Origin of the sequence: Microbacterium sp. NPDC058345 (assembly GCF_042723855.1) — a bacterium.
Lineage (GTDB): Bacteria > Actinomycetota > Actinomycetes > Actinomycetales > Microbacteriaceae > Microbacterium.
In genome coordinates this window covers 515799-572316 of record NZ_JBHXIG010000003.1, presented here as the reverse complement: position 1 = coordinate 572316, position 56518 = coordinate 515799, and the positions used below count along the sequence as shown (strand labels likewise).

The 56518-nt window shown below is 70.7% G+C and carries 52 protein-coding genes (2 of these 52 only partly in view); 24 read left to right on the top strand and 28 right to left on the bottom strand.

The window, feature by feature from the left end:
- The 6 genes in view from ACFWH5_RS14340 to ACFWH5_RS14315 are tightly spaced (at most 32 nt apart) and all read left to right on the top strand, a layout consistent with a single transcriptional unit that may run on beyond the window.
- A protein-coding gene (locus tag ACFWH5_RS14340) for an alpha/beta fold hydrolase (RefSeq protein ID WP_378835733.1) crosses the window boundary here: on the top strand, positions 1-511 show its 3' portion. The gene continues 404 nt to the left of window position 1, outside the view; the window shows 511 of its 915 coding nt (coding positions 405-915); the start codon falls outside the window, past its left edge; it ends in the stop codon at positions 509-511.
- Positions 512-543: 32 nt separating this feature from the next.
- Positions 544-2079: an ABC transporter substrate-binding protein gene (locus ACFWH5_RS14335; protein WP_378835731.1), complete on the top strand. Its 1536-nt coding sequence runs from the start codon at positions 544-546 to the stop codon at positions 2077-2079.
- A gap of 2 nt (positions 2080-2081) precedes the next feature.
- Positions 2082-3032, top strand: a complete 951-nt coding sequence (locus ACFWH5_RS14330) for an ABC transporter permease (RefSeq protein WP_378835729.1) — start codon at positions 2082-2084, stop codon at positions 3030-3032.
- Positions 3029-3925: an ABC transporter permease gene (locus ACFWH5_RS14325; protein WP_378835727.1), complete on the top strand. Its 897-nt coding sequence runs from the start codon at positions 3029-3031 to the stop codon at positions 3923-3925. Before ACFWH5_RS14330 ends, ACFWH5_RS14325 begins: the two co-directional genes overlap by 4 nt.
- A complete protein-coding gene (locus ACFWH5_RS14320; RefSeq protein ID WP_378835725.1) occupies positions 3922-4725 on the top strand; it encodes an ATP-binding cassette domain-containing protein in 804 nt (267 codons plus the stop codon). The genes ACFWH5_RS14325 and ACFWH5_RS14320 overlap by 4 nt, the downstream gene beginning before the upstream one ends.
- Complete coding sequence (locus ACFWH5_RS14315) at positions 4722-5519, top strand: ABC transporter ATP-binding protein (RefSeq protein WP_378835723.1); 798 nt, start codon at positions 4722-4724, stop codon at positions 5517-5519. The genes ACFWH5_RS14320 and ACFWH5_RS14315 overlap by 4 nt, the downstream gene beginning before the upstream one ends.
- A gap of 2 nt (positions 5520-5521) precedes the next feature.
- Here the strand turns inward: ACFWH5_RS14315 and ACFWH5_RS14310 are convergent, their stop codons facing one another.
- The 3 genes from ACFWH5_RS14310 to ACFWH5_RS14300 are packed head-to-tail and all read right to left on the bottom strand — an operon-like array spanning position 5522 to position 7505.
- Positions 5522-6025: a GNAT family N-acetyltransferase gene (locus tag ACFWH5_RS14310; RefSeq protein WP_378835721.1), complete on the bottom strand. Its 504-nt coding sequence runs from the start codon at positions 6023-6025 to the stop codon at positions 5522-5524.
- Entirely contained in the window at positions 6022-6720 is a 699-nt protein-coding gene (locus ACFWH5_RS14305; RefSeq protein WP_378835718.1) for a uracil-DNA glycosylase, read from the bottom strand. Before ACFWH5_RS14305 ends, ACFWH5_RS14310 begins: the two co-directional genes overlap by 4 nt.
- Positions 6720-7505 (bottom strand): SDR family oxidoreductase, encoded by a 786-nt coding sequence (locus ACFWH5_RS14300; RefSeq protein WP_378835716.1) that lies wholly within the window; start codon positions 7503-7505, stop codon positions 6720-6722. Before ACFWH5_RS14300 ends, ACFWH5_RS14305 begins: the two co-directional genes overlap by 1 nt.
- A 151-nt stretch (positions 7506-7656) precedes the next feature.
- On the opposite strand from ACFWH5_RS14300, the gene ACFWH5_RS14295 reads away from it, so the two are divergent.
- A complete protein-coding gene (locus ACFWH5_RS14295; RefSeq protein WP_378835713.1) occupies positions 7657-8979 on the top strand; it encodes a bifunctional o-acetylhomoserine/o-acetylserine sulfhydrylase in 1323 nt (440 codons plus the stop codon).
- A 152-nt stretch (positions 8980-9131) separates the two neighbouring features.
- Positions 9132-10337 (top strand): homoserine O-acetyltransferase, encoded by a 1206-nt coding sequence (locus tag ACFWH5_RS14290; protein WP_378835710.1) that lies wholly within the window; start codon positions 9132-9134, stop codon positions 10335-10337.
- A gap of 36 nt (positions 10338-10373) precedes the next feature.
- Here ACFWH5_RS14290 and ACFWH5_RS14285 read toward each other — a convergent pair whose 3' ends face one another.
- The 5 genes from ACFWH5_RS14285 to ACFWH5_RS14265 are packed head-to-tail and all read right to left on the bottom strand — an operon-like array spanning position 10374 to position 14641.
- Positions 10374-11018, bottom strand: a complete 645-nt coding sequence (locus ACFWH5_RS14285; RefSeq protein ID WP_378835708.1) for an NUDIX domain-containing protein — start codon at positions 11016-11018, stop codon at positions 10374-10376.
- A 13-nt stretch (positions 11019-11031) separates the two neighbouring features.
- Positions 11032-12228 (bottom strand): MFS transporter, encoded by a 1197-nt coding sequence (locus ACFWH5_RS14280; RefSeq protein ID WP_378835819.1) that lies wholly within the window; start codon positions 12226-12228, stop codon positions 11032-11034.
- A gap of 42 nt (positions 12229-12270) precedes the next feature.
- Positions 12271-12588, bottom strand: a complete 318-nt coding sequence (locus ACFWH5_RS14275; RefSeq protein WP_378835706.1) for an MTH1187 family thiamine-binding protein — start codon at positions 12586-12588, stop codon at positions 12271-12273.
- A 17-nt stretch (positions 12589-12605) separates the two neighbouring features.
- Entirely contained in the window at positions 12606-13826 is a 1221-nt protein-coding gene (locus tag ACFWH5_RS14270) for a hypothetical protein (protein ID WP_378835703.1), read from the bottom strand.
- Positions 13823-14641, bottom strand: a complete 819-nt coding sequence (locus ACFWH5_RS14265; RefSeq protein ID WP_378835701.1) for an NAD(P)H-hydrate dehydratase — start codon at positions 14639-14641, stop codon at positions 13823-13825. Before ACFWH5_RS14265 ends, ACFWH5_RS14270 begins: the two co-directional genes overlap by 4 nt.
- Positions 14642-14703: 62 nt before the next feature.
- Here ACFWH5_RS14265 and ACFWH5_RS14260 point away from each other — a divergent pair, with 62 nt between their 5' ends.
- Positions 14704-15771 (top strand): NADH:flavin oxidoreductase/NADH oxidase, encoded by a 1068-nt coding sequence (locus ACFWH5_RS14260; RefSeq protein WP_378835699.1) that lies wholly within the window; start codon positions 14704-14706, stop codon positions 15769-15771.
- Between the two features lie 53 nt (positions 15772-15824).
- Here the strand turns inward: ACFWH5_RS14260 and ACFWH5_RS14255 are convergent, their stop codons facing one another.
- The 4 genes from ACFWH5_RS14255 to ACFWH5_RS14240 form a co-directional block, all read right to left on the bottom strand.
- On the bottom strand, positions 15825-16886 hold the full coding sequence (locus tag ACFWH5_RS14255) for a hemolysin family protein (RefSeq protein ID WP_378835696.1): 1062 nt from the start codon (positions 16884-16886) through the stop codon (positions 15825-15827).
- Positions 16883-18199 (bottom strand): hemolysin family protein, encoded by a 1317-nt coding sequence (locus ACFWH5_RS14250; RefSeq protein ID WP_378835694.1) that lies wholly within the window; start codon positions 18197-18199, stop codon positions 16883-16885. Before ACFWH5_RS14250 ends, ACFWH5_RS14255 begins: the two co-directional genes overlap by 4 nt.
- A 352-nt stretch (positions 18200-18551) precedes the next feature.
- Entirely contained in the window at positions 18552-19535 is a 984-nt protein-coding gene (locus ACFWH5_RS14245) for a hypothetical protein (RefSeq protein ID WP_378835692.1), read from the bottom strand.
- A gap of 287 nt (positions 19536-19822) precedes the next feature.
- Positions 19823-21283: a GuaB1 family IMP dehydrogenase-related protein gene (locus ACFWH5_RS14240; RefSeq protein ID WP_378835690.1), complete on the bottom strand. Its 1461-nt coding sequence runs from the start codon at positions 21281-21283 to the stop codon at positions 19823-19825.
- A 160-nt stretch (positions 21284-21443) separates the two neighbouring features.
- On the opposite strand from ACFWH5_RS14240, the gene ACFWH5_RS14235 reads away from it, so the two are divergent.
- Positions 21444-25100, top strand: coding sequence for a multifunctional oxoglutarate decarboxylase/oxoglutarate dehydrogenase thiamine pyrophosphate-binding subunit/dihydrolipoyllysine-residue succinyltransferase subunit (locus ACFWH5_RS14235; protein ID WP_378835688.1), 3657 nt, complete (start codon positions 21444-21446; stop codon positions 25098-25100).
- Between the two features lie 58 nt (positions 25101-25158).
- On the opposite strand, the gene ACFWH5_RS14230 is transcribed toward ACFWH5_RS14235, so the two are convergent.
- The 4 genes from ACFWH5_RS14230 to ACFWH5_RS14215 all read right to left on the bottom strand — a co-directional run bounded on the left by ACFWH5_RS14230 (position 25159) and on the right by ACFWH5_RS14215 (position 28765).
- Positions 25159-26445, bottom strand: a complete 1287-nt coding sequence (locus ACFWH5_RS14230) for an APC family permease (RefSeq protein WP_378835686.1) — start codon at positions 26443-26445, stop codon at positions 25159-25161.
- A 119-nt stretch (positions 26446-26564) separates the two neighbouring features.
- Positions 26565-27863, bottom strand: a complete 1299-nt coding sequence (locus tag ACFWH5_RS14225) for a GNAT family N-acetyltransferase (protein WP_378835684.1) — start codon at positions 27861-27863, stop codon at positions 26565-26567.
- Between the two features lie 63 nt (positions 27864-27926).
- Complete coding sequence (locus tag ACFWH5_RS14220; RefSeq protein WP_378835681.1) at positions 27927-28172, bottom strand: zf-HC2 domain-containing protein; 246 nt, start codon at positions 28170-28172, stop codon at positions 27927-27929.
- Positions 28169-28765, bottom strand: coding sequence for a sigma-70 family RNA polymerase sigma factor (locus ACFWH5_RS14215; RefSeq protein WP_378835679.1), 597 nt, complete (start codon positions 28763-28765; stop codon positions 28169-28171). The genes ACFWH5_RS14220 and ACFWH5_RS14215 overlap by 4 nt, the downstream gene beginning before the upstream one ends.
- A 126-nt stretch (positions 28766-28891) precedes the next feature.
- Between ACFWH5_RS14215 and aroA the strand changes: the two genes are divergently transcribed.
- From aroA to bcp, 3 genes are read left to right on the top strand one after another with little or no spacing between them, the layout of a single operon-like run.
- The gene (gene aroA, locus ACFWH5_RS14210) at positions 28892-30217 is read left to right on the top strand and encodes a 3-phosphoshikimate 1-carboxyvinyltransferase (RefSeq protein WP_378835677.1); all 1326 of its coding nucleotides are present in this window, start codon (positions 28892-28894) and stop codon (positions 30215-30217) included.
- Positions 30214-31263 (top strand): ribosome small subunit-dependent GTPase A, encoded by a 1050-nt coding sequence (gene rsgA / locus ACFWH5_RS14205; protein WP_378835674.1) that lies wholly within the window; start codon positions 30214-30216, stop codon positions 31261-31263. Before aroA ends, rsgA begins: the two co-directional genes overlap by 4 nt.
- Before the next feature lie 21 nt (positions 31264-31284).
- Positions 31285-31758, top strand: a complete 474-nt coding sequence (gene bcp / locus ACFWH5_RS14200) for a thioredoxin-dependent thiol peroxidase (RefSeq protein ID WP_378835672.1) — start codon at positions 31285-31287, stop codon at positions 31756-31758.
- Between the two features lie 81 nt (positions 31759-31839).
- Here the strand turns inward: bcp and ACFWH5_RS14195 are convergent, their stop codons facing one another.
- Positions 31840-32241, bottom strand: a complete 402-nt coding sequence (locus ACFWH5_RS14195) for a hypothetical protein (protein WP_378835670.1) — start codon at positions 32239-32241, stop codon at positions 31840-31842.
- A 206-nt stretch (positions 32242-32447) separates the two neighbouring features.
- On the opposite strand from ACFWH5_RS14195, the gene ACFWH5_RS14190 reads away from it, so the two are divergent.
- The gene (locus ACFWH5_RS14190; RefSeq protein WP_071641453.1) at positions 32448-32696 is read left to right on the top strand and encodes a WhiB family transcriptional regulator; all 249 of its coding nucleotides are present in this window, start codon (positions 32448-32450) and stop codon (positions 32694-32696) included.
- A 66-nt stretch (positions 32697-32762) separates the two neighbouring features.
- Here ACFWH5_RS14190 and ACFWH5_RS14185 read toward each other — a convergent pair whose 3' ends face one another.
- A complete protein-coding gene (locus ACFWH5_RS14185) occupies positions 32763-34238 on the bottom strand; it encodes a sensor histidine kinase (RefSeq protein ID WP_378835667.1) in 1476 nt (491 codons plus the stop codon).
- Between the two features lie 89 nt (positions 34239-34327).
- Complete coding sequence (locus ACFWH5_RS14180; RefSeq protein WP_378835816.1) at positions 34328-34711, bottom strand: Rv3235 family protein; 384 nt, start codon at positions 34709-34711, stop codon at positions 34328-34330.
- A 165-nt stretch (positions 34712-34876) separates the two neighbouring features.
- Between ACFWH5_RS14180 and ACFWH5_RS14175 the strand changes: the two genes are divergently transcribed.
- A complete protein-coding gene (locus ACFWH5_RS14175) occupies positions 34877-35476 on the top strand; it encodes a hypothetical protein (RefSeq protein ID WP_378835664.1) in 600 nt (199 codons plus the stop codon).
- Positions 35477-35501: 25 nt separating this feature from the next.
- On the opposite strand, the gene ACFWH5_RS14170 is transcribed toward ACFWH5_RS14175, so the two are convergent.
- A complete protein-coding gene (locus tag ACFWH5_RS14170) occupies positions 35502-35780 on the bottom strand; it encodes a helix-turn-helix domain-containing protein (RefSeq protein ID WP_378835662.1) in 279 nt (92 codons plus the stop codon).
- A 97-nt stretch (positions 35781-35877) separates the two neighbouring features.
- Between ACFWH5_RS14170 and ACFWH5_RS14165 the strand changes: the two genes are divergently transcribed.
- Positions 35878-36492 (top strand): SAF domain-containing protein, encoded by a 615-nt coding sequence (locus ACFWH5_RS14165; RefSeq protein ID WP_378835661.1) that lies wholly within the window; start codon positions 35878-35880, stop codon positions 36490-36492.
- Entirely contained in the window at positions 36489-37694 is a 1206-nt protein-coding gene (locus tag ACFWH5_RS14160; protein WP_378835659.1) for a CpaE family protein, read from the top strand. The genes ACFWH5_RS14165 and ACFWH5_RS14160 overlap by 4 nt, the downstream gene beginning before the upstream one ends.
- Here ACFWH5_RS14160 and ACFWH5_RS14155 read toward each other — a convergent pair.
- Both ACFWH5_RS14155 and secA read right to left on the bottom strand, forming a co-directional pair.
- Entirely contained in the window at positions 37642-38865 is a 1224-nt protein-coding gene (locus ACFWH5_RS14155; protein WP_378835657.1) for a pyridoxal phosphate-dependent aminotransferase, read from the bottom strand. The two genes, ACFWH5_RS14160 and ACFWH5_RS14155, sit on opposite strands and share 53 nt — an antisense overlap.
- Positions 38866-38948: 83 nt before the next feature.
- Positions 38949-41723: a preprotein translocase subunit SecA gene (secA, locus tag ACFWH5_RS14150; protein ID WP_378835654.1), complete on the bottom strand. Its 2775-nt coding sequence runs from the start codon at positions 41721-41723 to the stop codon at positions 38949-38951.
- Positions 41724-41996: 273 nt separating this feature from the next.
- Here secA and ACFWH5_RS14145 point away from each other — a divergent pair, with 273 nt between their 5' ends.
- Positions 41997-42608, top strand: a complete 612-nt coding sequence (locus ACFWH5_RS14145) for a PadR family transcriptional regulator (protein WP_378835651.1) — start codon at positions 41997-41999, stop codon at positions 42606-42608.
- A 107-nt stretch (positions 42609-42715) separates the two neighbouring features.
- Entirely contained in the window at positions 42716-44050 is a 1335-nt protein-coding gene (locus ACFWH5_RS14140; RefSeq protein WP_378835649.1) for a hypothetical protein, read from the top strand.
- A 117-nt stretch (positions 44051-44167) separates the two neighbouring features.
- Here ACFWH5_RS14140 and hpf read toward each other — a convergent pair whose 3' ends face one another.
- From hpf to mtrA, 5 genes are all read right to left on the bottom strand, one after another.
- Complete coding sequence (gene hpf, locus ACFWH5_RS14135) at positions 44168-44827, bottom strand: ribosome hibernation-promoting factor, HPF/YfiA family (RefSeq protein WP_378835646.1); 660 nt, start codon at positions 44825-44827, stop codon at positions 44168-44170.
- An 82-nt stretch (positions 44828-44909) separates the two neighbouring features.
- Positions 44910-45596 carry a ComF family protein gene (locus tag ACFWH5_RS14130; protein ID WP_378835643.1) on the bottom strand — a complete coding sequence of 229 codons (687 nt, stop codon included), beginning with the start codon at positions 45594-45596 and terminating at the stop codon, positions 44910-44912.
- A gap of 99 nt (positions 45597-45695) precedes the next feature.
- Positions 45696-47399 (bottom strand): LpqB family beta-propeller domain-containing protein, encoded by a 1704-nt coding sequence (locus ACFWH5_RS14125; protein WP_378835641.1) that lies wholly within the window; start codon positions 47397-47399, stop codon positions 45696-45698.
- The gene (gene mtrB / locus ACFWH5_RS14120; protein WP_378835638.1) at positions 47396-49063 is read right to left on the bottom strand and encodes an MtrAB system histidine kinase MtrB; all 1668 of its coding nucleotides are present in this window, start codon (positions 49061-49063) and stop codon (positions 47396-47398) included. The genes ACFWH5_RS14125 and mtrB overlap by 4 nt, the downstream gene beginning before the upstream one ends.
- Positions 49060-49746 (bottom strand): MtrAB system response regulator MtrA, encoded by a 687-nt coding sequence (gene mtrA / locus ACFWH5_RS14115; RefSeq protein ID WP_378835635.1) that lies wholly within the window; start codon positions 49744-49746, stop codon positions 49060-49062. The genes mtrB and mtrA overlap by 4 nt, the downstream gene beginning before the upstream one ends.
- Positions 49747-49910: 164 nt before the next feature.
- On the opposite strand from mtrA, the gene ACFWH5_RS14110 reads away from it, so the two are divergent.
- Genes ACFWH5_RS14110 through ACFWH5_RS14090 form a run of 5 tightly spaced genes read left to right on the top strand, consistent with a single transcriptional unit; the run spans position 49911 to position 55538 of the window.
- Positions 49911-51392, top strand: coding sequence for a hypothetical protein (locus ACFWH5_RS14110; protein ID WP_378835633.1), 1482 nt, complete (start codon positions 49911-49913; stop codon positions 51390-51392).
- 5 nt (positions 51393-51397) lie between these two features.
- Positions 51398-52042, top strand: a complete 645-nt coding sequence (locus tag ACFWH5_RS14105; RefSeq protein WP_378835631.1) for a DUF4129 domain-containing protein — start codon at positions 51398-51400, stop codon at positions 52040-52042.
- The gene (locus tag ACFWH5_RS14100) at positions 52039-53253 is read left to right on the top strand and encodes a DUF4350 domain-containing protein (protein WP_378835628.1); all 1215 of its coding nucleotides are present in this window, start codon (positions 52039-52041) and stop codon (positions 53251-53253) included. Before ACFWH5_RS14105 ends, ACFWH5_RS14100 begins: the two co-directional genes overlap by 4 nt.
- A 53-nt stretch (positions 53254-53306) precedes the next feature.
- The gene (locus tag ACFWH5_RS14095; RefSeq protein WP_378835813.1) at positions 53307-54230 is read left to right on the top strand and encodes an AAA family ATPase; all 924 of its coding nucleotides are present in this window, start codon (positions 53307-53309) and stop codon (positions 54228-54230) included.
- The gene (locus ACFWH5_RS14090) at positions 54231-55538 is read left to right on the top strand and encodes a DUF58 domain-containing protein (protein WP_378835625.1); all 1308 of its coding nucleotides are present in this window, start codon (positions 54231-54233) and stop codon (positions 55536-55538) included.
- 707 nt (positions 55539-56245) lie between these two features.
- Here the strand turns inward: ACFWH5_RS14090 and katG are convergent.
- Positions 56246-56518: the 3' portion of a catalase/peroxidase HPI gene (gene katG / locus ACFWH5_RS14085; RefSeq protein WP_378835622.1), read on the bottom strand. 2007 nt of this gene lie beyond the right edge of the window; the window shows 273 of its 2280 coding nt (coding positions 2008-2280); its start codon lies off the right edge, out of view; its stop codon occupies positions 56246-56248.

Below are 56518 nucleotides of genomic sequence, written 5' to 3'. Positions count from 1 at the left end.
CCCCGAGCGGGTGCGAGAGCTCGTGCTGGTCGACATCATCCCCGGACTCGACACGGATGCGGCGCCCGCCGTGCTGCGCGAGTTCTACGCCGGTGCCACCGACTTCGCCTCACGCGAGGACGCCGTGGATCGCGCTCAGGCCTTCGGATTCGGCGGCACGCGCGCTGACACGGAACGCGGGGTCTTCTTCAACACGCGCGTGCGCGCAGATGGGCGCGTCGAGTGGAAGCACCACTTCGCACACATCATCGGGCACGCCTTCGATGCGCTGCGCACCGCGAACACCGACACCGCTCGTGACCCGTGGCAGGACCTCACCGTCGTCGATGCGCCGATCACGCTGATCCGCGGCGCGAAGGGCTTCCTGCAGGACTCGGACGTCTCCGCCTTCGAGCAGCGGCTCCCCGCGGCCTCGGTCGTCACCGTGGCGGCCGGGCACAACGTGCAGGAGACCGCTCCGGAGTCCATCGCCTCCCTCATCACCGACGCTCTCGCGCGCTCCGCGCGCTGACCCCTCCCAGCCCTCAGAGAGGACGCCCCTCCATGCTCCGACACCCCATCCCTCGCCGCGGCGCACGATTCGCGCTGATCGGCGCGATCGCCGCCGGCGCTCTGGCGCTCAGCGCCTGCACCGGGTCCGCCACACCGGAGCCGACTGCCGCCACGGGCGCACCCGATCCCGACGCGAGCCTGGCGGTCGGGCTCGTGCTCGAGCCCACCAACCTCGACATCCGGCACACCAGCGGTGCCGCGCTCGAGCAGGTCCTCGTCGACAACATCTACGAGGGGCTGGTCACTCGCACGCAGGACAACGAGGTCGAGACGCGACTGGCGGATGCGTACGAGATCTCGCCCGACGGCCTCACCTACACCTTCACGCTGAACGAGGGCATCACCTTCCACGACGGGACCGCGCTGACCTCGGCCGACGTCGTGGCGTCGTACCAGACCGTGAAGGCGGATGCCGGGGTGCAGGGCAACGCCGAGTTCGCCGGCGTCGCCGAGATCACCGCCCCCGATGCGCGCACCGTGGTGATCACCCTCAGCGAGCCCGACCAGAACTTCCTGTTCACCCTCACCGGCCCGGCCGGCCTCGTGTTCAAGTCGGGCGACGAGACCGACCTGAAGGCCGCCGAGAACGGCACAGGCCCGTTCACGCTCGAGCGCTGGGCCAAGGGCAGCACGATCACCTTCTCCCGCTTCGACGAGTACTGGGGCGAGAAGGCCGGGGTCGCCGAGGTGGTCTTCCACTACATCCCCGACTTCACCGCCGGGGTGAACGCGGCCCTGGACGGCACCCTGGACGTGCTCACCGCCGTCGACCCGAACCTCGTCTCACAGCTCGAGGAGACCGGTGAGTTCTTGACCACGACCGGTCGTACGACCGACAAGGCCACCCTCGCCTTCAACAACAAGAAGGCGCCGCTCGACGATGTCCGTGTGCGCGAGGCCTTGCGCCTGGCCATCGACCACGAGGCGCTGGTCGAGGCGGTCGGAGCGGGAACGACGCTGTACGGACCGATCCCCGAGCTCGATCCCGGGTACGAGAACCTCTCCGATGTCGCCCCGTACGACCCGGCGAAGGCGGAGCAGCTGCTGAAGGAGGCGGGGCACGCGAAGCTCGACCTGACCTTGACGATCCCGTCGTTCTACGGCACGACGGTGGCCCAGGTGCTGATCTCCGACTTCGCGAAGGTCGGTGTGACCCTGGAGGTCAACCGCGTCGAGTTCGCCACCTGGCTGGAGGACGTCTACACCAACCATGACTACGACCTCAGCTTCGTCCTGCACGTCGAGCCCCGCGACTTCGTCAACTTCGCCAACCCCGACTACTACTTCGGCTACGACAACGCCGAGGTGCAGGATCTGTACGCCCAGGCACAGGCCGAACTCGATCCGGAGGCGTCGGCGGATCTGCTCGCCGAGGCCGCGCGAATCGTCTCCGAGGATCACGCCGCCGACTGGCTCTACAACGGCGAGACGATCACCGCGCTGATCCCGGGGGTGTCGGGATTCCCCGAGGACTCGATCAACTCCCGCATCGATCTCGTCGGTGTGACTGAGACCTCCGCCGGCTGACCGTGCTCCGGTACGCGCTCACCCGAGCAGCCCTGCTGATCGCAGGGCTGCTCGTGGCCAGCGCGCTCATCTTCCTGACGCTGAGGGTGCTGCCCGGCGACGTGGCGCAGCTGATCGCCGGCACGCAGGCCAGCCCGGCGCAGGTCGCAGCGGTCCGGGAGTCGCTCGGCCTGGACGCACCGCTGATCGGTCAGTACCTGGACTGGATCGGCGGCATCCTGCGCGGCGACCTCGGCACGTCGCAGCTCAGCGGCGCTTCCGTCGGGGCGGAGCTGGCCGAGAAGGCTCGGGTCACGGTTCCGCTCGGGCTGATGTCACTGACCATCGCGCTGCTGATCGCCGTGCCTTTCGGCATCCTCTCCGCCCTGCTGCGCGGGCGCGTGGGCGGCACCGCGCTGAGCTTCACGGCGCAGGCGGTCGCCGCCGTTCCGGTCATCTGGGCCGGGATGATGCTCGTCGTCGTCTTCGCGCACTGGCTGGGCTGGCTTCCCGCGCAGGGATTCCCGCGCAGCGGCTGGTCGACGCCCGCCCGCGCCTTCGAATCCCTGCTGCTGCCCGCGCTGACGATCGGCCTCGTGGAGGGCGCGATGCTGATGCGCTTCGTGCGCAGCGCGACGCTGCAGGCGGCGGGTCAGGACTTCGTGCGCACGGCGGCCGCCAAAGGGCTCACCCGCCGAAAGGCCCTGGTGCAGCACGGCATCCCTGCCGTGGGACTGTCGATCGTCACGGTGCTGGGCCTGCAGGTCGCAGGGATCATCGTCGGCTCGGTGGTCATCGAGCAGCTGTTCACCCTCCCCGGCATCGGGCGGATGCTCGTGGCCGACGTCGGCACCCGGGACCTCGTGAAGGTGCAGAGCGAACTGCTCGTGCTGACCGGCTTCGTGCTGGTCATCGGCTTCCTGGTCGACCTCGTGCACCACGCCATCGACCCGCGGCAGAGGGAGGCGGAATGAGCACGCCCCGGCACGAGCGCCGGTCCGCCCCGCGCTGGCTGCGTGTCCTGCTGTCCTCCGGCACGGGCAGGTTCGGCGTGGGCGTCGTGCTCCTGATCGCGCTCACCGCGATCGTCGCGGCGTTCTGGACGCCGTTCGATCCGATGCTCGCCGACATCCGCGGCCGGTGGGCGGCCCCGGGCTGGCCGCACCTGCTCGGCACCGACGGCACCGGTCGCGACATCCTCAGCCTGCTCATGGCGGGCGCCCGCACCACCGCCTTCGTCGCCGTCGGCGCCGGCGTCGTCGCGACATTCGTGGGTGTGCTGCTGGCGGCGCTGGGCGCCCTCACGGCGCGCTGGCTGCGCGAGACCGTCGCCGTTCTGGTCGACATCCTGATCGCCTTCCCCGTGCTGATGATCGCCATGATGATCTCCGCAGTGTGGGGCGGATCGCTGTGGGTCGTGGTGTTCGCCGTCGGCATCGGCTTCGGAGTGAGCATCGCGCGCGTGACCCGACCGGAACTGCGCCGGGTGCAGAAGAGCGACTTCGTGCTCGCCGGCCGCGCGAACGGGCTGACCGCGGGCCAGAATCTCGTCCATCACCTGCTTCCGAACATCGCCCCGGTGTTCATCGTGCAGCTGTCCTGGTCGATGGCGGTCGCCGTGCTCGCCGAGGCGGGCCTGTCGTATCTCGGGTTCGGCGCGTCGATCGCCGACGCCTCCTGGGGTGTGCTGCTGGCCGACCTGCAGCGTTATATCGGGGTGCACCCGCTCACCGTCGTCTGGCCGGGGCTCGCGATCACGATCACCGTGCTCGGCCTGAACCTGCTCGGCGACGCACTGCGCGAGGCCACCGACCCGACCCTGTCGCACCGCTCGGCAGAGACGCACACTCCGGGGGTGGTGGCATGAGCCTCGAGGTCAGCGACCTGGTCGTCGAGATCGACGGCCGGCGGGTCGTCGACGGCGTCTCGTTCGCGGTGCCGGACGGCGAACGGCTCGGGCTGATCGGCGAATCCGGCTCGGGCAAGTCGGTCACGGCTCTCGCGGTGATGGGACTGCTGCCGGAGCAGGCGACCGCGCGGGGCAGCATCCGGTGGAACGGCGCCGAGCTGATCGGGAGGCCCGACCGCGAGCTCGCGGCACTGCGCGGCGACGAGATCGGCATGGTCTTCCAGGAACCGCGCACCGCTCTCAACCCGATCCGCACCGTCGGCCGGCAGATCGCCGAATCCGTGCGCATCCATGAGCGAATCGGCCGCCGCGAGGCACGGGATCGGGCGATCGCGGAGGCGGCGCGGGTGCGGCTGCCCGACCCCGAGACGATCGTCGACCGCTACCCGCACCAGCTCTCCGGCGGCCAGCGCCAGCGGGTGGCGATCGCCATGGCCCTGGCCTGCCGTCCGCGGCTGCTGATCGCCGACGAGCCGACGACGGCACTGGATGTGACCATCCAGGCCGAGATCCTCCGCCTCCTGCTCTCGCTCGTCGAGGAGCAGGGCATGTCGCTGCTGTTCATCACGCACGACCTGGCCGTCCTCTCGCAGATCGCGACCAGCGGAGTGGTGCTCGAGCATGGTCGCGTCGTGGAGTCCGCCCCGGTGTCGAACCTCCTCTCCGCGCCCTCGTCCCCCGTCACGCAGGCGCTGCTGCGCGACGCCACGGCGACTCTGTGGCGCCCCGATGCGTCCGGGGAAGGAGGACTCGCATGAGCCTGATCGTCGCCGAGGGGCTGAGCCGCGTCTTCCCGCTGCCCAGGCGCACCCTGTTCGACCACCGCCGCACGAGCACCGCACTGCATCCCACGGACCTGACGATCTCGGCCGGCGAGTCCGTCGGGATCATCGGCGAATCCGGCTCCGGCAAGTCGACCCTGGTGCGCCTGCTGCTCGGTCTCGACCGGCCGACCACCGGCCGGGTGCTCGTGGACGGCAGAGCGGTGGACGCCTCGGCTCCCGCGCGCTCGCTGCACTGGCTGCGCCGGCAGACGGGACTCGTCTTCCAGGATCCGTACGCCTCGCTCGACCCTCGGATGAGCGCCGGGCGGATCATCGCCGAGCCGCTGTGGGCGCTGGGCATCGACGGCGATCACCGCGCGCGCGTCGCCGAGGTCCTGCGGCAGGTGGGGCTCGACGCCGAGATGGCCGAACGGCACCCGCATGAGTTCTCGGGCGGGCAGCGCCAGCGCATCGCGCTCGCGCGCGCCATCGTGCATCGCCCGCGCATCCTCGTCGGCGACGAGCCGCTGTCGGCCCTCGATGTCACGGTGCGGGCCCAGATCCTCGACCTGCTCGAGCAGCTGCGCCAGGAGGAGGGGCTCACCCTGATCGTGGTCTCGCACGACATCGGCGTGGTGCAGAACCTCGCCGACACCGTCGCGGTGATGAAGGACGGCAGGATCGTCGAGCACGGTCGAACGGATGCCGTGCTTCGGCATCCGTCCGACGACTACACGAAGGCTCTGCTCGCCGCGATCCCGGTGATCCCCGAGCCGCCGCGGGAGTGAGCTCAGAGCGATCGCTGCAGGAAGACGACGCCCAGGTCGCGGCCGAACTTGACGCCCACCCGGCGCAGGGCGCCGGCGTCGTCGAATCCCGCTCTGCGGTGCAGCGCGACGGAGGCGTCGGCGCCCTGATCCGCGATCACCGCGATGACCTCGCGCAGGCCCGCCGTCCGGCATTCGGTGAGAAACTCCGCCAGCAGCGCCCGTCCGATGCCGCGCCCTGCCGCGGAGGGCGCGAGGTAGATCGAGTTCTCGATCGTGAACCGGTATGCCGACTTCGGTGACCAGGGCTGCCCGAGCGCGTAGCCGAGCAGCTCGGCGGTGTCCGTCTCGGCGACGAGGAACGGGATGCCGGCGGCGTCGATCCGCGACTTCTTCTCGGTCCACGCCGCCACGGTGGTCTCGACCTCGTCGAACGTCACGGTCGACGTGCGCACATAGTGGTTGTAGATCTCGCAGACGGCCGGCAGGTCCGCATCCTGCACGGCGCGGATGCGCAGGCCGGTCACGCCTCACCCGCCACACGCCAGTCGATCGGCGCCGCCCCCTGCGCCTCCAGCAGCGTGTTCGCGCGCGAGAACGGTCGCGAGCCGAAGAACCCTCGGCTCGCCGACAGCGGAGAGGGATGCGCTGATTCGATCAGCGGGGTGTCGCCCAGCAGGGGCTTCAGGCCGGCGGCATCCCGGCCCCACAGGATCGCGACGAGCGGCCGCTTTCGCGCGACCAGGGTGCGGATCGCGAGCTCGGTGACCTGCTCCCAACCCCAGCCGCGGTGGGATGCCGGAGTGCCGGGTCGCACGGTGAGCACGCGGTTCAGCAGCAGGACGCCCTGATCGCTCCACGCGCTGAGGTCGCCGTGCGTCGCGGGCGGGATGCCGAGGTCGTCGAGACGCTCCCGGTAGATGTTGCCGAGGCTGCGCGGCAGCGGACGCACACCGGGGTCGACGGCGAACGACAATCCGATCGGATGCCCTGGCGTGGGGTACGGATCCTGCCCGGTGATCAGCACCCGCACGTCCGAGAGCGGGCGCTGGAACGCGCGCAGCACGTTCGCGCCGTCGGGAAGGTACCCGCGGCCGGCGGCCTGTTCGGCGCGCAGTCTGTCGCCGAGGTCCGTGATGAGCGGCTGCACCGGCGCCAGGGCCTCGGCCCACCCGGGGTCGATCCGGCCGTCCGCCGCCAGTTCGGCGAGGCTCCTCGGCATCAGTCGACGTCGGTGCGCACGTGCAGCGGTCCGCGTGCCAGCAGGTGCTGGGCGGACTGCGCGAGCGGCCGCATCGTCACGAGATCCAGGTTCACCCGGCGCGGCGCGCTCAGCGCGTAGGCGATGAGGTCGGCGACATCCTCGGCGAGCAGCGGCTCCTCGACGCCGGCGTACACCGCTTCCGCGGCGACCCGGTCGCCGCCCAGCCGGTTCAGCGTGAACTCCTCGGTGTGCACCATTCCCGGTGCCACCTCCACCACGCGGATCGGCTCGCCGTTGAGCTCCTGTCGCAGCACCTTCACGAGCATGGCCTCCGCGGCCTTCGCGGCGTTGTACCCCGCCCCACCCGGATACGCCACCTGAGCGGCCGTCGAGGTCACGAAAACCGTGTCGGCGTGTCCGTCCGCCTCGGCGGCCTTGCGCAGCAGCGGCAGCATGGCGGACACCAGCCGCTGGGTGCTCAGCACATTGGCGTCGTACATCCACTGCCAGTCCGCGATCGAGCCCTCCTCGACGCTGTCGGTGCCGCGGGCGCCTCCGGCGACCTGCACCAGCGCGTGAACCGGTCCGCTCCGGTCGAGCTCGGCGACGAGCGCCTCCACCGCATCCGCATCCGTCAGGTCGCACGCGACCGCACTCGCCCCGGTCTGGTCGGCGAGCACCTCCAGCCGGTCGGCGCGGCGCGCCACGCCGACCACGTCCCAGCCCTGTGCGCGCAGGACGCGCACCGTCGCCTCTCCGATACCCGTACTCGCCCCGGTCACCACGGCACGTCTGTTCACCATGCCTCCACCGTACGACCTTTCCCCGTCACGGCCCCACAACGCTCTGTTACGTCACATTTCCGGACTGTTGTTGACGAACGCAGCCTGACCGTACTCTCGCTGCAAGGCATCCGCCGCACGACTTCATCCATCTCAGACCCGGGAGAACCTCATGTCCGCACCCGAGAACTGGCGCTTCGAGACCAAGCAGATCCATTCGGGCGCTGCGCCCGACCCGGTCACCAAGGCGCGCGCGACGCCGATCTACCAGACCACCTCGTACGTTTTCGACAACGCCGACCACGCCGCGAACCTCTTCGCGCTGGCCGAGTTCGGCAACATCTACACCCGCATCCAGAACCCGACGCAGGACGTGCTCGAGCAGCGACTCGCGGCGCTCGAAGGGGGCACCGGCGCCCTCGTGCTCTCCAGCGGCCAGGCCGCGTCGACCTTCGCGATCCTGAACATCGCGGAGTCCGGCGACCACTTCGTGGCGTCCAGCTCGATCTACGGCGGCACCTACAACCTCTTCAAGTACACGCTGGCCAAGCTCGGCGTCGAGGTCACCTTCGTCGAGAACCAGGACGACCCCGACGAGTGGCGCGCCGCGGTGCGCCCGAACACCAAGCTGTTCTTCGCCGAGACCATCGGCAACCCGAAGATCAACGTGCTCGACATCCGCACCATCGCCGACATCGCGCACGAGAACGGCGTGCCCCTCATCGTCGATAACACCATCGCCACGCCGTACCTGATCCGTCCGTTCGAGCACGGCGCCGACATCGTCATCCACTCGGTCACCAAGTTCCTCGGCGGCCACGGCACCACCATCGGCGGTGCGATCGTCGACGGCGGCTCGTTCGAGTGGTCCAAGAACGTCGAGAAGTTCCCCGGCCTCACCGAGCCCGACCCGTCGTACCACGGCGCGAGCTACACGACGGCGGTCGGCGACGGCCTGGCCTATATCATCAAGGCCCGGGTGCAGCTGCTGCGCGACCTCGGCTCGGCGATCGCCCCGCAGAGCGCCTGGAACCTGATCCAGGGCATCGAGACCCTGTCGCTGCGCATCGAGCGCCACGTGCAGAACGCGCAGGAGATCGCCGAGTGGCTGGAGAACCACGACGATGTCGCGTCGGTGAACTACTCGGGCCTGCCCTCGTCGCCGTGGTACGCCAAGGCCAACGAGTACGCACCCAAGGGTGTCGGAGCAGTGCTGTCGTTCGAACTCAAGGGCGGCGTGGAGGCCGGCCGCGAGTTCGTGAACAGCCTGTCGCTGTTCAGCCACCTCGCCAACATCGGCGACGTCCGCTCGCTGGTTATCCACCCGGCATCCACCACCCACTCGCAGCTCTCGCCCGAGCAGCAGCTCACCGCCGGCGTCACGCCCGGTCTGGTGCGCCTGTCGGTCGGCATCGAGAACGTCGACGATCTGAAGGCCGACCTCGACACCGCGCTCGCCGCCGCGCGACGCGTCTCCGAGGCCGCCCGCGCCTGATCCCCTGCCACGGGCGGATGCTCCGGACTCCGGTCCGCAGCATCCGCCCGTCTGCATCTCCGGCCCACCCCGGCCGGCATCTTGCTCCCTCTCGACCGCGCCGGGCGCGTAACCTGCGGGTGCGGGGGACGCCGGCAGGCGAGAATGGACGCATGGACTGGCAGACGACCTCGGAGGACACGGTGCCCTCGGCACCGGTGACCGAGGCCGATGTGCGCCTGCTCCGCGCCCGCCCCCCGGCCACGGGCGCGTGGCGAGACGGGGACCCGGCCGGTCACCGGCGGTTCACCTACCTGGGCGACTTCCGCACCGAGAACGGCGCCGACCTGCCCGGCACCAGGCTGGCCTGGGAATCGTGGGGCGAGCTGAACGAGGCACGCGACAACGCCGTCCTGATCCTGCACGCCCTCACCGGCGACAGCCACGTGCGCGGCGCCGCCGGCGCCGGTCACCCGACCGCCGGCTGGTGGGAGGACGTGGTCGGTCCGGGTGCCGCGATCGACACCGACCGCTGGTTCGTGATCGCGCCGAACATGCTGGGCGGATGCCAGGGCTCCACGGGACCGGCGAGCATCGCCCCGGACGGCCGCGAGTGGGCGTCGAGGTTCCCGTACCTCACCATCCGCGACCAGGTGGCGGCGCAGATCCGCCTGGCCGAGGCGCTGGGAATCGACCGCTGGGCGGCCGTGATCGGCGGTTCCATGGGCGGCATGCACGCGCTGGAGTGGGCGATCATGCAGCCGGAGCGGGTCGAGCGGCTGGCCGTGCTCTCGTCTCCCCCGGTGACGACCGCCGACCAGCTGGCCCTGAACTTCGTGCAGCTCGAGACGGTGCGCATGGACCCGCGGTTCGCCGGTGGGGAGTACTACGACGCGGCACTCGGCGAGGGACCCCACCGCGGTCTCGCCCTCGCACGGCGCATGGCGCTGCTGAACTACCGCAGTCCCATCGAGCTGAACCAGCGCTTCCAGCGGTCCTGGCAGTCCGGGGTGTCGCCGCTCGGCCGCGGGGGGCGCTTCGCCGTGGAGTCCTACCTCGACTTCCACGGCAACAAGTTCACCCGCCGGTTCGATGCCAACAGCTACCTCACGGTCGTCGAGGCGATGAACTCGCACGACGTGGGTCGCGATCGCGGCGGCGTCGAAGAGGCGCTGCGCACCATCACGGCGCGGTCCCTGGTGATCGGCATCGACACCGACCGGCTGTTCCCCGTCGACGGCCAGCAGCGCATCGCGCGCAGCATCCCGGAGCTCATCGACGACGAGGCGATCGTGCTGACCAGCGATTTCGGCCACGACGGGTTCCTCATCGAGACGGATGCCGTCGGCGCGCATCTGCGGCGTCTGCTCGACGCCTGATCCGCCGGGCGCCGGCGGCGCCCTGCCGCGCCGCGCTCAGGTGCGCTCGTACCGCCACGGCAGGACGCCGGTGGTGAGTCGGTGGCGGGCGCCGAACACTCCCGGTCCGCCCGGATGCTCCTCATCACCCTGCCAGGTGATGAGCATGCCGTCCTTCACGGGTGTCACCTGCGTGGCGAAGTGCTCGGGGTCACCGAGCGACGCGTACGCCTCATCGACGGTGCGGTGCCCGCGCAGACCGTGCAAGGTGACCCAGGTGGGCGGGAACAGGGTGAGGGAGCCGTCGACGTGCCCGTCGAACGCCTGCTCGGGCGTCAGCCAGACGGCGTCCACGATCTCTCCGGCACTCAGATGCAGCTCGTCGCCGAGGTCACGGGCGAGGAAGAACCAGGTGCTGATGCGCACCGGCGTCTGCGGCGGCGGTGTCCAGTGCGACAGCACGGCGGCATCGGCGACTCGCATGCCGGTCTCCTCCTGCGCCTCGCGCACGGCGGCCCGGCGGGCGGCATCCGTCTCGGTCTCCCCCGGCACCACGTCGACGTCCTCGACCTTGCCGCCGGGGAACACCCACGCGCCGGCGAACGACCCGGTCTCCGGGCGACGCAGCAGCAGGGTCTCCAGGCCACGCGGCCCGTCACGGAGGACCACGGCGGTGCCGGCGACGGGCAGAGGTGCGCTCATGCCGACACTCTAGTCAGCGGGGCACGCCTGCCGAGACGGGGGTGCGGCTGCGCTCGGTGCGGTACGCCAGCGCGGCGATGCCGAGACCGAGCGCGGCGAGCGCGGCACCGACCCACTCCGGTGCCGTGTACCCGAGCCCGACGGCGATCGCCGCGCCGCCGAGGAATGCGCCGAGGCTGTTGCCGATGTTCAGCGCGGAGTGGTTGAGCGCGGCGGCGATCGACTGATTGTCGCCGGCGACGTCCATCAGCCGCGTCTGGATCGCGGGGCTGAGCACCGACGACACCAGGCCGACCAACAGCGCCAGGGCGATGAGCAGCACGAGGGAGGACGCCAGGACCGCCAGAAGCACCAGCACCAGCGCGAGAGCGACGAGCCCGCCCAGCAGGGTGCGTCGCAGGTCGCGATCGGCGAGCATCCCGCCGAGCAGGTTCCCGACGGTCATGCCGACGCCGACGAGCACCAGCGTCAGCGGCACCGCCCACGCCGGTGCGCCGGCGACCTCGGTCACCAGGGGTGCGATGTAGCTGTACACCGCGAAGAATCCCCCGAAGCCGATCGCCCCGATGCCCAGCGTCAGCCAGACCTGCGGCACGCGGAACACGCCGAGCTCGGAGCGCAGGGTGCGGCCGGGGTCGCCCGGATGTGCGGGGACGCACAGGGCGATGCACAAGGCCGCGAGCGCGAAGACAAGGGTCACCACGAGGAACGCGCTGCGCCAGCCGAACCGCTGCCCGAGGAAGGTGCCCAGCGGCACCCCGACGACGTTCGCGATCGTGAGGCCGGTGAGGATGAACGCCACGCCCTGCGCGCGACGGCCGGGCCCGAGCACGTCGGCGGCGACGAGGGCTCCGATGCCGAAGTACGCCCCGTGCGGCAGGCCTGCCAGCAGGCGCGCCACCGCGATCAGCCCGAAACTGGGCAGGATGACGGCGAGCGCGTTGCACAGCATCAGCGCGATGGCGAGACCGATCATCACCCGGTGACGTGGGAAACGGGCGACCGCTCCGGCGATCGTCGGCGCGCCGATGACGACGCCGAGCGCATACATCGAGATGAGGACGCCGGCCTGGCCGATGGCCTGTTCGGGACTGTCGGACCAGAGCGCGGGAAGCAGATCGCGGGCCACGTCCGGCAGCAGACCCATCATGACGAATTCGGTCATGCCGATGCCGAAGCTGCCGACGGCGAGGGAGAGGAGCGCCCTCATCGCCGCCCCCCTCGAGAGATTCGAGGGAGTCACCCGCCGATTCTACCGGTCGCCGGCGTCGTCGATCGCCGCCTCGAGACGCTCGAGCTTTCCGTGCAGTTCGCCCTCGTACCCCGGACGGATATCCGCCTTGAGCACCAGCGACACCCGCGAGCCGAACGGCATGACCGCCTCGGTCGCCCGCTTCACGACATCCATCACGGTGTCCCAGTCCGGTCCCTCGATCTCGGTGAACATGCTGGTGGTGCGATGTGCGAGCCCGGAATCGCGGACGACCTTCACCGCGGCGGCGACCGCGTCGTGCACGGATCCGTCTTCGCGCCCCGTTCCGGACGGTGCGACTGAGAAGGCGATGAGCATGGTTCCTCCAGGGGTGTTCAGGATGAGTGACGGGCGGGGATCGGTGTGCGCAGCACGCCGCGCACGGCCTGCACGAGCAGCACGACGAGCAGCAGGTTGCGCACGGTGATCAGGAGCACGGGCAGAAGCTCTGCGCGCAGCAGGGCGTCGTAGCTGAGCGGATACACGGCGAAGGTGAGGGCGCAGAGCACCAGCACGAGTGCGACGGCTCCCGCGGCCCTCGTGCGGTCGTGGATCAGCCAGAGCACGACCGGCGCGATCAGCCAGGTGTGGAACTGCGGCGAGCCGACCTTGTTCGTCACGATCAGCGCGGTGACGATCGCGAGAGCGAGCGGCGGCAGCAGACGAGGCCAGGGCGCGCCGCGACGGACGCGCAGCACGCCGGCCGCCACGATCGCTGCGACCAGGACGGCCATCATCAGCGTCAGCGCCGCCGCTACGGCGTCGGCGCCGGCGGCCCCGATCTGGAAGGTCAGGATCTCGAAGCTGTACTCGATGGATGCCGCACCCGACACGCTGAGCCACAGGAACGGCGTGGCCGCGACGGCTTCGATCTGCAGCCCGCGGTCGGTCTGCTGGGACAGGAACCCGAACAGCTCCCGGTCGGCGCCCAGCAGCACGACCGTGCCGACGACGGCGACGGTGACGGCGCCCGCCGCGGCGAGCATCCGGAGGCGGCTGCGCATCGCGACGACCGCGGCCACCAGCAGCGCGCCCGGCCAGATCTTGATCCAGGCTCCGACGGTGAGCAGCGTCGCGGCGACCGCGGGCCGCCGGGCCAGCCACATTCCGCCCGCGACGGCGAGCGGTACCGTGACGGCGTCGATCCGATACATCGCGATCGGCCCGAGCAGCACGAGCGCCGCGGTCCAGAACCATCCCGCCGTGGCGCGGCGACCGCGCCCCTCGCGCCCCACGAGGACGGCGAAGCCGAGGAGGTCGCAGATCGTGATCAGGAGGGCCCATGCCACCAGGTACGCCCCCTGGGCGCCGAGCAGGGCGGTGAAGGGAAAGGCGAGCAGCTGCGTGAGCAGCATCGGCACGAGGGCGAGATGCGGATACACCCACGGCTCGGTGATGCCCATCACCGCTCCCCCGCTGAGCGCCGACTGCGACCAGGGCTGATACACGAGCACCACATCGCCCATCGGCTGGGTGGGCAGCACCCAGCCGAGCGTCGCGACCAGCACGTGTGCGAGGGCGAACGCTCCCCACAGCGCGAGGGCGCGCAGCGTCATGCCAGCAGTTCCGCGACGGCGGACGGCAGAGCCTCGGCGACGTCGAGCGCCACGATCGGATGCCCCACCGCGCCGTCGACGGCACCCGACGCGATCGCGGCGGCACGCGCATGCACCCACACCGCCGACGCCGCGGTCTGCGCGAGCGGACGGTCGGGATTCGCCGCGACGAGCGTTCCGACCACGCCGGCCAGCACGTCGCCGGTGCCCGCGGTCGCCAGCCAGGAGGGCACGTGCGACACGATGATCGGCTCCTCGCCGGGCGCTGCCACCACGGTGCGCGCGCCCTTCAGCAGCACGGTCGCCCGCAGGCGCTCCGCCGTCTCGGCCGCGAGGTCGACCGCCTCGCCGTCGCCCGTCAGCCCGAGCGTCTGCCGCAGTCGCGCGAGCTCGCCGGCGTGTGGCGTGAGGACAAGCGGCGCGTCGGCCTCGGCGGCGAGATCGAGCGCTCCGGCATCCACCACCACGGGCACCGTGCCCGCGAGGATGTCTCGCAGCACGGCCGTCTCGGCCGGAGTGCGCGCGGCGGCATCCGTCCCCGAGCCGATCACCCACGCCCCCGGTCTCGTACGGCCGATGTCGGGCCCCGCGACCGTCTCGGGGCGCCGCGCCAGCACGGCGGATGCGGCGCCACCCAGGTACCGCACGTATCCGGCGCCGGCGCGCCACGCCGCCTCCACTCCCAGCACCGCCGCACCGGGGTACTCGGCCGATCCGGTGTGCAGCGCCACGACACCGCGGGAGTACTTGTCGTCGTCGGGTCGCGGCGCGCGCGCGAACGCCGCTGCGTCGGATCTCGTCCACTCGCGGAGCATGTCCCCCACGCTATCGCCGTCACCGCGGGCCCGTGCGATCGCGCGGGCGGTAGCGTCGAATCGTGAGCATCCTCTTCTCCCCGATGACCGTCCGTTCCCGCACCTTCCGCAACCGTCTCTGGGTGTCGCCGATGTGCATGTACAGCGCCGTCGACGGCGTGCCGCAGGAGTGGCATCACACCCACCTCGCCCAGTTCGCTTCGGGCGGCGCGGGGCTCATCATCGCCGAGGCGACCGCCGTGGTGCCCGAGGGACGCATCTCACCGCGTGACACCGGACTGTGGAGCGACGAGCAGCGGGATGCCTGGGCGCCGATCGTCCGTGCCGTGCACGATCGGGGCGGCCTCATCGGCGTGCAGTTGGCGCACGCCGGGCGCAAGGCGTCGACGTGGTGGCCGTGGGCGCCGCAGCGCGGCTCCGTGCCGCACGAGGACGGCGGCTGGACGACGGTCGCGCCGTCGGCGCTCGCCTTCGAGGGCTTCGCCGAGCCGGCGGCGCTGGATGCCGCGGGAATCGACGCCGTCGTCGCGGCGTTCGCGGATGCCGCGCGCCGCGCTCTGGACGCCGGGTTCGATGTGCTCGAGATCCATGCCGCGCACGGGTATCTGCTGCACCAGTTCCTCTCGCCGCTGTCGAACCGGCGCGACGACGATCATGGCGGTTCGCTCGAGAATCGCGCCCGCCTGACCCTGCGCGTGATCGACGCGGTGCGTGCGGTCGCGGGCGAGGACGTTCCCGTCTTCGTGCGCATCTCGGCGACCGACCACGCCGAGGGCGGTTTCGACCCCGAGCAGGCCGCGCAGGTCGGCGAGTGGGCGGTCGCGCACGGCGCGGACCTGATCGACGTCTCCAGCGGCGGCCTGGTCGCCCATCAGCGCATCGCCGTCGGGCCGGGCTACCAGGTGCCGCTGGCGAGCACGGTGCGCCAGGGTGGGCGCATCCCCACCGCGGCCGTCGGGCTGATCACCGCCGCCGAGCAGGCGGAGCAGGTGCTCTCGGAGAGATCCGCCGACGCGATCTTCGCGGGTCGCGAGTGGCTGCGCGACCCGCACTTCGGGTTGCGCGCCGCCCACGAGCTGGGCGCCGACGTGGCCTGGCCTCCGCAGTACGCGCGCGCCGTGTGGCGCTGAGCCTCCGGCGCGTGCCGAGCGGGTCGGATGTCGACGGCATCCGACCCGCCTGATCAGTTGCCGCGCCAGCGCTGGGTCGCGTCCTGCACCTCGCCGATGAGCTCTTCGAGCACATCCTCCAGGAACAGCACGCCCGTCGTCTCGCCGCGCTCGTCGCGCACGCGGGCGAGGTGGCGTCCGGCCCGGCGCATCGCGGCCAGCGCGTCCTCCAGGTCGGTGTCCTGCTGCACCGGCAGCATCTGATGGATCCGCTTCGCGGGCAGCGGCTCGTCCACCCGCGCCGCTCCCTCAGGGCCCTCCGCCGCGCGCAGCACGTCCTTCAGGTGCACGTAGCCGATGGCGATGCCGTCCGCGTCGACGATCACGTACCGCGAGAAGCCGTACTTCGCCACCGCGCGCTCGATGTCGGCCGGGGTGGTGTCCTGCGGCAGCGTGACGAGCTTGTCCATCGGAACCGCGATCTCGCCGGCCTTCTTGTCGGTGAACTCCACGACGGCGGCCACGGTGCCCGCGGCATCCATCAGCACACCCTCGCGACGCGAGCGGTCGACGATCGTCGCGACCTCTTCGATCGTGAAGGTCGAGGCGGCCTCGTTCTTCGGTTCGACCCGGAACAGCCGCAGCACGCCGTTCGCGGTCGCGTTCAGCGCCCAGATGATGTGCCGGAACACCCGCGAGACCCACACCAGCGGCGGGGCGAGAAGCAGCACCGCGCGGTCGGGGATCGAGAACGCCAGGTTCTTCGGCACCATCTCGCCGAAGACCACGTGCAGGAACGACACCAGCGCGAGCGTGATCGCGAACGAAACCACCGAGACGACGCCCTCCTCCCAGCCGATGGCGTGCAGCGGGATCTCGAGCAGGTGATGGATGGCCGGTTCGGACACGTTCAGGATCAGCAGCGAGCAGATCGTGATGCCCAGCTGCGAGGTCGCGAGCATGAGCGTCGCGTGCTCCATCGCGTACAGCGCGGTCTTCGCGGTGCGCGAACCGCGCTCCGCGAGCGGTTCGACCTGCGAGCGGCGCGCGGAGATGACCGCGAACTCGGCGCCGACGAAGAAGGCGTTGGCCGCGAGCAGCACGACCAGCCAGACGATTCCCGCCCAGTCGCTCATCGCTCCTCCTCCGTCGCGTCCTCGACAGGGTCGGCGATGTAGCGGATGCGATCCACTCGGCGCCCGTCCATCCGCACCACCTGCAGCGTGCCCGCGTCCACGCGCACCTCGTCGCCGGCTGCGGGTACGCGCTCCAGCAGGCTCATCACGTATCCGCCGATCGTGTCGTACACGTCGCCCTCGGGCACCTCGATACCGGTGCGGCTGCGCAGCTCGTCGGGGCGCAGCTCACCGGGAAACGTGATCGAGTCGACCCGGCGCACGATCCCCGCCCGGCTGCGGTCGTGCTCGTCGGAGACCTCACCCACGATCTCCTCGATGAGGTCCTCCAGGGTGACGATGCCGGCGGTGCCGCCGTACTCATCCACGACGATGGCGACCTGATAGCCCTTGGCGCGCAGCTCGGCCACGAGCGCATCCAGATGCAGGGTCTCGGGCACGCGCAGCGGCTCGGTGCTGAGCGCGCCGACTGGGACCTCACCGCGCTTCTCGCGCGGCACCGACACGGCGGCCTTGACGTGCACGACGCCGGTGATGTCGTCGAAGTCGTCGTCGTACACCGGGAAGCGGCTGTGACCGGTGCGGCGGGCGAGCTGAATCACGTCGTCCGCGGAGTCGCCGACGGAGATCGCATGCATGCTCGGCCGCGCGGTCATGATGTCGCCCGCGGTGAGCCGGGCGAAGGTCAGGCTGCGATCCAGCAGGCTCGCGGTGTCCATCTCGAGCACGCCCTCGCTCGCCGACCGTCGCACCAGCGAGGACAGCTCCTCCGCAGTGCGTGCGCCGGAGAGCTCCTCCTTGGGCTCGACGCCCATCGCGCGGAGCACCGCGTTCGCGCTGCCGTTGAGCAGCACGATGGCGGGCTTGAACACCGCGGTGAACGCGGTCTGGAACGGGATGACGAGCTTGGCCGTGGCCCGCGGAACCGCGAGCGCGAAGTTCTTCGGCACGAGCTCGCCGAAGATCATCGACAGCACGGTCGCGATGACCATCGCCACCGTGACCGAGATCGCCGTCGACGCCGCATCCGGCAGACCCCACGCCTCGAGCAGCGGAGCGAGCATCGTCGAGATCGCCGGCTCCATCGTGTAGCCCGTCAGCAGGGTCGTGAGCGTGATGCCCAGCTGCGCCGACGACAGGTGGGTGGACGTGATCTTCAGCGCCCGGATGGTGAGCGACAGGCGGGACTCTCCGCGTGCCTGACGCGCCTCGAGCTCGGCGCGATCCAGGTTCACGAGTGCGAACTCGCTGGCGACGAACAGTCCCGTTCCCACGGTGAGCAGAAGCCCCACGCCCAGCAGCACGAATTCCATCAGCTGATCCCCTCACCGCATGTGAGGGCCGGGCAGTGGGGACTGTGAGAAGGAGGGTCGTCCATTGTGCGCCTGATTCTACATAGCCGCGCTGTGTTGCGTGCTCTCCGCATGGCGCCGTGGCCCTGCTCGCGCTGCGTGTCTGTGCGCGCGCTGCGTGTCTGTGCGCGCGCTGCGCGTCTGTCCACGCGCCGCGCTGCGCGTCTGTGCTCCCGCCTGTCACACACTTTTCAGCAACTGTCACGTCGATGTGCGTGACAGTCGCTGAAAAGTGTGACAATCAGGGTTTGCCGCGGTCGGTCGCGCGTCGGACGAGTCCGTCGGGAAGGACGAGTCAGTCGGGACGGACGAGTCAGTCAGGAAGGACGAGTCCGCTCGGCGGCGGATACTTGCTGCTCGGCAACCCGTCGGCCACCAGGATGTCGTAGAGCTCGCGCGGTCGACGCAGGGCGGGCGTGCGCCAGCGCGACACTCTGGAGACCACACGGCGAAGCGCGTCCTCGCGATCCTTCTCGGCGATCAGCGCCTCTTCCGGCGTTCGACCCTCGAGCAGGGCAGGATCCAGATACTTGCCGAGGCCGTCGAACTCCCCCGAATGGTCGCGGTCGGGGAAGTAGAAATCGGGGAACGCGAAGGCACCGTCGGTGAGCGGGATCGGATGCTGCAGCAACGGCTCCGGAAATCCCAAGCGTTTCAGGAGGACCCGACTCTGGCTCTCTCGCACGGAATCGGACAGCTCGGAGGCATCGGCGACGGCGTTGCGCACCCGGGCTGCCCCGCGCGGAGTCTCGCGGGCGACGTGGATGGCTTCGAGTTCATCCCAGGTGGTGAGTGGGCCACCCTCTCGTCTGCGCCACAGGGCCTGGTCCAACACGACCACCCCGTGCAGACGGTCGAGCACCGACGCGAGGTCGATCGCTGTCTGCGCCGGAGAGGTGACGGCATGCCGCCCCCATTCGACGAGCTCGATGCCGTCCGTGCCCCACGCGTGGCGGCGGATGAGCCCGGTGGACCGGCCCGGGTAATCGCGCGGCACCCGCACGTCGATGAGCGTCGGCCACGGGCCGAGGATCTCCATGTTCCACCACGCGGCGGCGGCGAACAGCGCGAAGACTGCGGGTTTCCGCATCCGCTCGGCCGCCTCGATGACGCGAAGGCGGTGCTTCTCGACAGGCGACGTCGAAAGCCAGCGGTCCCGGTCGAGGAACGTTCCGGGCGCGACGCGAGTGACCTTTCCTGAGGCCAGCGCGCGGCGGACCCGACGGTAGTCGAACGGCTCGCCGGGGCGATCCCTGCGACGGATCAGAGGCAGGTCTGGTTCGGCCGGGGAATGCATGCCCCACAGCATCCGCCCTGAACCAGCCGCCACCCTCCGCGGTTCCACCGGAATGTGGAGAACTCGCGGCGATCTCGGATTGTGCAGAGCATCCGGGCATTCGAGCTTCCAGGCCTATCCGCGGTGCTGAAGCCCTCCCACATGTCACACTTTTCTGCGAATGGCGCTCCGATAGACGTGACACATGCTGAAAAGTGTGACATCGGGAGGGCGGGGCGACCGCGGCATCGGGCGGCATCGGGCGGCATCCGGCGGATCGGGCGGCGTCTGCACGAGCGCCGCCGCGGCTACCAGCTCACGGGCAGCGCCTTGCCCTCCTCGTAGCCGGCGGCGGACTGCAGGCCGACCAGCGCCCGTTCGTGGAACTCGTCCACCGTCGCCGCGCCGGCGTAGGTGAACGACGACCGCACGCCTGAGGTGATCATGTCGAGCAGGTCCTCGAGACCGGGCCGCAGCGGGTCGAGATAGATCTTCGACGACGAGATGCCCTCGGCGAAGAGCTCCTTGCGCGCGAGCTCATAGGCGTCCAGCCGGCCGAAGCGCTCCTGCACGGCCTTCGTCGACGCCATCCCCCAGGACTCCTTGTAGAGGCGGTCTTCCGTGTCGTGCAGCAGCTCACCGGGCGACTCGATGGTGCCGGCGAACCAGGAGCCGATCATCACGGATGCGGCCCCTGCGGCGAGCGCGAGCGCGACGTCGCGCGGGTAGCGAACTCCGCCGTCCGCCCAGACGTGTGCGCCGAACCCGCGCGCCGCCTCGGCGGTCTCGAGCACCGCCGAGAACTGCGGGCGCCCCACCGCGGTCATCATGCGCGTCGTGCACATCGCTCCCGGACCGACGCCGACCTTGAGGATGGATGCTCCGGCGGCGACGAGATCGCCGACGCCCTCCGCGGTGACCACGTTGCCCGCCACGATCGGGATGCCGAGATCCAGTCCGGCGACGGCCGCGAGCGCGCGCAGCATCCCTTCCTGATGCCCGTGCGCCGTGTCGACCACGAGCACGTCCACGCCGGCCGCGGCCAGCGCCCGCGCCTTGACGGCCGGGTCGCCGTTGATGCCGATCGCGGCGCCCACCGCCAGTCGCCCGTCCGCGTCGAGCGCCGGACGATACAGGCTCGAACGCAGCGCGGATCGTCTCGACAGGGTTCCGACGAGGTGGTCGTGGTCGAGCACGATCACCGTCTCGACGCCCGTGGCGTCGATCGCGTCGAAGGCGGCCCGCCCCTCGCGGATCTCCTCGGCGTCGACGGCGGTCGCGCGCCCGCGCACCAGGTCGCCGAGCGCGGCGTCGGGCAGCGCGGTGGCGAGTCGCGTCGCCGGGACGATGCCGGCGACGGTCTCACGCAGGGGCGGAGCTCCACCGGCGACATCGGCGACGACGATCCCGTGGCCCTGCGTCGGCGGGAGCATCCGCAGTGCGTCCGCGACGCTCGCATGCGAGGGCAGCACGAGTGCGGTGTCCCATCGCACCGGCTGGCGCTTCACCCAACGGATGGCGGCGTCCAGCTCCTGCAGCGGCATGTCCTGCGGCAGCACGCCGATGCCGCCGCGCCGGGCGAGCGTTGCGGCCAGCCGGGGGCCGGTGACCGAGTTCATGTTCGACGACACCAGCGGCAGCGTCGCCGGCGTGCCGTCTCCCGGCGCGAGATCCACCTGCAGTCGGCTGGTCACCGCCGACCGCCGGGGAACCAGGAAGACGTCGGAGTAGGTCAGATCCACGATGGGGCGCTCACCGGAGAATCTCATGTTGATCACGCTACCGCCGGGGGCTTCGAAACGGGCCCCGGGAACACCCGGCGCACAGCCGGATGGCACTAGGCTTGAGTGTCGAACAGCGTGCGACCCGATGCACAGCCGGCAGCGAGTCGCACCGCACGGATGCAGCGATGAAAGAGGGCGATCGAGAGTGTCGAACCAGGTGACCGGCGTCAGTGGCGACGGGGGGTTCGGAGCCAACTCCTGGCTCGTGGACGAGCTCTACGAGCAGTTCAAGAAGGACCGCGATTCCGTCGACAAGGAATGGTGGCCGATTCTCGAGAACTATCAGCCGGATGCCGCCGCATCCGGTGCGGCCGCGAACCAGGCGTCGCACCCCGTCACCGCCCCGATCCCGGTGATCGGCACGCAGCCGGTCGCGCGCACCACCGCGAAGCCGGCCAAGGAGGCCCCGATCCCGGCCCAGGCGCCCAAGCCCGAGGTCAAGGAGGAGGCGCCGGCCGATGAGGACAAGGTGACCCCCCTGCGCGGGCTGCCGAAGACCCTCGCGGCGAACATGGACGAGTCGCTGACCGTCCCCACCGCCACCAGCGTCCGCACGATCCCGGCCAAGCTGATGATCGACAACCGCATCGTCATCAACAACCACATGGCCCGCACCCGTGGCGGCAAGGTGAGCTTCACCCACCTGATCGGCTGGGCGCTCATCCGCACGCTCAAGGAGTTCCCCAGCCAGAACGTGTCCTACGCCGAGATCGACGGCAAGCCGTCGGTGATCGCACCGGCCCACGTCAACCTCGGCATCGCGATCGACATCCCCAAGCCCGACGGCACCCGCGCGCTGCTGGTGCCCAGCATCAAGCGGGCCGACACGATGACCTTCACCGAGTACCTCGCCGCGTACGAGGACCTCGTCAAGCGCGCCAGGGGCAACAAGCTCACCGCGGCCGACTTCCAGGGCACCACCGTGTCGCTGACCAACCCGGGCGGCATCGGCACCGTGCACTCCGTGCCGCGGCTGATGAAGGGACAGGGCTGCATCATCGGCGCGGGCGCCCTGGAGTACCCGGCCGAGTTCCAGGGATCCAGTGCGAAGACGCTCACCGAGCTGGGCATCGGCAAGACAATCACGCTGACCAGCACCTACGACCACCGCGTCATCCAGGGCGCCGGCTCCGGCGAGTTCCTGAAGAAGGTGCACGAGCTCCTCATCGGCGAGCGCGGGTTCTACGACGACATCTTCGCCGGCCTGCGCATCCCCTATCAGCCCATCCGCTGGAACGCCGACATCGCGATCGACCTCGCAGAGCGCGTCGACAAGCAGTCGCGGGTGCAGGAGCTGATCAACTCCTACCGCGTGCGCGGTCATCTGATGGCCGACATCGACCCGCTGGAGTACGTGCAGCGCTCCCACCCCGACCTCGAGATCGAGACCCATGGCCTGACGTTCTGGGACCTCGACCGCGACTTCGTCACCGGTGGCTTCGGCGGCAAGCGCGTGATGAAGCTGCGCGACATCCTCGGCGTGCTCCGCGATTCGTACTGCCGCACCCTCGGCATCGAGTACATGCACATCCAGGACCCCGACCAGCGCCGGTGGTTCCAGGAGAAGCTCGAGGTCAAGTACGTCAAGCCCGGCCACGACGAGCAGCTCCGCGTGCTGCGCAAGCTGAATGAGGCCGAGGCGTTCGAGACGTTCCTGCAGACGAAGTTCGTCGGCCAGAAGCGGTTCTCGCTCGAGGGCGGCGAGTCGCTGATCCCGCTGCTCGACGAGATCCTGCAGGGTGCGGCGGATGCGGGCCTCGACGGCGCCGCGATCGGCATGGCGCACCGCGGCCGCCTGAACGTGCTCACCAACATCGCGGGCAAGACCTACGGTCAGGTGTTCCGCGAGTTCGAGGGCTCGCTCATGCCCGGCAACCAGCGCGGCTCGGGCGACGTCAAGTACCACCTCGGCACCGAGGGCACGTTCGTGTCGCAGGACGGCTCGGAGCTGCCGGTGTACCTCGCCGCGAACCCCTCACACCTGGAGACCGTGGACGGCGTGCTCGAGGGGATCGTGCGCGCCAAGCAGGACCGCAAGCCGATCGGCACCTTCGCCTGGCTGCCGATCCTCGTGCACGGCGACGCCGCCTTCGCCGGTCAGGGCGTAGTCGTCGAGACGCTGCAGATGTCGCAGCTGCGCGGCTACCGCACCGGCGGCACCGTGCACGTCGTCGTGAACAACCAGGTCGGCTTCACGACCCTTCCGACCGACTCGCGCAGCTCGGTGTACGCCACCGACGTCGCCAAGACGATCCAGGCGCCGATCTTCCACGTGAACGGCGACGACCCTGAGTCGGTGATCCACGTCGCGCAGCTCGCCTTCGAGTATCGCGAGCGCTTCCACCGCGACGTGGTCATCGACCTGATCTGCTACCGCCGCCGCGGTCACAACGAGGGCGACGACCCCTCGATGACGCAGCCGCTGATGACCGACCTCATCCAGGCCAAGCGCTCGGTGCGCAAGCTGTACACCGAAGCCCTGGTCGGTCGCGGCGACATCACCGAGGAGGAGTACGAGCAGGCCAAGGCCGACTTCCAGAACCGCCTGGAGATCGCCTTCGCCGAGACGCACGCCGCCGAGACCGGCGCGACGCCGATCGCACCCGACCTGACCCCGGTGGACGCGCAGATCGGCGCACCGGAGGTCACCGGCGTGCCGCTCGAGGTGATCCACCTGCTCGGCGACGCGCACGCGAACAAGCCCGACGGATTCACGGTGCACTCGAAGCTGCAGCAGCAGCTCGACAAGCGCGTGGAGATGAGCCGCAACGGCAACATCGACTGGGGCTTCGGCGAGCTGCTCGCGTTCGGCACCCTGCTGGTCGAGGGCACCCCGGTGCGCCTCGCCGGCCAGGATTCGCGCCGCGGCACCTTCGTGCAGCGCCACGCTGTGCTGCACGACCGTCAGAACGGCCAGGAGTGGCTGCCGCTGGCCAACCTGTCCGAGAACCAGGGCCGGTTCTTCGTGTACGACTCGCTGCTGAGCGAGTACGCCGCCCTGGCGTTCGAGTACGGCTACTCGGTGGAGAACACCGAGGCGCTCGTGCTGTGGGAGGCCCAGTTCGGCGACTTCGTGAACGGCGCGCAGTCGGTGATCGACGAGTACATCTCGGCGGCCGAGCAGAAGTGGGGACAGCAGTCCGGCGTGGTCATGCTGCTGCCGCACGGCTACGAGGGCCAGGGACCCGACCACTCGTCGGCACGCATGGAGCGCTTCCTGCAGCTGTGCGCGCAGGAGAACATGATCGTGGCTCGCCCGTCGACCCCGGCATCGCACTTCCACCTGCTGCGCCGTCAGGCCTACGCCCGGCCGCGCAAGCCGCTCGTGGTCTTCACCCCGAAGGCGATGCTGCGTCTGCGCGGCGCGACCAGCGCGGTGGAGGAGTTCACCCAGGGCCGCTTCGAGCCGGTCATCGACGACGACCGCTCGCTCGACCGCGCGGCGGTGAAGCGCGTGCTGGTGCACTCCGGAAAGGTGCACTGGGACCTGCGCAGCGAGCTGGAGAAGAACCCGAACCCCGAGATCGCCCTGGTGCGGCTGGAGCAGCTGTACCCGACCCCGATCGACGAGCTGAAGGCCATCACGGATTCGTACCCGAACGCCGAGCTGGTCTGGGTGCAGGAGGAGCCGGAGAACCAGGGCGCGTGGCCGTTCCTCGCGCTCGCGTTCACGGATGTGCCCGGCGACCGGCAGTTCCGCGCCGTGGCACGCGCGGCGTCGGCGTCGCCGGCCACCGGGTCTTCGAAGGTGCACGCGCTCGAGCAGGCCGAGCTGCTGAAGTCCGCCCTCACTCTGGGCTGACGCGCGCCGTCACGACGACGAATCGCCGCTCCTCCTCGTGAGGGGCGGCGTTCGTCGTCTACCGGCGCGGCCGCAGTATCGTGACGGCCCAGGCCGCCGCCGCGAGCGCGAGCGGAACCACGAGCGCCGCGCCCGCCAGCGGGAGCAGCGCCAGGGTGAGCAGCATGGCGACGTTCGCGAAGCGGTGCCCCGCGGTGCCGCGAGGCAGCAGGCGGACGGCGGCGATCATGCCGATCACATAGATCGCGACCATGCTCGCCGTGTGGATGAGGATGAACGGCTGAAGGTCGCCGCCGGTCGCCAGCGCCGTGCCGAAGTACGTGAGCACGATCACGCCGGTGAGCAGCAGGGCGCGACGCGGCACATGCCCGTTCTCCACGCCCTTCGCGAACCACGGGGGAAGGTCTCCTGCCGCGGCCAGCGAGGCGGCCAGCTTGGCGAACGCGGCCAGATAGACGTTCATGACGCCGAGGGCGACGATGCCCGCCGCCGCGCCGACGAGTGCCGGCGCACCGGGAAGATCGCCGGACGAGGCGAGATCGAGGAGGACGACGTCGCCCTGCCCCGCGCGGGCTCCCAGCGCTCCGACGGTGACGATCTGAAGGCCGAGATAGCTCACGCCCGAGAGCACCAGCGTCACGGCCGTGGCGATCGGGATCGTGCGCCGCGGATGGCGGAACTCCCCCGAGATGTGCGTGCCGACCTCCCACCCGGCGAACGCCCACACGAACATCACGACGGCGGTGCCGACGCCGCCCCAGCCGTGCGGCAGGAACGGCTGGAAGCGTGCCGGCTCTACGGCGGGCGCCGCCACGGCGACCACCGTGACGACCACGGCCATGAGGATCGCCGTGAGCGCGAGCTGCCACCAGCCGGCGACCCGCAGGCCGAAGAGGTTCGTGACGAACGGGACGACGAGAAAGGCCAGCGCGATCGGCGGGACCGACGCCGTGTCGATGCCGACGACCGTCGCGATGTACCGCGCTCCGAGCAGTGCGACCACCGCACCGCCTGCGGAGACGCCGAACAGGAACCAGTAGCCCGCGGCCCGCGCGGCAGTGGCGCCGAGCGCGCGACGGGCGTAGCCTGCGACCCCGCCGGGGTCGGGGTGGCGGGCGGCGAGCGCGGCGAACGCTCCGGCGAGCGGGATGGCGAGGATCGTGACTGCGGCGACGGAGAGGATGCTGGCCGGGCCGGCGGTGCGCGCGGCCAGGCCCGGCAGCACGAGCAGCCCGGTGCCCAGCACGGATGCGAGGTACAGTGCGATGCCGGGCAGCAGCCCGAGCCGCCCGGTGCGCGGGCCGTCCGCAGACGGTTCGACGAGTTCGGGTTCCCGGATGCTCACGCGCTCACGCTACTGCCCGTGGCGCACCCCCGGAGGGGTGCAGCCGCCGGTGGGCGCCGATGTGGCGGGAATGCTGCGCAGGCCGTCCGGATCACTTCGATCCGGACGGCCCTCGCGCGTCAGTACCAGATGCCCAGCAACGGAGCAGGGTCCGTGCGGAACGCCTTCGTCAGTGCGCCGATGGCCTGTGCATCGCCGTGCACCCGCCCGGCGGCGGCCAGCTGGGTCAGCGGCACTCCCCCGGCGTAGATCGCCGACAGCTCGGCGACGCCCAGCGACACATCCGGTGCGCCATCGGCGGGCTGCACGTCGGCGACGCCGTCCGCGTCGATCCGCACCCGCCACGTCCCCTCCGCGAGGCCGTGGGGGTCGTCGATGCGCAGCACCGCATCGGCGGGGGCGTCGTAGCGGCGCGCGTGGAGCGCGGTCGGAACGTCCAGCACGCGCAGCCAGCCGTGGTCGTGCACGGTGAACTCGACGGCGCGCTGATCGGCGACCAGGTGCAGGATCGGGTCGTCCACCGGCCGAAGGTCGACCTCGACCTTGGACACGAGGTCGTGGTTCACGGCGAAGCCCCAGAGGGCGCGAAGCGCCTCATCCGTCTCCGCCGCGAGGTGGCGGATCGACAGGGTGAACCGGAACTCCTCCGGCTGCTCCTTGAGCGAGAAGGCGATCGCGCCGCGCACGATGCCCTCGGCATCCCGATAGCAGACGCCGCGCACGTCGGTGCCCTTGCCCTCACCCTCGGTGAGTCCCGCCATCCGCTGCCAGCGCGCCTCCCACCCCGGGATCTGCCCGGAACGCCGGCCGCGCGACCGCTCGTGCAGGGCGCCGATCTCGGCGGCGACCTCGGGGCGCTCGAGGTACGCGAGGGTCCCGGGCGTCGGTGCGCCGATCCAGCCGGCTCGGCGGGTGTCCACGGAGATGCGCGCGACGGGCACGGACGGAGCGAAACCGTAGCGGCCGTAGATCGTGGCCTCGGATGCGGTGAGCCCGGCGATCGGAACGCCGGCCGTCGCCGCGGCGCGCAGCTCGCCCTCGAGAAGACTGCGGGCGATACCGCGGCGCCGATGGGTGCCGGCGACCGTCACGGAGCTGATGGCCCACATCGGGATCTCGCCACCGGGAACCGTCATCGGTGTGACCCAGGAGTTGACCGTGGCGACCGGAAGGGTTCCCGCGGCGGCATCCGCTTCGTACACGCCGATGTTGCGGCGGCTGAGCCACATCGTTCGCATGCGCGCGAGCTGCTCCTCGCTCGGATCCGCGTCGAGGAAGCCGCGGGCGTCCGCGCGCGCGAACGCGGTGGCGACCTGCTCGTCAGCCAGGTCCGCGATCCGGTACTCGAGTCCGGTTTCGCGCAATCGCTGCACGGAGACGGGGTCAGCAGGGGCGGTGCGGGCGTCGATGAGATTCACCCGCCCAGCCTATCGAGCCGCTCCGACGGCCCCGGCTGCCCGCCGGAAGCGGCGTCGACCGCGTCAGTGGGCGGTGGCCTGCACCGCGCGCAGCCGGGCGAACACCTGGTCGCGCAGCTCGGCCGGTGCGGTCTCCTTGCACGCGCGGGCGACCACCTCGGTCAGGGTCTTCGCGACGAGAGCCTCGTCCTTGCAGGACGGGCAGTTCTCCAGGTGCTCGCGGATGTCGGCGTGCTCGGTGTGGCACACCTCGTTGCGGAGGTACTCCTCCAGGTCCCTGCGTGCCTTCTCGCAGCCGCAGTCGGTCATTTCGTGCTCCTCGTCTTGGTGGCCGCGGCGATCCCTCGCTCCGCGGCGTAGTCGGCCAGCAGCTCCCTGAGCATCCGCCTGCCACGGTGCAGGCGGCTCATCACGGTGCCGATGGGGGTCTTCATGATGTCGGCGATCTCCTGGTAGGAGAATCCCTCGACGTCGGCGAGGTACACGGCGAGGCGGAAGTCCTCGGGCACCTCCTGCAGCGCGTCCTTGACGACGGATGCCGGCATCCGGTCGATCGCCTCGGCCTCTGCCGAGCGGCCGTGCGCCGCGGTGGTCGACTCCGCGCCGCCGAGCTGCCAGTCCTCGAGCTCGTCGATCGTGCCCTGGTAGGGCTCGCGCTGACGCTTGCGATAGATGTTGATGTACGTGTTCGTCAGGATGCGGTACAGCCATGCCTTCAGGTTCGTGCCCTGCGTGAACGTCGACCACGACCCGTAGGCCTTCACGAACGTCTCCTGCACGAGATCGGCGGCGTCGGCGGGATTGCGCGTCATGCGCATCGCCGCGGCGTAGAGCTGATCCATGAAGGGGATCGCCTGCTCCTCGAAGTCGCGCCGAGGGTCTGCGGTAGTCGTCTCGTCCATCACCGGCCAGTCTAGGCCGGAGAGGTCGCGAAGGCGGACGGTGTCGATGCGGTCTCGCTGCATAACCGACGTCATCCGTCATCCCTCCTCTCCGACTGTCTCGGGGCTTCACTAGGCTAAGAACCGATGAGCGCTGAACGGTATTCCCCCTCCCCCGCGCGGGGTGTCTATCGCGCGCCCTCCACCGAGACGGCGGTGCACGCCTGCGTGACCGTGCCCGGCTCGAAGTCCCTCACGAACCGCGAGCTGATCATCGCGGCGATCGCCGACGGGCCAGGGCGCCTGATCCACCCGCTGCACTCGGACGATTCACGACGCATGGTCGACGCGCTGCGACTGCTGGGCGTGGGGATCGAGGAGACGCCGTCCGACGGCGAGTTCGGCCCCGATCTGGTGGTGACCCCTGCGCCGCTGCGCGGCGGCGCGACGATCGACTGCGGCCAGGCCGGCACGGTCATGCGCTTCATCGCTCCGCTGGCGGGTCTCGCCACCGAGGACGTGCATCTCACCGCGCACGAGACCGCACTGCACCGCCCGATGGGCGCGCTGATCAGCGGGCTGCGCGACCTGGGCGTCGACATCGACGACGAGGGCACCTGGTCCCTGCCGTTCACCGTGCGGGGCCACGGCCGCATCCGCGGCGGCCGCGTCGAGATCGACGCCTCCGGGTCGAGCCAGTTCGTCTCGGGACTGCTGCTCGCCGCGCCCCGGTTCGACGTCGGGCTGCACCTGGTGCACACCGGCGATCACCTGCCCAGCCTGCCCCACATCGACATGACGATCGAGTCGCTCAGCCGCCGCGGCATCCGGATCGAACGCCCCGGCCACGGCGAGTGGCTGGTCGAGGCGGGCGTCCCCCGCGCCAAGGAGGTGGTGATCGAACCGGACCTCTCCAACGCGGCGCCGTTCCTCGCGGCCGCGATGATCGCCGGCGGTGAGGTCACGGTGCCCGGTTGGCCCCTGCACTCGACCCAGCCCGGTGCGCTGCTGCCCGAGATCCTGCATGCGATGGGCGCGCACACCTCCCGCCACGGCGGGGCCCTGACCGTGCGTGCCGGCGACCGCATCCGCGGGCTGGAGATGGACCTCTCCGCGGCGAGCGAGCTCACCCCGACGATCGCCGGGCTCGCGGCCTTCGCGGACGCGCCCACCACCATCCGGGGCGTCGGGCACATCCGCACGCACGAGACCGACCGCATCGCCGCGATCGCGGGCAACCTGCGCGCTCTCGGCGGCGAGGTCGACGAGCTGCCCGACGGTCTGCGCATCCACCCGCGCGAGCTGCATGGCGGAGCATGGCCTGCTCACCACGACCACCGCATGGCGACGACGGGCGCCCTTGTCGGCCTTCGTGTTCCCGGCGTCGAGATCGACGATATCGGCACGACCGCGAAGACACTGCCCGAGTTCCCCCGCCTGTGGGAGCGGATGCTGGCGGGCGAGGCCGAGTGAGCTGGCTGGGCGACGACGACGACGAGCTCGACGACTTCGCCGAGTTCGATGAGAGCAGCATCCGCACCCGTCCGAACCCCAAGGCCAACCGGCCGCGCACCAAACGCCGGCCCGCCCATGAGGATGCGGAGATCGGGCGCGTGCTGGGCGTGGACCGCGGGCGTTACAGCGTGCTGATTGGCGAGGACACGCCCGAGGAGCGCACCGCCACTGCCGTGCGCGCCCGGGAGCTGCGCCGCACGCCCATCGTCACCGGCGACCGCGCGCGCGTGGTCGGCGACACCTCGGGCGCGGAGGGCACGCTCACGCGGATCGTCGGCATCGTGGAGCGCACCTCGCTGCTGAGGCGCAGCGCCGACGACACCGATCAGGTGGAGCGGGTGATCGTCGCCAACGCCGACCAGATGCTGATCGTGGTGGCCGCCGCGGACCCCGAGCCCCGCGCCCGACTGGTCGACCGCTATCTCGTGGCGGCCCTGGACGCCGGCATCCGCCCGCTGCTGGTGGTCACCAAGACCGACCTGGCCGACCCGGCACCCTTCCTGGCGCACTTCGACGGCCTCGACCTTCGCGTGTTCACCAGCGCACGCGGACGGATGCCCTTGGCGGAGATCGGCGAGGCGCTCGTCGGGCACTCGACCGTCTTCGTCGGCCACTCCGGGGTGGGCAAGTCCACCCTCGTCAACGCGCTCGTGCCGGGAGCCGACCGTGCCACCGGCCATGTCAACGAGGTGACCGGGCGAGGCAGGCACACCTCCTCCTCGACCGTGTCGCTGCGGTACGTCGACGCGCAAGGCGGCCGCGGCTGGGTGATCGACACGCCTGGCGTCCGCTCGTTCGGCCTCGGGCACGTCGACAGCGGCAACATCCTCGCCGCATACACCGAGCTGGCGGCGATCGCGGCGGACTGCCCGCGGGGCTGCACGCACCTCCCCGACGCCGAGGACTGCGCGCTCAACGAGGCGGCCGCCGCCGGCCGGCTGACCGACACGGGACGAGCGCGACTGGAATCGCTGCAGCGGCTGCTGCAGACCTTCGCCGGCTGACCCGGCGGGTAGGCTTTCACCGTGACGAACGTGCGCCTGGAACCCGGTACCCCCGCCCCAGACTTCGCCCTGCTCGACCAGGACGAGAACCACGTCTCGCTCACGGATCTGCGCGGCCGCAAGGTGGTCCTCTACTTCTACCCGGCCGCCATGACGCCCGGGTGCACCACGCAGGCGTGCGACTTCCGCGACAGCATCTCCTCACTGCAGGCCGCCGGGTACACGGTGATCGGCGTCTCGCGCGATACGCCCGCGAAGCTGCGCGAGTTCCGCGAGCGCGATGCTCTGCTCTTCGCGCTGCTCAGCGATCCGGATCACCTCGTGCACTCCGCCTACGGCGTCTGGGGCGAGAAGATGAACTACGGCAAGGTCATCGAGGGCGTCATCCGCTCGACGTTCGTGATCGACGAGCGCGGCGACGTCGCGCTCGCGCAGTACAACGTCAAGGCCACCGGTCACGTCGCGCGTCTGCGCAAGACCCTCGGCATCGACTGAGAGCCGGCGCGCAGTCCTCGCGGGCGGTCGATCCTCACGCGGCTCGGCCGCTCAGTCGTCGCGGCGGCTTCGTCCGCCCGCTCAGTCCTCGCGGCCGCGCACGCGCGGATCGTCGGCGCCGTCCCGCCGCACGGCGGCGATGAGCAGCACCAGGCCGACGAGGCCCGTGCCGCCGACGCCGGCCGCGAACAGCCACGGGACGGGCTGGATGCTGAGCGAGGCGAGTCCGAGCGCGATGCCGAGCACCTGGAAGACGATGGCTCCCGAGCGCGCCCAGGACGCGCGCCGCACCGTTCCCACACTGAATGCGACCAGCGCGACGGCGCCGAGCAGCGTCAGCACCACCAGCGCCAGCCCGGACGGGGTCGATGCGGCCTCCCCCGCTCCCAGCGCGAAAAGCTCGAGTAGCGACACGATGACAAGGGCGGCGGCCTCCGCCGCCAGGATGACGGCCGCCGCGACGGCGGGTCCGGTCGCGCGCACAGGAACTCCTCGGGTGACGGATGTGCGAAAACCCTTGATTTCAGAGTTTGCATGTAACAGAATGGACAAAGCCATGTGCTCCCACATCGGAGTGGGGCGAGCTGTTGCTCGCATCACCAGGGTAGCGGAATCCCGATCCCGCACCTGATCTCGAGCGCTGCTGACGCGGCCGCCCCCACCGAAAATCACCTATCTGAGGAGCCCCTATGGATTGGCGCGACAAAGCCGCCTGCCTGACCGTCGACCCCGAGCTGTTCTTCCCGGTCGGCAACACAGGACCGGCCGTCGACCAGATCGAGAAGGCGAAGGCCGTCTGCGCCACCTGCACCGTGACCGAGATCTGCCTGCAGTACGCCCTGGAGTCCGGACAGGACTCAGGTGTCTGGGGTGGGCTCTCCGAGGACGAGCGCCGCGCCCTCAAGCGCCGCGCAGCCCGCGCCCGTCGCGCCGGCTGACCCCCGTATCCACCAGCCCCGCCGATCACCGGCGGGGCTTCGCCTTTTCCGCGGGCGTGCCCGGGCTCAGGCCTTGATCCACCGCAGCGGAATCTCGATGACCACCTCGGTACCCTCGCCCTCGGCGCCCTTCCATTCGATCGACCCGCTGAGCTCGCCCTGGATCAGGGTGCGGATGATCTGCGTGCCGAGCCCCTGACCGACCCGGCCTTCCGGGAGTCCGTGACCGGTGTCGCTCACGATCACGCGCAGGCTCTCGGCGGTGCGGAAGGCCTCGATGCTGACGACGCCCTCCTGACCCGCCAGACCGTGCTCCACCGCGTTCGTCACGACCTCGGTCAGCGCGAGCGCCAGCGGCGTCGCATACTCGCTGGGAAGCACGCCGAACCGGCCCTCCCGCTGCGTGCGGGCCCTGGTGTTCGGTGCGGCGGCCACCTCGGCGACCAGTTTGAGCACGCGGTCGAAGACCTCGTCGAAGTCCACCGTCTGGGCCAGACCGCTGGCGAGGGTGTCGTGTACGACCGCGATCGACTCGACCCGACGCATCGCCTGGGTGAGCGCGTCGCGCGCCTCATCGGAGTGCGTGCGCCGCGCCTGGATGCGCAGCAGCGACGCGACCGTCTGCAGGTTGTTCTTGACGCGGTGGTGGATCTCGCGGATCGTGGCGTCCTTGGTGATCAGCTCCTGCTCCTGATGGCGCAGCTCGGAGACGTCACGGCACAGCACGATCGCGCCGATGCGGGTGCCATGATCCTTCAGCGGAATGGCGCGCAGCGAGACCGTGACGCCGCGCGCCTCCATGTCGGTGCGCCAGGGGGCGCGACCGGTGACCACCACGGGCAGCGACTCGTCGACCTGGCGCGAGGGCGGCACGATGCGCGTCGTCACCTCGGCGAGGGACTCACCTTCGAGTTCATCGTCGAAGCCCATCCGGTTGAAGGCCGACAGGGCGTTGGGGCTGGCGAACGTGGTGATGCCGTCGACGTCGATGCGGATCAGGCCGTCCGCCGCACGCGGGGCTCCGCGGCGGGGAGCGGTGGGAGCGGCGAGATCGGGGAACTCCCCCGACGAGATCATGCGGAACAGGTCGTTGGCGCACTCGTCGAAGCTGATCTGCTGGCGGGACGGCATGCGCGCCTCGCCGAGGTTGGTGTGCCGGGTGAGCACGCCCACGACGACCCGGTCGTCGCCGCTCCCCCGGATGATCGGCACGGCGCGGACGCGAGTGGGCGTCTCCTCGAACCAGTCCGGCGACGACGAGTCCACGATCTCGGCGGACTCGAAGGCCGCATGCACCTGGGTCCGCCACTGCGGGCGCACCTTCTCGCCCACGATGTCACGGTAGAACAGCGTCGCGGCGCCACTGGGCCGGGAGTGCGTCACCGCCGTGAACGACGCGTCGGCGGTCTCGATCCAGATCACGATGTCCGCCGAGGCGAGGTCGGCGAGAAGCTGTCCGTCGCCGGCCAGTCGGTGCAGCCACTCGACGTCGACGTCGGTCAGGCGGCCCTGGGAGTGGACGAGATCACTGAGCGTTGACACCATCCCAGCCTACGGCGTGCGCCAGCCGGGCTTCGCAGCCGGACCCCGTCGTCGACGCCGGCGGCGGGTCGAGGCCGGCGGCGAGACGATCAGAGGATGGCGAGGGAGCTCGCCCGCCAACGCCCGTCGAGGCCTTCGAGCCGGATGGCGACCGCACGCGTGCGACCGGGGCCGGCCACGACGATCGCCGCCTCGACGACGCCGTCGGCCGGAGCATCCTGGCGGATCGCGAGGATCTGGAAGCTGGGCCGGGCCGGCGCCACTCCCCGCGCGCTGCGTGCCCTCGCGGAGAGATTCGCGCGGGTGACGAGGGCGCGGAACGCGTCCTCACTGAACCAGCGGGCCAGCTGCTCGACCTCGCGCACGCCCGCCAGCACCTCGAGGGCTCCCTGGGTGAGCCGCCGCAGCAGCGGTTCCGGATCGGGCAGCTGCGACGTGGGCGTCACCTGCGGAGCGAAGTACTCGTTCATCATCGTCGTCATACCCGCGATCCCCCCGGTTCGTGGCTGTTCGTCGTCGAATCATGCACTGTCGAAGTCCTCCGAGGGTACAACACGTGCCGCCCGGCGCTGGAGGGGGAGAACGCGATCTGTGGATAACCCGCACGGGCGCGGAGCGGTTCCCCTACTGTCGTTCACGTGGAATGGGAGCACCTCTTCGATGACCTCGAAGGCCAGCTGGCGGCCGAGTGGGAGGCGCAGCGCGCCGCACTCGATGCCGAGAGCGAGCGGCTCCGCATCGCCAAGCTCTCGCTGCGCGACCGGTTGCGCTCGGTCGTGGACGGAGCGGGTCCCGTGGTGCTCGAACTGCTCTCCGGAGACCGCTGGAAGGCCACGCCGCAGGTGCTCGGCGCGGACTGGCTTGGCGTGTGCGCCGAGGGCGACCCACGCCTGCGCATCGTGCCGCTCGACGCCGTGCAGGCGGTCGGGGTGGACCACGGGATGCTGCTGTCCAGCCTGGACGACCACGCCTCCGCGCCGGCGTTGCGTGAGCGGATGACCTTCGGGTTCGTCCTGCGTGACCTCGCCCGTCGTCGCATCCCCGTGCAGCTCGGTCTGCGCTCGGGTGAGGCGATGCACGGCACGGTCGACCGCGCCGGGGCCGACCATCTCGACCTGGCCGTGCACGACGCGGGTGAGGCGCGCAGGGCGCGTGATGTGCGCGCGTTCCGGATGATCCCGTTCGCTGCGGTGCTGTGGGTGCGGCTGGCGAGCGGCACGGCGGATCTGCTCACCTGACGTGGGCGGCGCCGCTGCAGGCGTCTCAGGCGCCGCGGTACGGGCTGGTGCCCCACACCTCGGGGAAGCTGGCCTCGTTGGCCTGGCGCCACAGCGCCATGCGCCTGGCCTCCTCGGACTGCTCCGCGAGGTAGTCGGCGATGCTCGCCTCCTCGATCCGCCACCGCGGCGGAGAGCCGAGGCGGGAACCGCGCAGGCGCCCCTGCTGCACCAGATCGATCACCTCATCGACCTCGATGCTGAGCAGCTCCGCCACCTGCGCGGGCGCGAGGAAGCGTGGAGCGGGAGCGGATGCGTCGGGCATACCGACATTCTCCCCCGCCCCGGGCGCCGAAACCCGGCAGAATCTCGCCTGTGGATAACTTTCCGGCCTCGATCGCCGGATCTGTGACGATGGGGGCATGACGCCTTCTCGTGCTCGCCGTGCGGTGCTCGGCGACGTCCGCTTCCTCATCGGCATCGTGCTGGTGATCGCCTCGGTCGCGGGCGTGTGGCTGCTCGTGTCATCGTCGCGGCAGACGGCGCCGGTGCTGCAGGCGACGCGCACCGTCGTACCCGGCGAGGCGATCGATTCCGGCGACTTCCAGGTGGTCGATGTCGGGCTCGGCGCCCTGGCGGACAGTTACCTCGCACCGCAGGATCTGGAGCCGGGATCCATCGCCGTGCGCACCCTGACGAAGGGCGAGCTCGTGCCGGCTTCTGCTGTCGGCGATGCGTCGCGAGTCCGCACCACCACGGTCGTCGTCACGAGCACCGCGATCCCGGCCGGCGTGCAGGCCGGCACCGCCGTGGAGCTCTGGCACGCGCCCCTGGGAGAGGACGGTCGCACGTTCGACGAGCCGCGTGTGCTCGTCGCCGACGCCGTGGTCGCGACGGTGGCGGAAGCGGAGGGGATGCTGAGCCAGAGCAGCACGGATGTGGAGCTCGTCATCGACCGCGCCGACGTGGCGGACGTGCTCGCCGCGATCAGTGGCGGATCGGCGATCTCGGTGATCCCGTCGGGGGCGGGGTCGTGACCTCCGTCGTCGTCGCGATCTCCGGACCGGAAGCGGCCATGCTCGCCGCTGATCTCGAGCTCGAGGGCGTGGACGTGACGGTCGTCGACCCTTCGACCCTCGCGCAGACATCGCTGGACGGCGTCTCGGCGGTGCTGGTCGAGCCCACGCGCATCGCTCTCACAGCGGAGCTGGTCCGCGCCTGCGACCGGGCCGGTGCCCGCCTGATCCCCATCGGCGCCGGCGACACGAGGATCTCGGCCCGCTTCGGTCTGCCCGACGCCCTGGCCGCCGACACCCCGGCCTGGCGCATCCTCGAGGCCGTGGCCGCGCCGGCCGCCGATCCGCATCCGGCACCCGAGCGTCACTCTCGCGTGATCACCGTATGGGGCCCGCACGGCTCACCCGGTCGCTCCACGGTCGCCGTACAGCTCGCCGTCGAACTCGCCAGGGCAGGGCGTCGCACCGCTCTGGTCGACGCCGACAGCGTGGCGCCCTCGATCAGCCTGCAGCTCGGGCTCGGTGACGAGTCGCCCGGCCTGGCGGCCGCGTGCCGTCGCGCCGAGCTGGGCAGCCTCGATCCGGCCGAGCTGTCCCGGCTCGCGAGTCCCGTGGAGACCTCCGCCGGCACCATCGAGGTGCTCGGCGGGCTCAACCGTCCGTCCCGATGGCCGGAGCTCACCGCCCGCCGCCTGCGCAGCACGCTCGCGGTCTGCCGCGACTGGATGGATGAGACGGTCGTCGATGTGGCGGCCGACTTCGACGAGGACGACGACCCGTCGGACCCCGGTGCGCCCGCACGGCACGCGGCCACGGCATCCGCCCTGCTGGAGGCCGACGCGGTCGTCGGGGTGCTCGCCGCCGACCCACTGGGCGTGAGCCGGTTCCTGCGCGGGCACGCGGAGCTGCGTCATCTGATCGGCGACACGCCGCTCACCGTCGTGGCGAACCGGGTGCGACCCGGGCCGCTCGGCATCGATGCGCGCGGACAGGTGCGGCGCACGCTGGAGCGATTCGCGGGAATCGAGGACATCGCGTTCCTGCCGTACGATCAGCGCGGCGCTGATGCCGCCGCGCTGCACGCCAGGCCCATCGCGGACGTCGCTCCCCGCTCGCATCTGGTGTCGGCGGTGCGCCGGGTGGCATCCGGCCTCGGCGCACGCTCCGAGGTCACTGCCGATAGCTCGCGAGGAAGTTCCCGAGCCGCTCGACGGCTTCGCTGAGCACCCGCGCCTCCGGCAGCGTCACGACCCGCAGGTGGTCGGGCGTCGCCCAGTTGAACCCGGTGCCCTGGACGAGCAGGATCTTCTCGGCCACGAGCAGGTCGTAGACCAGCTTCTCGTCGTCGCGGATCTCGTGCACCTCGGGATCGAGCCGGGGGAAGGCGTACAGAGCCCCCCGAGGCTGCACGCAACTGACGCCGGGGATCGCCTCGAGTCCCTGCCACGCGATGTCGCGCTGCTCGTGCAGGCGCCCGCTCGGCGCGACGAGCGCATCGATGGTCTGCACGCCCGACAGCGCGGCCTGCACGGCGTGCTGAGCGGGCACGTTCGGGCAGAGACGCGTGGACGCCAGCAGGGTGATGCCCTCGAGGAATCCGCGGGCGTGCGACTTCGGCCCGGTGATGACGAGCCAGCCGGAGCGGTAGCCGGCGACCCGATACGTCTTGGAGAGACCGTTGAAGGTCAGGCAGAGCAGGTCGGGGGCGAGGGTGGCGGTCGGGATGTGCTCGGCGCCGTCGAACAGGATACGGTCGTAGATCTCATCCGACAGCAGCAGCAGCTGGTGTTCGCGGGCGATGCTGACGAGGCCCTCGAGGACCTCACGCGAGTACACCGCCCCGGTGGGGTTGTTGGGGTTGATGATCACGAGCGCCTTGGTGTGCGGCGTGATCCTCGCGCGGATATCCTCCAGATCCGGCTGCCAGTCGTTCTGCTCGTCGCAGAGGTAGTGCACCGGGGTTCCGCCGGCCAGCGAGGTCATGGCGGTCCAGAGCGGGTAGTCCGGCGCGGGGATCAGCACCTCATCGCCCTCGTCGAGCAGTGCCTGCATGACCATCGTGATCAGTTCGGACACGCCGTTGCCGAGATACACGTCGTCGGGATCGAATCGGGGGAAGCCGTCGGTCTGCTCGTAGCGGCTGACCACCGCACGGCGAGCCGAGATGATGCCCTTGCTGTCGCTGTAGCCGTGGGCCGTCGGCAGCGCGGCGAGCATGTCGTGCACGATCTGGTGCGGGGCCTCGAAGCCGAACGTGGCAGGGTTGCCGGTGTTGAGCTTGAGGATCTGGTGTCCCTCGGCTTCCAACCGCGCCGCCTCGACCAGTGCCTTGCCCCGGATCTCGTAGAGAACGTTCTTCAGCTTGGAGGACTGGTCCAGGGTTCGGCGGGTCATCCGCCCACAATACCGTTCGCGTGCGGACCGGCCGGAACGCCAGGAGCCGGCCCCGACGGGACCGGCTCCTGGCGTTCAGCGGATCACTTCTTCTTGCGGTTCTGCGCGCGGCGCTGCTCGCGGTTGCCGGCGGGCTGCTCCGCGTCATCCGTCTTCTGCCCGAACGCGCCGCGTGCGGGCTCGGTCTTCTCGGTCGCCTGCCGCAGCCGGGTGGTCGCCGCCTGCTGCACCTGACCGCGCTCGTTGCGCACTTCGACGTCACCGGAATCGTTGGGCGCGGAGTACTCCAGCTTCTGCTCCGGCTGCGCGTCGACCAGGCCCTTCGCCTCCACCTCGGTCTGGTCGGCGCCCGCGCGGCGCACCTCGACCTCGAGGTTGTAGAGGTAGCCGACGGACTCCTCCTTGATCTGCCCCATCATCGACTGGAACATCGAGTAGCCCTCCCGCTGGTACTCGATCAGCGGGTCGCGCTGCGCCATGGCGCGCAGTCCGATGCCGTCCTTGAGGTAGTCCATCTCGTAGAGGTGGTCGCGCCAGCGACGGTCGAGCACCTGCAGCACCACGCGCCGTTCGAGCTCGCGGGTGGCCGCCTCACCGAGGGTCTCCTCGCGCTTCTCGTAGGCGATCAGCGCATCGGAGAGGAGTTCGCGCTTGAGTGCCTCGGCGCTGACACCGCCCTTGCGGTCGCCCGCCTCCGAGACCACCTCGTCGATCGTGACGCCGACCGGGTAGAGCGTCTTCAGCTCGGTCCACAGCGCGTCGAAGTCCCAGCTCTCGGCGTGACCCTCCGCGGTGTGGTCGTCGACGATGCCGCTGATCGCGTCCTCGATGAAATGACGAACGCGGCCGGCGATGTCGTCGCCGTGCAGCATGTGCCGACGGTCCGCGTAGATCGCCTCGCGCTGACGGTTGAGCACGTCGTCGTACTTGAGCACGTTCTTGCGCATCTCCGCGTTGCGCGCCTCGACCTGCGCCTGGGCGCTGCGAATGGCGCGGCTGACGAGGCCCGACTCGATCGGCACGTCGTCCGGGAAGTTCGTCCTGGCGAGGATCGCCTCGGCGGCCCCGGACTGGAACAGTCGCATCAGGTCGTCGGTGAGACTCAGATAGAAGCGGCTCTCGCCCGGGTCTCCCTGACGGCCGGAGCGGCCGCGGAGCTGGTTGTCGATGCGGCGCGACTCGTGGCGCTCGGTGCCGAGCACGTAGAGTCCGCCGGCAGCGGCGACCTGCTCGCCCTCCTCGGCGACCTGCTGCTTCATCGCCTCGTAGGTCTCGTCCCAGGCCGCCTCGTACTCCTCCGGCGTCTCCTCGGGGTCGAGGCCCTTCGACTTGAGCTCCTGCACGGCGAGGAACTCGGCGTTGCCGCCGAGCATGATGTCCGTTCCGCGACCGGCCATGTTCGTGGCGACCGTGACCGCGCCCAGCTTGCCGGCGCGGGCGACGATCTCGGCCTCGCGCGCGTGGTTCTTCGCGTTCAGCACCTCGTGCTTGACGCCCTTCTTGGCGAGCAGTCGCGAGAGGTACTCGCTCTTCTCGACGCTGACCGTGCCGACGAGCACCGGCTGACCGTCGGCATGCCGCTCGGCGATGTCCTCGACGACCTGGGCGAACTTCGCCTGCTCGTTCTTGTAGACGAGGTCCGGCTGGTCCTTGCGGATCATGGGCTTGTTCGTCGGGATCGGCACCACGCCGAGGCTGTAGGTCGACATGAACTCGGCCGCCTCGGTCTCGGCGGTGCCGGTCATTCCGGCGAGCTTCTCGTACAGGCGGAAGTAGTTCTGCAGCGTGACGGTGGCGAGCGTCTGATTCTCGGCCTTGACCGGCACGCCCTCCTTCGCCTCGATGGCTTGGTGGATGCCCTCGTTGTACCGGCGTCCGACGAGGATGCGCCCCGTGTGCTCGTCGACGATCATCACCTCGTCGTTCATCACGACGTAGTCGGTGTCGCGCTTGAAGAGGGCGAGCGCCTTGATCGAGTTGTTCAGGAACGAGATCAGCGGCGTGTTCGCCGACTCGTACAGGTTGTCGATGCCGAGGTAGTCCTCGACCTTCTCGATGCCGGGTTCGAGCACACCGACGGTGCGCTTCTTCTCGTCGACCTCGTAGTCCTCGCCGACCTCGAGTGTGCGGGCGATCTTCGCGAACTCGGTGAACCACCGGTTCGCCTCACCCGACGACGGGCCGGAGATGATCAGCGGCGTGCGGGCCTCGTCGATGAGGATCGAGTCGACCTCGTCGACGATGGCGTAGAAGTGCTCGCGCTGGACGAGGTCCTCCTTGCGCCAGGCCATGTTGTCGCGCAGGTAGTCGAAGCCGAACTCGTTGTTGGTGCCGTAGGTGATGTCGGCCGCGTACTGCTGCCGGCGCACCTCCGGCGTCTGACCCGAGACGATCGTGCCGGTGACCATGCCGAGGGCGCGGTGCACGCGGCCCATGAGCTCGGACTGGTAGCTCGCCAGGAAGTCGTTCACGGTGATGATGTGCACGCCCTTGCCGGCGATGGCGTTGAGGTACGACGGGAAGACGGCGACGAGGGTCTTGCCCTCACCGGTCTTCATTTCGGCGATGTTGCCGAAGTGCAGCGCCGCGCCGCCCATGATCTGCACGTCGTACGCGCGCATGCCCAAGGTGCGGCGGGCCGCCTCGCGCACGGCCGCGAACGCCTCCGGCATGAGCTGGTCGAGCGTCTCGCCCTTCTCGTAGCGGGCTCGCAGCTCAGCCGTCTCGTTGCGCAGTTCGTCGTCGGTGAGCTTCTCGAAGTCCTCTTCCAGCGCGTTCACGGCCTTCACGACCTGCCTGAGCCGGCGCAGGATGCGTCCTTCACCGGCGCGCAGCAGCTTCTCGAGAGGATTCGCCACGGATGTCTCCCTTGGGTTCTCGGGTGCCGGCGGTGTTCCGCGCCGGGCATACCGTGTCATGTTACCGGCCCGTGACCTGCGAAAGCTGCGCGCCTGCGTCTGCCCGCGACGCTGAGCGCGAACGGACACGCCGGACGGATGGTTGCGCACGGCAGCGTTTCCCGGTATGCATTTACTCAGAAATCCAATACCGGGAAACGGGTCGGCTGCTTCGAAGCGTCGACCCCCAGCCCACCGGCGGCTGTCCTCGTCGCCAACGAGAGAAGAGATCGCATGTCCGTTCGCCAGAGTCTGCTCGCCATCCTCGACCAGGGGCCCTGCTACGGCTATCAGCTGCGCGCGGAGTTCGACCGCCGCACGGGCTCGACCTGGCCGCTGAACGTCGGCCAGATCTACAACACTCTGGAGCGCCTGGAACGCGATGGGCTGGTCGAAAAGAATGACATCGACGAACACGGGCACGTGTACTGGCGGATCACCGCGGCCGGTTCTGCGGAGGTCGCCGACTGGTTGCGCTCGCCCGTCGTGCGTAGTGAGGCAACCCGTGACGAACTCGCGCTCAAGCTCGCCGTCGCCGCGACCCTGCCAGGGGTCGATGTCGCGGCCGTCATCCAGGCGCAGCGGACCGCCTCCATCGCACATCTGCAGTCATTGCAGCGCACGAAGTACGCGAGCGCCGACCCGGATGGGCCGGAGGAGCTGGCCTGGTCACTGATCGTCGACTCGATGATCTTCACTGCGGAGGCTGAGGTGCGCTGGCTGGATCACACCGAGCAGCGGCTCGCCCTGCATCCCGAACATGCGATGGCGCTCGAACTGTCGACCGAACGTCCCAAGCGCGGACGACCGGCGAAGCAGAGGGCGAGCGCGGGCACGGCAGGATGAACGACGCGTCGCATCGCGACCCGCTCGTCGCCGAAACCGGCTGATCGTTCGCCGAAGGCGCATCGGATCCTCAGCGGCCGACGGCCGGACGACCGTAGGATCGGAGTATGGCCGGATTCTGGGGCAGACGTAGACGTGAAGACGAAGCGCTCGCGGCGCAGGACGCGGACCTGGCGCGACGTGCCGAGCAGGCGCTGGTCGCCGCGGACGAGCGCATCCGCACCACCTCGGATGAGCTCGCGTTCGCCCAAGCGGAGCTCGGCGAGTCGCTGACCGCCGATCTGAAGGCCGCGCTCGACGCGGTGCGCACGCACCTGCGAGAGGCGTTCCAGCTGCACCAGCTGAACCACGACGAGATCCCTGACACCGTCGAGGAGCTGCGCACGCGCAACGCGCGCATCATGCAGCTCTGCGAGTGGGCGGAGAGCCTGCTTGACGAGAAGACCGGCGCCCTGGCCGAGACCGTCGCCAAGGTGCGTCGCGCCCCCGAGATCATCGCCCAGGTTCGCGCGGATGCTGAGGCGCTCGGCGCCCGCATCCCGCAGGCGCGCACGACGATCGAGCGGCTGTCCTCGCGCTACGCGGAGACGGCGATGCACCGCATCGCTTCAGCGGCCGAGGAAGCCGACCAGCTCATCGCGTTCGCCACTCATGGCGCCGACGTCTCGGAGCGCCGTCGTGCGGCGAAGCAGAACGAGGAGGCGAACCTCGCCCTCGAGACCGCCACCGAAGCGGTGCGCCGCGCCGGTGCCATCCTCGACACGGTCGAAGACTTCGAGATCGAGGCGCTGCGCGCCGAGTCCACCCTGGCCGATGTCGTCGCCGACTCGCGCGGCGACATCATCGCGGCGCGCAACGCGCCGCAGACCGCCGAGGTCACCGCGGCAGCCGCCGAGCTGGAGGCCGCCCTGCGATCCCTCGCACCGGCCGGATCCCCGAACGACCCGTTCGCCGAGCTCAGTCGGCTGCGCACCGCGAACAGCGCCCTCGACGACGCGATCGACAAGGCGCAATACCGCGCACAGCATCCGCTCCCCTCCCTCGATCAGGTGCAGCACGCCCTCGACGATGCCGACCGGCAGCTCGGCGTGGCACGCGGTCTCATCGCGGGGCACCGCGGCTGGATCGGCGCCGATGCGCGCACCCGTCTCGCCGAGGCCGAGCGGCTGCGCGTGGACGTGCCGACCCTGCTGCCGGCCGAGGAGACCCGGGACCAGGCACTGGCGGCGGCGCGGAGAGTCGCGCAGCTGGCCGCCGAAGCTCTGCAGCTCGCCCAGCGTGACATCGACTCCAGCAGACCGCAGGATCAGGGCTGGGGCGGCGACGGCTGGGGCGGCGGCGGCTGGGGCGGCGGACGCCGAGGCGCAGGCGGCGGCGACATCGTCAGCGGTGTGCTCGGCGGTCTCGTGATCGGCAGCATCCTGGACGGCATCTTCGACTAGCGCGTCGAGCGCCCGCGCCGGAGCACGTCGCCACTCACCGTCGACGGTGCGTCGGCTGACGGGTGCGGACAGCGAAGAGGCGCCCTCCCCCAGGGGAAGGGCGCCTCTGCGGTCACCTCAGGACGCCAGGGCCTGCTCGTCCGGCGGGGTCTGCGCGGTCAGCGAGATGACGCCGTAGTCCCATCCCTTGCGCCGGTAGACGACGCTCGGGTGGTCGGTGCGGGCGTCGACGAAGAGGAAGAAGTCGTGGCCGACCAGCTCCATCCGGTCGACCGCCTCCTCGACGGTCATCCACTCCGCGTCGAAGTTCTTCGTGCGGATGACGACCGGAGAGTACGCCTCGTCCTCCTCCCGCTGCACCGGGATGGCCCCGGTGGCGACGGCATGCAGCACATCGGCGGACGCGGGCTGCACGTCGATTCCCTCGAGCGCGCCGCTGCCCTTCTCGAAATGGGCGCCGCGCGGGTGGTGACGCCCGTCGATCCTCTTCTCCTTCGCGCGACGCAGCTGCTCGGCGAGCTTGTCCAGAGCGAGATCCAGCGCCGTGAACTTGTCGGCGTCGACCGCCTCCGCACGCACCAGGGGGCCCTTGCCGAGCAACGTGAGCTCGACGGTCTCATCGGGCACGCGGCCGTTGCGATAGGCGCGGTGAGTGACTTTGATCTCAAGGCGCTGCGCCTTCGGCGCGAGCGTCTGGATGCGTGCTGTCTTCTCCTCGACAACCGTGCGGAACCGATCGGAAATGCTCACTCCGACCCCGACGATGCTCGTTTCCATCACTGCCTCCTTGTCCCGGTCCTCCCGGCCAAGGGCGGACCGTGGTCGCCTTGTGAACCCCTACCGTAGTCGCCGCAGAGGCTCATGTCACTAGCGATCGGCCGCGTGTCTGCCGTGAGTCGTGAAGGCGGGGAGTGTCGGCGAGAGTGACCGCCAGAACATCCCCCGCGCCGGCGTCTCGCAGCGCGCGCGCCGCGTCGTCCAGCGTCGCTCCGGTCGTCACGACGTCGTCGACCAGCACGACCGCGACCCCGCGCTCGGCGGCCGCAGACAGCAGCGCGCCGGCGTTCGGCACAGCGCGCATGCTGCCCGCCGCGTTCCTCGCTCGCCCCGTTCGTCCGAGCTCACGCTGGTCCCCCGTGCGGCGTGCCGTGCGCAGCATCCGCATGGCGTCGAACCCCGCACGACGCACGAGCAGATCAGGAACGCGGTAACCCCGACGGCGGAAGGCGGCCCTGCTCGTCGGCACGGGCACGATCAGCGCGCCGCCGGGAGCCGCCTCCACGAGGGCGCCGCGCAGCGCCCGCCCGAGCGGGCGCGCGAGCAGCGTCGCCCCGTCCTCCTTCAGCCGCCGGATGCAGCGTGCGGCGGCGCCCTCGTAGCGTAACGCGGCATGCACCGTGAGCCCGCCCGCGGTCGTCCGCACCGTGGGTTCGGGCGACAGCTGAGCGAGGCAGCTCCCGCACATCATCGTCCCGGGCAGATCGCACCCGGGGCAGCTCGCCGCGAGGAGGAACGCGAGCATCTCCTGACCGATCGCCGTGCTCATCCTCCGAGCCTGGAACACGCCACGCGCGCGTGGCGCTGCGACCCCCCGCCTGTGGAGAGAACGCGCGTATCCGGGCGCTGTGCAGAGCGAGGATGCGGGTCAGTATCCGGCGCGAGTGCCCAGCACCAGCGCTCCGACGACGGCCTCCTGCCAGGAGGAACCGCGCTGAGCGTAGACCACGCCGTCCGAGCTCAGCACCCGGATGGAGGCGCTGTTCTTGCCGCCGGATAGCGACTTCGATCCGGCAGGGGCAGAGGAGAAGTTCGCCGGACCGCCGATGACGTGCGTGATCAGCACCGGATCGCTGGCGTTGGAGACGACGACCGCCGTGTCCGTCCCCATCCAGGCGAGGCCCTGCGCCGGGTCGGTCAGCCTCATGATCTGGCGGACCTCCTCGCCGAGCCGCTCCGGCACACCGCCCTCGCCGCGGACGACGGCCGCGACGACGAGCCAGCGCTGACTGCCGGCCATGACGATCGCGGCGACGCGCGCGCCGTCCGACGACACACGCAGATGACTGATCGAGGTCGCCTCCGGCCAGGCCTCGGCGACGAGGTGTCGACCGCCCTCCCCGTCCCACGCCGCGACGGCGGAGGGCTGTCCTCGAGGCACGGTCCATGTGAACCCGAACGGGTCGACGGACGGGTTGATCAGGCCGGCTCTGTCATCGAGCGGATCGGTCGTGCCGTCGCGCACGGCGTAGACGGTCTGGTCCGCCATCTGCACGGCAGCCAGCGAGCCGTCGAGCGCGACGTCGACCGCGACGATCGGCTTCTCGATCTTCGCGATCTGTGCGGTGAGGGCCGGGATGGGCTTCAGGTCGTCGCCGACGGCCACGCCGAAGCTCTCCTCGCCGAGCACCAGCGTGCCGTCGATCACCGGCTGCGCGAACGACACCGTGTCCGCTTCGAGCGGTGTGCCGTCGACGCTGAACCGAACTTCGCTGACCCCGACCCCGGCGAGGCTCGTCTCGAGTTGGGTGCGCATGCGGGCCAGCGCCACCGGAGAGGCGGAGAGCGCGGCGCGGTTCAGCGACACGGCCGCGACCTGGGACGCGTCGACGGGCACGGCGTCACCGGCGAGCGCGATCTCCTCCGCGAACGCCGTGCGCACGGCGGGGGCGAGCCACTCGCTCGGCTCACCGGCGATGAGCGCCCGGGTGATCGTCGTCGCCATCGACGGGCGCCGAGGGAACCAGCGCACGTCCGGAACGAGGTGGGTCCAGCTCTGATCGAAGTACTGCAGGTTGTACCTGCGGTAGACCTGCTGCAGGCTGCCGGCGTCGAGCACGATCCCGTCCGGTGCGTCGGCGATGCGCCATTCACCGCCCTCGGGGCGCATGAGACGGAAGGTCCGCGTCGACGTGCCTGCGGTCTCGGTGTAGGCGCCGGCGGCGTCGACGCTGGCGACCTGGTCGAGCTGCACGTTCACCACGGCGCGGGTGGCGGCCTCGTCCTCGGGGTCGACATCGGCGTCGAGCTGTCTCGACGAGACGGACTCGTCGATCGCGACCGACACCTCGGGCTTCCAGTCGTTCGCGAAGTCCTCGGTGAGGAACTCCTGCGCGATCTCCCAGTTGCCGGCGGGCGTCACCGACGCCTCCAGGAATCCCCCGACGATGTCCACCGGGTCGGCTCCGGGCAACGGCCCCTGCGCGATCGGGGTGGGGTCGGGAATCTCCTCCTCCTCGCCGATCGGCAGACCGGCGTTCACGGGCCCGGAGGTGGGCAGGCCCGTGCAGCCCGCGAGCAGCAGTGCCAGCGCGCCCGCCAGGACCAGGCTTCCGACTCGTCGGGTTCTCATGAGTCCTCCCGTCCTGATGCCGGCGGTCGCACCGCGATGGGTTCCGTGACGCTGCCCAGATCGGCCAGCGACTCCTGCGGCTGCACCGGCACCGGACTGGGACCCGTGAGCCCGTCCTCCCCACGCGGGATGGTGAGCACGAAGTTCGTGCCGATGCCGAGCTCCGACCACACCTCCAGAGATCCGCCGTGCAGCTTCGCATCGCCGAGGGCGATCGAGAGTCCCAGCCCGGTGCCGCCGATCGTGCGCCTCCGGGAGGGGTCGGCCCGCCAGAACCGGTCGAACACCCGTTCCGCCTCGTCGGGGCGCATCCCGAGGCCGAAGTCTCGCACGCCGACGGCCACGGCGCGCTGGTCGCTGTCGACGGTGATCACGATCGGCTGCCCCTCCCCGTGCTCGATCGCGTTGCCGACCAGGTTGCGCAGCACCCGGCGCACCCGCCTGGGGTCCATGTCGACCGGAGAATAGCCTCCCGGCGCGACCAGCCGCAGCTCGGTGCCGTGCGCGGCGGCGAGCGGACCCATCTGCTCGACGATCTCCTCGGCCAGCTGCGCCATGCTGGTGGCCTCGATCTCGAGCTGCACCGAACCCGCGTCATAGCGGCTGATCTCGAGCAGGTCGGCCAGCAGCGTCTCGAACCGCCGCACCTGAGTGTGCAGGAGCTCCGCCGTGCGGGCGGTGGTCGGATCGAACTCGTGCTTCTGGTCGTTGATCATCTCGGCGGCGAGGCTGATGGTGGTCAGAGGGGTGCGCAGCTCATGCGACACGTCGGACACGAATCGCTGCTGCACGAGCGACAGCTCGGCGAGCTCCTTGATCTGCTGCTCGATGCTGTCGGCCATGGCGTTGAACGAGCGCCCGAGCGCGGCGAGCTCGTCTTCGCCGTGCACCGGCAGCCGCACCTCGAGGTCACCCGCGGCGAGCCGCGAACTCGTGTCGGCCGCCTCGATGATCGGCGCGGACACGGCTCTCAGCACCAACCACGAGATGGCGGCGACGATGGTAACCAGCGCGATGCCGGCCAGCCAGAGGGTGCGCTGCACGAACGTCAGCGTCTCATCGGCATCCGCGAGGTCGTAGGCGATGTACACCTCGTACACCCCGGCATCCGGCACCGTCAGCTGCTGCCCGACCACGATGCCCGCCGTCTCGCCGCCGGCCGCCTCCAGCGGGATGGACTGCCACGCCTGGCTGCCCGGCACCTCCCTGACCCTGGTCTGCAGATCGTCGCTCAGCTGATCGGCGGTGAGCCTGTTCACGAAGCCGTTCGGTGCGTAGCCGTCGCCGTCGATGCGGGACAGCAGCACGATGAACCGCGACGACGATGCCGCCCGCCCCAGCTCGCCCTGCACTTCGCGCCACAGCGCCGCCATGCGGGTGCGGTCGTCGCCGACCTCGCTCGAGTCCAGGCGCTTCTGGATCTGCGCGACGGCGCCTCTGGCGTTCTGCAGCGCCTCGTCCTTGCGCGATTCGAAGAGATCACTGCGGATGACGAGGGCCATCGTCACGCAGGTGATGAAGATCGCGAGCGACGTGAGCAGCAGCGTCACGGCGATGGTGCGGAAGCGCATCGAACGGCGCCAGACGGTGGCGATCGTGTCCGCCCACCGCCCGGGATCGCGCCAGGTCGACGTGGTCACGCGTGTCGCGCTCGTCGCGATCACCCCTGGCTGACGCTCCCGGCGCGGTAGCCGACTCCCCGCACCGTCATCACGATCTTCGGGTTGTCGGGGTCGAGCTCGACCTTCGCACGCAGCCGCTGCACGTGCACGTTCACGAGGCGGGTGTCGGCCTTGTAGTGGTAGCCCCACACCTGCTCGAGCAGCATCTCGCGCGAGAACACCTGCTGCGGCCTGGACGCCAGCGCGACGAGCAGCTGGAACTCCAGCGGCGTGAGCGCGATCGGCGTGCTCCCGCGGCGCACCTCGTGCGCGTCGACGTCGATGGTCAGGTCGCCGACGCGCAGCACATCGGCGGTGGCCTGCGGGGTGGGGCGCAGGCGCGTGCGGATCCGCGCGACCAGCTCCTTCGGGTTGAACGGCTTGACCATGTAGTCGTCCGCGCCGACCTCGAGACCGCGCACGACGTCGGCGGTGTCGCTGCGGGCGGTGAGCATGATGATCGGGACGCCCGACTCCGCGCGGATGCGGGTGCAGATCTCGATCCCGTCCATGCCCGGCAGCATCAGATCGAGCAGCACCAGGTCGACGCGGGACGAGCGCCACTCGTCGACGGCACGCATGCCGTCGGCGCAGAACTGCACCTCGAATCCCTCGGTGCGCAGCACGATGCCGATCATCTCCGCCAGCGCGGTGTCGTCGTCCACGACGAGGATGCGTGAGGTCATTGTCGGCCCAGCCTCATCTTTCTCTCCCGATGCGGTCGGCTTCCCCGGCGCGACTGCAACTCGTTTCAGCCTACTTGAGAAACCCGTTCCCGCTCAGGAGGCGCGAAAGGCGGATGCTTCCACGCGATGTGCCACGATGGGAGGGCACACGGGAGGGAGTGCGGATGAGCGGCCAGACGTGGACCCCGGCACCGAAGAAGGGGGCGATCCCTCTTCATCCGATGACGTTCGGGATGCTGCTGGGCCGAGCGTTCAGCGCACTTCGCCACAACCCGAAGGTGCTGTTCGGCTTCGCCGTCACGGTGCAGTTCCTCGTCGTGCTGATCACGGTGAGCGTGATGCTGCTGGTGGCGATCTTCATCGCGACCCGGATCGCCACGGTGCCGCCGAGCTCGCCGGATTTCGGGCCGATCGTCGCGGGGTCGGTCGCTCTCGGCATCCTCGCCGGCGTGGTGCTCGCCCTGGCGAGCGTCGCGTTCACCGCCGTGGTGCAGGGGCTGGTCGCGGCGGACGTGTCGTTCGCGGCCGTTTCCCGCAGGGCGACGCTGCGCATGCTCTGGGGTCGGGTGCGCCCCGCGTTCTGGCGTCTGTTCGCGTTCTCCCTGCTGCAGAGCGTCGCCGTGCTGCTCTGGATCGCCCTGCTGTTCGGCATCGTCTACGGCCTCGTCGCCGCTTTGGGCTTCGACACCGGCGCCGCCATCGCGGTGGGCGTCAGCACCGGGCTGCTCCTCGTGCTCGGCAGCATCCCTCTCTTCATCTGGCTCTTCACCAAGATGCTGGTGGTGCCGTCGGTGCTCGTCATCGAGCACGCCACCCTTCGCACCGCGGTGGTGCGCTCCTGGCGTCTGATCAGGGGGCGCTTCTGGCCCGCGTTCGGCGTCATGTTCCTCATCGGCGCGATCATGGGGATCGCGATCCAGGTGGTGAGCATCCCCGGGTCGATCATCGGCGGCGTCATCGGCGGTATCCTCGCCCCGACCGGCGGCGAGGACGCGGCGGGCACGATCGTCGTGATCGCGATCAGCGTGCTGTCGCAGGCGCTGGTGATCGCCGTCGGCGCGATCCAGCTCGTCGTCCAGGGCACCGGCGCCACCCTCATCTACCTCGACAGCCGGATGCGGTACGAGGGTCTCGACCAGGCGCTGATCCGCCATGTGGAGCGCACCGCGCTGGGCACGCCGGACAGTGAACTCGAGGATCCGTATGCGGTCGACCCGCTGCGCGCCGTCTCGAGCACTCCCCCGCCGCGCCCGCAGACCCCGCCGCCGCCGGGCTATGTCCCGCAGCAGCAGTATCCCGCACAGGCGCCCTATCCCTATCCAGGGCAGGCACCCCGGCCGGGCTACGCGCCGACACCGGGATACGCCCCTCAGCCGGGTCACGCACCGACACCGGGATACCCGCCCCAGCCGGGATATCCGCCCACCCCGGGATACGCCGCGCAGCCCGGGTATCCGCCCGCACCGGCCCCGCGGGAGCACGGCACGCCCCCGTATGCGCCGCCGACGCCACCGCAGCCTGCTCCCCCGGCCGGTCCGCCGTCCCCCGAGCAGACGCAAGCCGGTCCGCCGTCCGCCGAGCAGACGCAGGCTCCCGGGGACGACGCCGGCCCGCCCCCGTGGGCGCCGCCCGGCGCAGACCGATGATCGGGATGCGGTTCGCCGACGTCTTCGTGCCCGACGGGGATGAGGCGCGACGCTGGGCCGAGGAGGAACTCGCCGAGCGGGACTATCAGGCCGCCAAGCCGACGTGGTTCGACCAGCTCGTCGCCGACATCGTGGAGTGGTTCCTCGGGCTCTTCCGCCCCGACGGCTCGGGCGCCGTCGCGCCGTTCGCGGTGACGCTGATCGTGATCGTGCTGGTCGCGGCCCTCATCGTCGCACTGCTGGTCTGGGGAAGGCCACGTGCGGGGCGTGCCGTGCACCGGCGCGGCGAGCTGCTCGGCGAGCGCGACGACCGCACCTCCGCTCAGCTGCGGACCGAGGCGGAGCGGCGCGCCAGGGATGCGGACTGGGATGCCGCCGTCGTGCTGCGCTTTCGTGCGCTGGCGCGCGACCTGCTGGAGCGCGACCTCATCGACCCGGCTCCCGGAGCCACGGCGCAGGGCATCGCCCGCGAGGCGAGCGTGCCGTTTCCCGCGTTCGCCGAACGTCTGCACAGCGCGGCGACGGCCTTCGACGCCGTGCGCTACCTGCGCTCACCCGCGACCGAGGGCGAGTACCGCGAGCTCGCCGGGACGGATGACGCGCTGCGCGCCGCGCACCCGGTGCACCGGCCCGAGGCGGTGCCGGCATGACCGCGATGACCGCTCCCCTGATGTCCGACGCTGCAGCCCCGGCGACGGCATCGACCGCGGCGCCGCGCCCGATCGGCCGACGCGGACGGATCCTGGGCTGGGTGCTCGTGATCGCTCTGCTGCTCGGCATCGCCGTGCTCTCCATGCGCTTCGTGGCGACCGCACCGAGCCTGAGCGGATCGCTGAATCCCGAGAGTCCCAGCCCCGGCGGCGCCAGGGCGCTGGCTGAGCTGGTGCGCGAGCGGGGCGTGGAGGTGCAGGTCGCACGCAGTCGCACCGCCGCGGCGGCATCCGTCGGCGCCGGCACCACGCTGGTCATGACCGATCCCTATACGCTCACCGACGACGCGGCGCTCGATCTCATCGACAGCGCCGATCGCGTCGTGCTGCTGACCAGCAGCTCCCGAATGCTGCGCCTGCTCGGACTCGGCGAGGATGCGGCGGTCTCCGGCGCGTCGGCCGGCCCTGATTGCGGGATCGCGGAGTTCGCGCGCGTCGGTTCCATCGACGCCGAGCGCCTGTTCACGCCCGCGGCGGGCGTCAGCGCCTGCTTCGAAGACGACTCCGGTGCCGCGGCGGTGCTGCGTTCCACGGAAGGCGGGCGCACCCTCACCCTGGTCGAGGGCGCGCGGCTGTTCTCGAACGAGGATCTCGCCGACCAGGGCAACGCCGCCCTCGGACTCGCGCTGCTCGCGCAGACAGACCGCGTCGTCTGGTACGTGCCGTCCTTCGACGACAGCGACATCACCGGCGAGCAGCCCGAGACGCTCGGCAGCCTGACACCGGAATGGGTCACGCCCGCGATCGTGCTGCTGCTGCTCTCCGGGCTCGCGGCGGTCTGGTGGCGGGGGCGCCGATTCGGCCCCCTCGTCGCGGAATCGCTGCCGGTCACCGTGCGTGCCTCCGAGACGATGCACGGCCGGGCGCGGCTCACCGCCAAGGCCGCGGATGCCGCACACGCCGGCGCCGCCATCCGCGAGGGCACGGTGCGGCGACTCTCCCGACGTCTCGCCTTGAGTCCGCGCGCTTCCGCGCAGGAGGTCGCCGACGCGGCATCCGACCGGCTGCGCGTGCCGCGCGGCTCACTGCACGACCTGCTCGGCGGGCCCCCGCCGGCATCCGACCACGACCTGATCGACCTCGGGCGCAAGCTCGCCGAGCTCGAGACGGCCGTCGAGAACGCCGTCCACACCGAAAGGATCCTCCCGTGACCGACGAGAGCCTCCCCTCCACCACGATCGACGACACGGCGCTGCGCCAGGCGATGCACCGGGTGCGCACCGAGGTCGACAAGGCCGTGATCGGTCAGGCCGGCACCGTCACGGGCCTTCTGGTGGCCCTGCTGGCGCGCGGGCACGTGCTGCTCGAGGGCGTGCCCGGTGTCGCGAAGACGCTGGTCGTGCGCAGCTTCGCACGCGCGATCGGCCTGGACACCAAGCGCGTGCAGTTCACCCCCGACCTGATGCCCGGCGACGTGACCGGTTCGCTGGTGTACGACGCGCGCACCGGTGAGTTCGAGTTCCGTCCTGGCCCGGTGTTCACCCACATCCTGCTCGCCGACGAGATCAACCGCACACCCCCGAAGACCCAGGCGGCGCTGCTGGAGGCCATGGAGGAGCGCCAGGTCTCGGCCGACGGCACGAGCCGTCCGCTGCCCGATCCGTTCCTGGTCGCCGCGACCCAGAACCCGGTCGAGCACGAGGGCACCTACACGCTGCCCGAGGCGCAGCTGGACCGGTTCATGATGAAGCTCGTCGTGAGCATGCCCGAGCGCGACGCCGAGGTGTCGGTGCTGCGCCTGCACGCCGAGGGCTTCTCGCCGCGTCTGCTCAGCGGCGTCTCGGCCGTGGTCAGCGCGGAGGAGATCCGCGCCGCACAGGATGCGGCCTCCCGCGTGCAGGTTACCGACGATGTGCTCGGCTACGTCGTCGATCTGGCCAGGGCGACACGGCAGTCGCCGTCGGTCGAGCTGGGGGCGAGCCCGCGCGCCTCCACGGCGCTGCTGGGTGCCGCGAAGGCGTGGGCGTGGCTGAACTCCTCCAGCGCTGTCACCCCCGATCACGTGCAGACGATGCTCATGCCCGTGTGGCGGCACCGTCTGCAGCTGCGCCCCGACGCGCAGATGGAGGGCGTGTCGGCAGATGCCGTTCTGCAGTCGGTGGTGCAGCAGACCCGGGTGCCGATCTGAATGTACGTCTCCGCTCTGCTGGCGTCGCTGTTGGCGCTGGGCGTCGTGCCGGTCGTGCTGCTGAGCGCCGCCGGGGTGCCCGCGTGGCCGGTGGTGGGCTGCTGGGTGCTGCTGTGCGCAGCGCTGGCCGGCGTCGACGTCGCTCTCGCGGCGGATCCGCGAGCCGCGGTGATCACGCGCAGGGTGCCTGCGCGAGCGCGACTTGGCGAGCGGGTGGTCGCGAGCGTCGCCGTGCGCAACAGCGGGACGCGCACGCTGCGTGGTCTGCTGCGCGATGCATGGCAGCCCACCGCGGGTGCACCGGAGCGCCGCGAGCGCATCCACGTTCCCGCGGGTGAGCGCCGGCGAGTGGAGATACCGCTCGTACCCCGCCGCCGCGGTGAGCTGGAGAGCACCATGGTCATACTGCGCTCTCGCGGACCGCTCGGCATCGCCGGGCGCCAGGCCAGGCACGACGTGCGCGGCGCACTGCGCGTGCTGCCCGCGTTCACCTCGCGCAAGCACCTTCCCTCTCGGCTGGCGCGGTTGCGCGAGCTCGACGGGAACACGTCGATCCAGGTGCGCGGGCAGGGCACCGAGTTCGACTCGCTGCGCGAGTATGTGCGCGGCGACGACGTGCGCTCGATCGACTGGCGCGCGACCGCCAGGGCCGGCACCACGATGCTGCGCACATGGCGGCCCGAGCGCGACCGGCATGTGGTGATCCTGATCGACACGGGCCGCACCGCCGCAGCGCGGGTGGGCGACAGCACGCGCCTGGACGCCTCACTCGAGGCCGCGCTGCTGCTGGCAGCGCTGGCGGCCAGGGCGGGCGACCACGTGCATCTGCTCATGCACGATCGGGTCACCAGGGCGCGCGTGACGGGCGTCGACGGGGCGGCCCTGCTTCCCGCCCTGACGGATGCGATGGCTCCCGTGCACGCGAGGCTGGTGGACACCGACTGGGCGAGCGCGTTCGCCGCGATCCGCACGGTCACCACCCGACCGTCGCTGATCGTGGTGCTGACCGCGCAGGACTCCGCGGAATCGGCGCGCTCGTTCCTGGGCGCGTTCCCCGACGCCGGCCGGGCGACGACGGTGCTGGTCGGCTCGGTCACCGACGACGGGATCGCCGAGCTGGCCAGGCGGCGCGATTCGCGACGGGACGTGTATCTCGCCGCGGCGGCCGAGCGCACCCTGCGCGACGCGGAGGTCATCGCGGATGCCGTGCGGCGCGCGGGCGGCGAGGCGATCGCCGCGGATCCGGAGCAGCTGCCGCCCCGCATCGCCGACCGCTACCTCGAGTTGAAGGCCGCCGGTCGCCTGTAGCCGCGCCCGCCGCATCCGTATCCGGGCGCACGCCCCCCACACCCCCACGTGTCCCTGCCGCTCAGGTGGCGCGACACGCCGCATCCGCCCCGCGGGAAGCGACCAAACGCGCCACCTTAAGCTCCCTGGACCGTGATGTGCAGCGGGGCTCACTCCTCGCGCCCGCGCGCGCCTGCCGTTCAGGTGGCGCAACACGCCGCATCCTCCCCGCGGGAGGCGACCATACGCGCCACCCGAAGCTCCCCAACCCAAGATGTCCCGGGGGCACTCCTCCCACCCGCGCGCGCCTGCCGTTCAGGTGGCGCAACACGCCGCATCCGCCCCGCGGGAAGCGACCAAACGCGCCACCCGAAGCTCCCCACCCGTGACGTCCGCGGGGCTCACTCCTCGCGCCCGCGCGCTCCTGCCGTTCAGGTGGCGCAACACGCCGCATCCGCCCCGCGGGAAGCGACCAAACGCGCCATCCGAAGCTCCCCTACCCGTGATGCCCGGGCTCACTCCTCCCGCCCGCCCGCGCAGCACCCGCATCCGGCGCACGCGCCTCCTCGCGCCCGCGCGCGCCTGCCGTTCAGGTGCCGCAACACGCCGCATCCGCCCGCGGGAAGCGACCATATGCGCCACCCGAAGCGCCCGATGCGCGGCACCACCCGGCAGCGGATACGGCGACGGCCCCCACCCGAAGGTGAGGGCCGTCGTCGGATGCGGGATCAGCGCAGGTCGAACCGGTCCAGCTCGGTGACCTTGCCCCACGCGGCGGCGAAGTCGCGCACGAACTTCTCCGTCGCGTCGTCCGAGGCGTAGACCTCGGCGAGGGTACGAAGCTCCGAGTTCGAGCCGAACAGCAGGTCCACGCGGGTGCCGCGGCCGACCACCTCGTCGGAGCCGTCCCTGCGGCCCTCGAAGGCGTGCGAACCCGGGTCCAGCGGCTTCCAGGTGGTGCCGAGCTCCAGCAGGTTGACGAACACGTCGTTCGTGAGCAC

What these genes read in the sequence shown, in the direction of transcription:
- ACFWH5_RS14335 (WP_378835731.1), top strand. Translation starts at nt 544, where the DNA reads ATGCTCCGACACCCCATCCCTCGCCGCGGCGCACGATTCGCGCTGATC.
- ACFWH5_RS14325 (WP_378835727.1), top strand. Translation starts at nt 3,029, where the DNA reads ATGAGCACGCCCCGGCACGAGCGCCGGTCCGCCCCGCGCTGGCTGCGT.
- ACFWH5_RS14320 (WP_378835725.1), top strand. Translation starts at nt 3,922, where the DNA reads ATGAGCCTCGAGGTCAGCGACCTGGTCGTCGAGATCGACGGCCGGCGG.
- ACFWH5_RS14315 (WP_378835723.1), top strand. Translation starts at nt 4,722, where the DNA reads ATGAGCCTGATCGTCGCCGAGGGGCTGAGCCGCGTCTTCCCGCTGCCC.
- ACFWH5_RS14305 (WP_378835718.1), bottom strand. Translation starts at nt 6,720, where the DNA reads ATGCCGAGGAGCCTCGCCGAACTGGCGGCGGACGGCCGGATCGACCCC.
- ACFWH5_RS14300 (WP_378835716.1), bottom strand. Translation starts at nt 7,505, where the DNA reads ATGGTGAACAGACGTGCCGTGGTGACCGGGGCGAGTACGGGTATCGGA.
- ACFWH5_RS14295 (WP_378835713.1), top strand. Translation starts at nt 7,657, where the DNA reads ATGTCCGCACCCGAGAACTGGCGCTTCGAGACCAAGCAGATCCATTCG.
- ACFWH5_RS14290 (WP_378835710.1), top strand. Translation starts at nt 9,132, where the DNA reads ATGGACTGGCAGACGACCTCGGAGGACACGGTGCCCTCGGCACCGGTG.
- ACFWH5_RS14285 (WP_378835708.1), bottom strand. Translation starts at nt 11,018, where the DNA reads ATGAGCGCACCTCTGCCCGTCGCCGGCACCGCCGTGGTCCTCCGTGAC.
- ACFWH5_RS14280 (WP_378835819.1), bottom strand. Translation starts at nt 12,228, where the DNA reads ATGAGGGCGCTCCTCTCCCTCGCCGTCGGCAGCTTCGGCATCGGCATG.
- ACFWH5_RS14275 (WP_378835706.1), bottom strand. Translation starts at nt 12,588, where the DNA reads ATGCTCATCGCCTTCTCAGTCGCACCGTCCGGAACGGGGCGCGAAGAC.
- ACFWH5_RS14270 (WP_378835703.1), bottom strand. Translation starts at nt 13,826, where the DNA reads ATGACGCTGCGCGCCCTCGCGCTGTGGGGAGCGTTCGCCCTCGCACAC.
- ACFWH5_RS14265 (WP_378835701.1), bottom strand. Translation starts at nt 14,641, where the DNA reads ATGCTCCGCGAGTGGACGAGATCCGACGCAGCGGCGTTCGCGCGCGCG.
- ACFWH5_RS14255 (WP_378835696.1), bottom strand. Translation starts at nt 16,886, where the DNA reads ATGAGCGACTGGGCGGGAATCGTCTGGCTGGTCGTGCTGCTCGCGGCC.
- ACFWH5_RS14250 (WP_378835694.1), bottom strand. Translation starts at nt 18,199, where the DNA reads ATGGAATTCGTGCTGCTGGGCGTGGGGCTTCTGCTCACCGTGGGAACG.
- ACFWH5_RS14245 (WP_378835692.1), bottom strand. Translation starts at nt 19,535, where the DNA reads ATGCATTCCCCGGCCGAACCAGACCTGCCTCTGATCCGTCGCAGGGAT.
- ACFWH5_RS14240 (WP_378835690.1), bottom strand. Translation starts at nt 21,283, where the DNA reads ATGAGATTCTCCGGTGAGCGCCCCATCGTGGATCTGACCTACTCCGAC.
- ACFWH5_RS14220 (WP_378835681.1), bottom strand. Translation starts at nt 28,172, where the DNA reads ATGACCGACTGCGGCTGCGAGAAGGCACGCAGGGACCTGGAGGAGTAC.
- ACFWH5_RS14215 (WP_378835679.1), bottom strand. Translation starts at nt 28,765, where the DNA reads ATGGACGAGACGACTACCGCAGACCCTCGGCGCGACTTCGAGGAGCAG.
- aroA (WP_378835677.1), top strand. Translation starts at nt 28,892, where the DNA reads ATGAGCGCTGAACGGTATTCCCCCTCCCCCGCGCGGGGTGTCTATCGC.
- ACFWH5_RS14190 (WP_071641453.1), top strand. Translation starts at nt 32,448, where the DNA reads ATGGATTGGCGCGACAAAGCCGCCTGCCTGACCGTCGACCCCGAGCTG.
- ACFWH5_RS14180 (WP_378835816.1), bottom strand. Translation starts at nt 34,711, where the DNA reads ATGATGAACGAGTACTTCGCTCCGCAGGTGACGCCCACGTCGCAGCTG.
- ACFWH5_RS14170 (WP_378835662.1), bottom strand. Translation starts at nt 35,780, where the DNA reads ATGCCCGACGCATCCGCTCCCGCTCCACGCTTCCTCGCGCCCGCGCAG.
- ACFWH5_RS14165 (WP_378835661.1), top strand. Translation starts at nt 35,878, where the DNA reads ATGACGCCTTCTCGTGCTCGCCGTGCGGTGCTCGGCGACGTCCGCTTC.
- ACFWH5_RS14155 (WP_378835657.1), bottom strand. Translation starts at nt 38,865, where the DNA reads ATGACCCGCCGAACCCTGGACCAGTCCTCCAAGCTGAAGAACGTTCTC.
- ACFWH5_RS14145 (WP_378835651.1), top strand. Translation starts at nt 41,997, where the DNA reads ATGTCCGTTCGCCAGAGTCTGCTCGCCATCCTCGACCAGGGGCCCTGC.
- ACFWH5_RS14140 (WP_378835649.1), top strand. Translation starts at nt 42,716, where the DNA reads ATGGCCGGATTCTGGGGCAGACGTAGACGTGAAGACGAAGCGCTCGCG.
- hpf (WP_378835646.1), bottom strand. Translation starts at nt 44,827, where the DNA reads ATGGAAACGAGCATCGTCGGGGTCGGAGTGAGCATTTCCGATCGGTTC.
- ACFWH5_RS14130 (WP_378835643.1), bottom strand. Translation starts at nt 45,596, where the DNA reads ATGAGCACGGCGATCGGTCAGGAGATGCTCGCGTTCCTCCTCGCGGCG.
- ACFWH5_RS14125 (WP_378835641.1), bottom strand. Translation starts at nt 47,399, where the DNA reads ATGAGAACCCGACGAGTCGGAAGCCTGGTCCTGGCGGGCGCGCTGGCA.
- mtrA (WP_378835635.1), bottom strand. Translation starts at nt 49,746, where the DNA reads ATGACCTCACGCATCCTCGTCGTGGACGACGACACCGCGCTGGCGGAG.
- ACFWH5_RS14110 (WP_378835633.1), top strand. Translation starts at nt 49,911, where the DNA reads ATGAGCGGCCAGACGTGGACCCCGGCACCGAAGAAGGGGGCGATCCCT.
- ACFWH5_RS14105 (WP_378835631.1), top strand. Translation starts at nt 51,398, where the DNA reads ATGCGGTTCGCCGACGTCTTCGTGCCCGACGGGGATGAGGCGCGACGC.
- ACFWH5_RS14100 (WP_378835628.1), top strand. Translation starts at nt 52,039, where the DNA reads ATGACCGCGATGACCGCTCCCCTGATGTCCGACGCTGCAGCCCCGGCG.
- ACFWH5_RS14095 (WP_378835813.1), top strand. Translation starts at nt 53,307, where the DNA reads ATGCACCGGGTGCGCACCGAGGTCGACAAGGCCGTGATCGGTCAGGCC.
- ACFWH5_RS14090 (WP_378835625.1), top strand. Translation starts at nt 54,231, where the DNA reads ATGTACGTCTCCGCTCTGCTGGCGTCGCTGTTGGCGCTGGGCGTCGTG.